Genomic DNA, 40,929 nt, shown 5'->3' with positions numbered 1-40,929 from the left:
AGCTTCTCCTCGCCCGGCCGCAACCCGACGCCCTGGTCCCGCACGACGACGGCGAGCGCGTTCGGCCTCCTGGGTCCGCTGGTCGAGGGTCTGGCGGGACTTGAGCGCCTTGTCGGCGTGCACACCGGCCGAGGTCTCCAGGCGCCGCACCGCGTCCGCCAGATCCTCCAGCTGCTGTTTGCCCTCGTAGGCACTGGAACGCTGGAGGTTTTCCCGATCGGCGATGGCCTGCTCGTAGGCCCGGTCGGCGTCCTCGGCTCCGGCTTCGGCCGCGGCGCGCTCGGTCTCCCTGCGCTCGCGCAGCGCGGTGGCGGCGAACAGCGCGGTGCTCGCGTGGGTCACCGCGTCGAGCCGCGCCCGCACCTGATCGACGTCCGTCTTGGCTTGCACGGCAAGGTATTTGCGATACACCTCGACGAACGCCCTGGTGGCGGTGTCCGCGTGCACCAGACCCTCCAGGGTGCGGCCGACCTCCTCCATATCGCTGAACGAGCGGGCGGCGTCCAGGATCAGTTGCTCGTCGAGCGGGCGCAGGCCGTCGGTGAGCGCCTGCGACAGACCGCGCGGGTCCAGGTTCTTGGCCAGCTGCGGACGGCGCAGCGTGAGGATCAGATTGATCAGTTGGTCGTAGCGCTGCGCTCCGAGGCCGAACATGCGCGCGTCGATCGCGTTGCGATAGTCCACCGGCCGGTCGACGATCGAATCGGAGCCGATCTGCTCGGCCAGCTGCTTGCGGGTGAAGGGGCGATCGTCCGGGCCGATCAGGGAGAAGTCGATCCCGACCCGGCCGTCGGCGACGAAATACCAGCGGGTCACCTTGTCCGAGGAACGGGTGGCGCGCATGCCGATGCCGACGGTGACCGCCTCGGGATCCTCCCAGCGACCGCGCGCGAACTCCATCCAGACATAGGAGTAGGCCGAGTCCTGCTTGCGGTAGAGCAGGTTCGACTTCATCGTGCGTTCCTCGCCGGCGAACGGGTTCAGCCTGCGCGGCTCGATCCGTCCGTCCAGCACGAAGGGGAACAGCACCTCCAGCGCCTTGGTCTTGCCCGACCCGTTCGGCCCGCGCAGCACCAGTCTGCCGTCCGCGAAACAGAACTCCTGGTCGCGGTAGTCCCACAGGTTGACGATTCCGGCGCGGGTCGGGGTGAACCGCACTCCGCCGTGAATGAGCGACATTCGTCAGTTCCCTTCCGTCCCGGCGTCGCCGGGCCCGTAGGTGTCGGCCGCGGTGACGAACAGTTCCGCGGCCCGCTTGGCGCGGACCGTGACGACCGCGCCACGGTAACGGGCAAGGGCGGGCAGCACGAGCAGTCCGTCCTCCACCACCCGGACCAGCCGCAGCCGCTCCAGCAGTGCCACCACCTCGGTGGTGAGACGCGCAACGTCGGCCTGCCATTGCGCGGCGAACGTCGTGCCGTAGCGATCGGCCAGCGCCCGCACCGTTTCATTCAGCCATGCCCGGTCGATCAGCGGATAGCCGGATGGGACAGCCGGATCTGTCCGGTCGTCCGTCGCCGGGTCCGGTTCAGGGCGGGTCGAGTCCGGCTCGGCGAGCGGAACGAACAGCGTGGACTCGGGGATGGCTTCGTCGAGTTGGTCGGCGAGTTCCGCATCCGTGTCCGGGGCGGCGCGGCGGCGCGGCACGGGGTGATCGATGTCGAGCACGCGGTCGGCGATCTCACCGGCAAGCAGCAAGGCGACCTGTGCGAGCGTCCCGGTCCCCGGAAAGCGGATGTCCGACAGCCGCCCCGAGGTGTCGATCAGCGCCACGCCCTCCGCCCGGCGTTCGGCGCGCAGCCCGGTGAACAGTTCGACTTCCGCGACGATCCGCTCCTGAGCGAGCACGGGACGCTCCTCCGGTGCGAGATCGTCGGCGTACACCACCGGTTGTTCGACCAGCGCCCTGCGCACCCGGCGCGCGATCTCGGCGGTGGTCGTCGCGTGCGCGGAAACGCCGGTCACCATGGGCTCTTCGGTGAGCAATCCGCGCACACCGTGCAGATGTTGCAGCGCGCGCGGCGGCCGGAACAACGCGAAGACCACCGGCCGGTCGATGTCGTAGAGCGCCTCGCCCGCCTCCGGATCGCTGGCCCAGCCGCCCGCGTCGCCGTCGGCCAGGGTGAGCGCGCCGCGCACGGTCAGCCAGCCGACCGCGTCGACGAACGCGTCGCGGTCGGCGGCCCGGTCGGTGGCGAGTTCCAGTCCGTCCACCCGGTTCGCGTAGGCGGCGACCTGCTCGGCCAGCTCGGACAACGTGATCTGATCCCCGGCGCGCCCCAGCGCGGCCAGCGCGAGGGCGAGGTAGGCGTAGCGGCGGCGGTCGAAGACGCGCTCGGCGGGTGTGCGCGCGGGCCTGCCCGCGTCCAGGCGGTCGATGACCGGGAAGACCCGTGCGGTGGTCTCGGTGACTTCGAGCCGGTAGCCGAACAATTCGGCGAGGTCCTCACGCAACTCGGTGGCCCAGCGCCGGATCAGCGGCAGGGCGATCCGGTCCGGATAGGTGCGCGTCACCAGGTGATTGGCCAGGACCACCCGGGCGGCGCGCTGATAATTGTCCAGGGTGAGCGCATCGATGCTGCGTGCGTGCATCAGCCGTGCTCCCCGCGCGGGCGGGGCCGCGCCCCGGTCGTCTGCTCGATCTTCAGCGACCGGTTGTTCAACCGCAGCAGCCCACGGGTGGTGCGCACGACGGTCGGGCCGTCGTGCTCGGACACCGTCAAGGTGACGCCGCTGTCGGAGCCGGTGGTGCCGGCCACCCGGCCCCGCACCGGAACCCAGGCGGTGGACGCGGCGTCCAGCAGCCGCAGCAGCACTTCGGTCTCCCGGTCGTCGAGCACTCGTTCGTGCACGTCGCCGGAGGCCAGTGACCTGGCGGCCTCGGCGCGGGCCCGCTGCGCGTCCAGCTGCGCCTCGCGCAGACGCCGGATACCCGCGTCGTTGCGGTGGATGCGGGCGGGCGCGCCGGCCGAGGGCGGGCGTCCGGTCTCGGCGAGCGTGCGCGAGATCTCCAACGGCGGTGCGTCCCACCAAGATCGAATCGCCGGGATGACGTCGGCGTCGGGGTGCTCCATCGCCAGGTGCCGCGGTTTGCCGAGTCCGAACACCGCGTCGAACAGCGCGTGGGCGCTGTCCACAGTCGGCGCCGCGGTGAACCAGCCGGCCAGATGACGCAGCGCTGACTCCCGGCTCACCCCGCCCCTGCGCGTCTCGGTGACCCGCCGCAGCAACGACAGCACCGCGGCGATGGCGCTCATGGTGGCCTCGCGCAGCCGTTCGGCTTCCGTCGTCCCCGCCTGTTCACCGCCGGCGGAGGCCACGAACCAGGTCCGCAGTCCGTCCCACCTGGCCTGCCAATCCGACCGGCGTTCCTCGACGCTCAGCAACACCCGCTCGTCGCAGCGCGCGGCGCGGACGATCAGGTCCTCGACGCCGGTCTCCTCGATCTCGAGGATCGCGGCGGCCAGCCGCGGGGTGAACCGGGCCAGGTCGAGGCTGAACTCCCGCATGTGCGCCAGCAACGCGTCCTTGTGCGCGAGAAACGATTCCGGCGTGATCTCGGTGGTGCGGACCAGGTCGCCGAGCCCGAGATAGAAGTGCGCGGCACGGGCGGCCAGGTCGGACAGCGCGGTGTCGAGACGGCGCAGCGTGCGATAGACGCGCTCGGCGTCGCCCGCCCGGTTGACCTCGGCAAGGGTGTGCAGATCGGCCAGCAGCTCCGGCAGCACCAGGCGCGACAACGAGGCTTCGTCGAGCCGGGCGCTGAGCACACCGGCGACTGCCTGGTAGGCCTGGAAACCGGCCTGGGAGAACTGGTACACGTAATGCCGATTGCGGTATTCGGCCAGCGTCGCGGCGCGGGTTCCGTCGTAACTGCGCTCCAGCACGCCCCATTGGTGCAGCTGGTCGAGCAGCGGGCCGATCTCGGCGGCGGTCAGCGCCGTCGCCGCGGTCCGGCCGGGAGCGGCCGGGGGCCGGTCCGGCGCAGCGGTTTCCGGCTCGCGCTCGGGTGGACGGGTACCCGACCGCTGCGAATCCGCCCCCGTCTTCGCGACCGTTTGGTTTGTGCCAGCCGGTTCGGACGGGTGTGGCGTGTTCCCGATGCGTTCGATCCACTCCGCGACGTCGTCCGCGTGCAGCAGCACCACGTACGCCGCCCGCGCGCCGTCGAACGCGCGCAGCACCCGGAGGTAATCGGCGCGCCGCTCGGCGGTGGCGAAGGAGAACAGCCGCAGCCGGTCGTCCCAGTGGGCGTCGGCCCAGCCGTCATCGGAGTCGGTCACCGGGAACAGGGTAGTAGCGGGCCGATCGCCGCCCGCACGACGTTCCGGAGTTCGGCGTGGCCGCGTCCGGTTCGTCACCGTTCGCCGCGACCGCGGCGCAGGTCGGCTCACTCGACGGACAACGAACGCAACTGATCCAGGTAAGCGCGGGTACGCGGGTCGCCCGGGAACCGCTCGATGATCTCGCGCGCGACCTCCCCCGCGATCCACATCAGCGAGGGCACCGACCGCCTGCCACCCGCGAACGCGCGCATGCCCTCGGTGACCGCGAGTTCCAGGTCACGGTCGCGCACCGCGACCACGGCCAGGGTCAGATGCGCCTCGGAGACCCGCATCGGATTGCGCAGGCTGCCGTCGGGGCGGGTGGCGTTGCGGATCACTTCGCGCGCGTAGGTTTCGGCGAGCCGATCCTCGCCCGCGACCCGGCAGCAGTCCATCGCGTAGAAGTCGAACTTGTTCGCGTCGATGACGAAATGGTTGTCCAGATTCGCCGGATGATCGAGTCGCTCCAAGATAGCTCGGCCCTCGTCGAGCGCCGCTTCCACCTCGCGCGGATTACCCAGCCTCGCCCACGCTTTGGCGCGCTGGGCGGCGAGCTGGACACCGACGCGCAGGTGCTGGCTTACTTCCAGCGTCGGCTGAACGGCCTCGATGACACCGCGGTAGTTGCCCTGGGTCAGCGCGAACCACGCGGTCATTTCCGCTGCCCATGCGGCGATCTCGATGTTCTCCGCTTCCTGCGCCAGCGACTGGGCGGCGCGGCGGGTCGCCTCCGCGGCGGTGCGCCGGCCGAGGTCGTAGTCGACGCAGCCGACCAGCAGCGCGACCCATCCGGCGAGCACGAGGATCTCGCGATGCTGGGCCAGGGTCAGGCGACCGTCCAGCAACGAGGTGATCCTGCGCAGCCACGCGGTGCCCTCGGTGTGCAGGTCGTGCGGGTCGGCGTAGGAGTATTCGCAGCACAGGCGTTCGGCGGTGATGCGGATGGCCTCCAGGGTCACCGAGGACACATCGGACATGCGGAGGCGTCCGATGAACTCGAGGGTGTCCATGCCGGTCGCCGAGAGCAATTCGTCGTCCCTGTTTGGTCTGACCTTGGGAAAGAACGCCGCGGTCACCGTGTCGAAGGTGGCGGCGATGATGGGCGCGTAGAAGTCGTCGGGGCGCGATTCGCCCGATTCCCAACGGCGCCAGTTGCGTAGGAGAGTACTGTCGGTCGGCAGGTTGTGCGAAGACTTTCCACGCATCACGCGAACAGCGTCGGCTTGCGACCACCCCCTCGCGTCACGCTCGGAACGCATTCGGACTGCCCAGACGGGTCGATCGTCGGTAGCGGCCACGTCTGTAGTATCGCACCAGTTAACGCTTGGTGGCCCGAAGAGGGCAGGTAGATGTCCGTGTGTTGCCAGCTACTTTCGCCGGCCCGCGTTGTGCATGCTTGAACTGGCGCTAGAAGTTTGCCAGCCCCTCCTGTAAGAGCAGTTGCAAGTACATCTGCTCTTGCACGAAGCGCAAATACCCCGTAAAACGGGTGGATCCACATAAGAGAACAGCGATCCCAATCCAACGGAGGTTCGGGTGGAAGCGTTGATCTATGGATACTTGCGTGACGATCTGGCCGACGGCCATAGCAAAGAGCTCGAGGCCGCGATGAGCAGCCTCGCCCGGGAGGAAGGGCTGTGCTTCGCCGCAACGTTCCATGAATCGACCGGCGGTGACGGGACGGCTTTCGCCGAGCTCACGGCGGAACTCAAGCGCGCGGACGCGCACCATGTCGTGGTTCCCTCACTCGATCACTTTGCCGGTCAGACGATTCCGCGCGACATCCTGATCGCCAAACTGGCTCAGGAGGCGGCGGCGCGGGTGTGGACCGTGGAGAGCTGACCGTCGCGACCGAATCGTCCGGTACCGCACCGACCCCCAGCGTCGCAGCCCGGTCACCGCGCCGGTGACGAGTACACCCGCTGCCAGGGAAGCGAGCAGCCCCGCGAACCGGTGCTGTTCGAACAGCGGGTATACCTGCCAGTGCAGCAGATAGACGAACAGCGAGCCGTCGGCCAGCACCGCCGCGCAGACGGCGACGACGGCGGGGACGCGGACCGCGGACAACCACACCAGTGCGAGCAAACCCACCATGACCAAACGTTCCCGTTCGGGGACGCCGAAATATCCGGGCACCGTGATCAGTACGACGGCACTGACCGCCATCCGCTGCCACATCGACGTCGCCTTCGCCGCCGCCCAGCCGAGCGCGAAGAGCCACACCGCCAGCGGAGAGAACGGAACATCCTTCGCCGAATACAGACCGAACGCCTGGTATCGAAAGACGAGGCTCAGCGCGACCAGCGCCATCGCGAACCAGAACGGCTCGGCTCGTTGCCACCGGTCCACCACGGGAATCCGGATCAGCAACCCGGCCGCCAGCATGAAATACACGAGCACCTCGAGAAACCACAGGTGCCCTGCGGTGGCGCTGTCGTGCGGGCCGAGAATCTTGTTCAGTAACAGGACATTCTGCCAGCCGTAGTAGTCGGTGCGGGTCAATGTCAGCGCGACCCAGACCGCCGTGGGCACCGCGATGTACCCCACGGCGCGCATGGTGTGACGCAATCGTTCGGCGGGCGGCGCGGCGGTGACGCCGAACCGCGCGAAGTTGAAGCCGGCCACGCCCAGCAGCACGTGCGCCGCGCCCCAGAGCACGAACACTCCGGCGTGCGAGCTCACGATGAGCACGATGCCGATCGCGCGCAGCAGCGTCCCGGTGTCGAGCGCGCGCCCGAAACGCCTGCGCCCCTCTGGTATCCGTGCCAATTCCGCTACGGAGGTGTTCGGCCAGTCGGTGGGCAGTCGGCCGAGCGCCCGCTCGAGGCGCGCCGCGGTGGTGACGTAGGTGAGCGAGTTCCCGCCGAGGTCGACGAAGGTGCTGTCCGGGTGGATCCGCGCGGGATCCATGCCGAGCGTCGTGGCGTAGAGGGTGCGGATGTCGCGCACCGGCGGGGCGGATTCGGCCAGTCGGCGGATAGCGGGATAGTCAGGTTTGCCGTTCGGTAGCCGTGGGATCCGTTCGACCGAGTGGACCCGGATGGCGGCGGCGGGCAGTCCGGACAGCCGGGCGGCGAGTTCGGTCGGATCGGACCGGGAGGTCTCCACGGCGACGACGAGGTGGGCGTCGTCGTCGGTGCAGCACGCCGTGAAACCGGCTTTCGCGAGTCCGGATTCGAGACGCTCCAGATCGATGCGCAATCCGAAGATCTTGGCGAACCGGCTACGCCTGCCGACGACCTGATACAAGCCCTCGGGGGTGCGCCGGGCCAGGTCGCCGGTGCGCAGGGCATCGACCGTGCGGCCGAGAGCGAGGTCGGCGGCGGACTTCGCGTACCCCATCATCACATTGGCGCCGCGATAGACCAGTTCGCGCGGTTCGTCCCCGTTGTCGGCTCCGTCGAGCGGCTCGAGGGTGAATTCGCCGCCCGGAATCGGTATTCCGATGCAGTCGGGGTGCGCGCTCGCCAGATGAGCGGGCAGATAGGCCATTCGCGCGGTGGCCTCGGTCTGGCCGTACATGACGACGAACTGCCAGCCGCGTTCCCGGCCGAGCGCGGCGTACTCCCGTACCCGTTCGGGCGCGAGCCGCCCACCGGCCTGGGTGACACAGCGCAGGTGGGGCAGGTCCATGCGGGCGAAACCGATGCGGTCGAGCAGATCGATGGTGTAGGGAACCGCGGCGAACGACGTTGCGCGACAGTTCCGGAAGGCCTGCCAGAACTGGCTGTCCAATACCGACTGGTCGGTGAGCATGAGGCTCGCCCCACGCCACAGGTGGCTGTGCACCACCGACAGCCCGTAGCAGTAGAACATCGGCAGGGTGGTGGCCGCGCAATCGTCCGGGCCGATGGCCAGGTACTCGGCGACGGCCGCCGCGTTGGCGCGCAGGTTCGTCGCCGAGAGCCGGACCAGCTTGGGCGAGCCGGTGGACCCCGAGGTGCTCAGCAGCAGCGCGAGATCCGGATGCAGGCGATGCGCCGAGTGCTCCCGGACCACCTGGACGCGCCCGTCCTCGATCAGCACGTCCGGGTCGTAGGTCTCCCGCAACCCCGCAGTGATCCGCTCGGTCAGCAAGACGACGCATCCGGCGTCGAGCGCTCCGAGGTAGGCGACGAGCGAGGCGAGATCGTTGCGCGCGGCGAGCGCGACGAGGCGGCGGGCCGGGCCGAGCTCGTTCGCGAAAGCCTCGACGAGCGACGCAAGCCGAGCGTAGGTCACCTGCCGGAGGGCTGAGGCTCCGGCGCCGCCGTCCGCGCCCGCGCGGTCGGGGCACTGGACGGCGATCCGCTCGTCGAAGGTGCGCAGACGCTCGACGATCGGATGGGCGGTCACCGGCGAAAGTGTAGGAGGCGGTCGTTCCGACCCGAAGGTGGCCCCCCGGCGAACTTCCGGTGAACCCTGCGCCCACCGGCGGGCAGCGCCGAACGCGCCGCCGCGCAACCGGTCAGAGGCCGAAGCTGCCCGGACCCCGTCTGCGCAGGTACTTCTCGAATTCCGCCGCGATGGCATCGCCATCGATCTTGGCCATCGCCTCGTTCACGTCGACCGCGGCGTCGCCACGCTCCTCCAGCGAGCGGACGTACTCGCTGATCTCCTCGTCACCCACGGTCATCTCGTTCACCGCGGTCTCCCAGTCCTCGGCCTGCTTGGGCAGCTCGCCCAGCGGCACCTCGATGTCGAGCACGTCCTCGACCCGGTGCAGCAGCGCGATCGTCGCCTTCGGATTGGGCGGCTGGGAGACATAGTGCGGGACGGCGGCCCAGAACGACACCGCCGGGACCCCCGCCTTCACGCACTGGTCCTGCAGCACGCCGGTGATCCCGGTCGGACCCTCGTACCGGGTCTGTTCCAGGTTGAACCGCTCGGCCGCCTCCTTGCTGTAGGCCGAGCCGGTCACCGGCACCGGGCGGGTGTGCGGAGTGTCCGCGAGCAGCGCTCCGAGAATGACCACGGTCTGCACCCCGAGCTGCTCGATGAACTCCAGCAGGTCGCCGCAGAAGCTGCGCCAGCGCATATTCGGTTCGATGCCGCGCAGCAGCACCACGTCGCGGTCGCTGCCGGGGGGCGAGCAGACCGACAGCATCGTCGACGGCCACTGGATTTCCCTGGTCACACCGTCCACCTGACGCACCGTCGGCCGGTTGACCTGATAGTCGTAGTAATCCTCGGAGTCGAGCTCGGCCAACGGCTCGGCGTCCCAGATCAGTTCCAGATGCTCGACGGCGCCGCTGGCCGCGTCACCGGCGTCGTTCCACCCCTCGAAGGCGGCGACCAGTACCGGATCCCGCAACGTCGGCAGTTCCGGATCGGGAGTTTCACTGGCGTTCACTCGGTCAGCCTACGGCGTGCGGCGAAATGGCGTGTCGTATGACGGCCGGACCGGGTGGCGTGTTTCCGCGCGCGGACAGGGCGGCGCCATGCGGCGCGTGTGGTCCAGAACACCGAGGCTCGACGCCGTGGCCTGGATCGTCGGCCCCGCCCACTACGCTGGAGCGCATGTCTGCGTCCATCCCCGCCGAGTTCGACACCACGCTACTCGACACGCTGCGCCGCCGTGTCGTCATCGGCGACGGTGCGATGGGCACCATGCTGCAAGCGGCCGATCTGACCCTGGACGATTTCCGCGGGTTGGAGGGCTGTAACGAGATCCTCAACGACACCCGTCCCGACGTGCTGCGCGGCATCCACCGTGCCTATTTCGAAGCGGGCGCCGACGCGGTCGAGACCAATACTTTCGGCTGCAACCTGCCCAATCTCGCCGACTACGACATCGCCGACCGGATCCGCGACCTCTCCGAGGGGGGCACCCGGCTGGCTCGCGAGGTCGCCGACGAGATGGGGCCGTCCCCCGACGGTACGCCACGGTATGTGCTCGGCTCGATGGGGCCGGGCACCAAGCTGCCCACGCTCGGTCACGCCCCGTTCGCCGCGCTGCGCGACGCCTACACCGAGGCCGCTCTCGGCATGCTCGACGGCGGCGCCGACGCCATCCTCATCGAGACCTGCCAGGACCTGCTGCAGGTCAAGGCGGCGGTGACCGGCAGCAAGCGCGCGATGGCGAAGCTGGGCCGCCGGATCCCGATCATCACCCACGTCACGGTGGAGACCACCGGCACGATGCTGGTCGGCAGCGAGATCGGCGCGGCGCTGACCGCGCTGGAACCGCTCGGCATCGACATGATCGGCCTGAACTGCGCGACCGGCCCCGACGAGATGAGCGAACACCTGCGGCACCTGTCGCGGCACGCGCAGGTGCCGGTCTCGGTGATGCCGAACGCCGGGCTGCCGGTGCTCGGCGCCGACGGGGCGGTCTACCCGCTCACCCCCGAGGAACTGGCGGTCGCGCTGCGCGGGTTCGTCACCGAGTTCGGCCTCGCCCTGGTCGGCGGCTGCTGCGGGACCACGCCCGAGCACATCCGCCAGGTCACCGCCGCGGTGCGCGAGGTCGAGCCGACCCTGCCGCCGATCGCCGAGCGGCGCGCCCCGGTGCACGAGCCGAGCGTGTCGAGCATGTACACCGCGGTGCCGTTCGAGCAGGACGCCTCGGTGCTGATGATCGGCGAACGCACCAACGCCAACGGCTCCAAGGCGTTCCGCGACGCCATGCTCGCAGGGGACTGGCAGAAGTGCCTGGACATCGCCAAGGATCAGACCCGCGACGGGGCGCACATGCTCGACCTGTGCGTCGACTACGTCGGCCGCGACGGCACCCGCGACATGGCGGAGCTGGCGAGCAGGCTGGCAACCGCCTCGACGTTGCCGATCATGCTCGACTCCACCGAGACCCCGGTGCTGCGGGCCGGGCTGGAACACCTGGGCGGACGCTGCGCGGTCAACTCGGTGAACTACGAGGACGGCGCCGGTCCCGATTCGCGTTTCCAGCAGACCATGCGCCTGGTGGCCGAGCACGGCGCGGCCGTGGTCGCGCTGACCATCGACGAGGAGGGCCAGGCCCGCACCGCGGCGAAGAAGGTGGAGATCGCCGAGCGGTTGATCGCCGACATCACCGGCAACTGGGGGCTGTCGGAGAGCGACATCATCATCGACACGCTCACCTTCACCCTCGGCACCGGCCAGGAGGAGTCGCGCCGCGACGGGCTGGAGACGATCGAGGCCATCCGCGAGCTCAAGCGCCGTCATCCACGGGTGCAGACCACCTTGGGTCTGTCCAATATCTCCTTCGGCCTCAATCCGGCCGCCCGCCAGGTGCTCAACTCGGTGTTCATGCACGAATGCGTCCAGGCCGGTCTGGATTCCGCGATCGTGCACGCCTCCAAGATCCTGCCGATCAGCCGCATTCCGGAGGAGCAGCGGGAGGTCGCGCTGGATCTGGTGTACGACCGCCGCGCGGAGGGTTACGACCCGCTGCAGAAACTGATGGCGCTGTTCGAAGGCGTGTCCACCTCCTCGTCGAAGGCCTCGCGTGCGGAGGAACTGGCCGCGCTCCCGCTGTTCGAGCGGCTGGAGCGGCGCATCGTCGACGGTGAACGCGCCGGAATGGAAGCCGACCTGGATGCGGCCATGGCCGAGGTCCCACCGCTGCAGATCATCAACGAGACCCTGCTCGCCGGGATGAAGACGGTCGGCGAGCTGTTCGGGTCCGGCCAGATGCAGCTGCCGTTCGTGTTGCAGTCCGCCGAGGTGATGAAGGCCGCCGTCGCGTATCTGGAGCCGCACATGGAGGCCACCGACGACAGCGGCAAGGGCCGCATCGTGCTGGCCACCGTGAAGGGCGACGTGCACGACATCGGCAAGAACCTGGTCGACATCATCCTGTCGAATAACGGCTACGAGGTGGTCAACCTCGGCATCAAACAGCCGATCGGCACCATCCTGGACGCGGCGGTGGACAAGAAGGCCGACGTCATCGGCATGTCCGGCCTGCTGGTCAAGTCGACCGTGGTGATGAAGGAGAACCTCGAGGAACTCAACGCCAAGGGCGTCGCCGAGCAGTTCCCGGTGCTGCTGGGTGGTGCGGCGCTCACCCGCTCCTACGTGGAGAACGACTTGGCCGACGTCTACGAGGGCGACGTGCACTACGCGCGCGACGCGTTCGAGGGCCTGCGGCTGATGGACGACATCATGACCCGCAAGCGCGGCGGCGACCTCGACCCGGACAGCCCCGAGGCCATCGCCGAGCGGGAGAAGGCCGCCGAGCGCAAAGCGCGCCACGAGCGTTCCAAGCGGATCGCCGCGGAACGCCGTGCGGCCGAGGCGCCCGTCGTGGTGCCGGAGCGCTCCGACGTCGCGGCCGACCTGCCCGTGCCGGTGCCGCCGTTCTGGGGCACCCGCGTGGTGAAGGGCCTTGCGGTGCACGAGTATTCGGGCCTGCTGGACGAGCGGGCGCTGTTCCTGGGGCAGTGGGGCCTGCGTGGGCAGCGCGGCGGCGACGGACCCGGCTACGAGGAATTGGTGGAGACCGAGGGCAGGCCGCGGCTGCGCGCCTGGCTGGACCGGTTGAGCACCGAGGGCGTGTTACAGCATGCCGCGGTGGTGTACGGCTACTTCCCCGCGGTGTCCGAGGGCGATGACGTCATCGTGCTCACCGAGCCGGAACCCGATGCCCCGGAACGCCACCGCTTCACCTTCCCGCGTCAGCAGCGCGACCGGTTCCTGTGCATCGCCGACTTCATCCGTTCGCGGGAGCACGCCCGAGCGACCGGCCAGGTGGACGTCCTGCCGTTCCAGCTGGTCACGATGGGTCAGCCGATCGCCGACTTCGCCAACGAACTGTTCGCGGGCGACAGCTACCGCGATTACCTCGAGGTGCACGGCATCGGCGTCCAGCTCACCGAGGCGCTCGCCGAGTACTGGCACCGCCGCATCCGTGAGGAACTCGTCCTCGACGGCCACGCGGTCGCCGACTCCGACCCGGCGGACGTGCAGGAGTACTTCAAGCTCGGCTATCGCGGCGCACGGTACTCCTTCGGCTACGGCGCCTGCCCGGAGTTGGAGGACCGCGCCAAACTGGTCGATCTGCTCGAGGCCGACCGCATCGGCGTGGTGCTCTCCGAGGAGCTGCAGCTGCATCCGGAGCAGTCGACGGACGCCTTCGTCCTGCTGCATCCGGAGGCGAAGTACTTCAACGCGTAAGCGCTCGCAGTGCGGCGCCGACGCCCGGACGGCCTCGGCGCCGCACTGTCGTCGGTTCTTGCGCGGTCGGCTCGGAATTCTCACCCGGGCTGTTCGGCTGGTCTTGGATGACCACGGTCCCGTCTCGAGCACGCACGCCCGAATCAACCGGCACTCCACGCTCGGCCAGTCGGGTCGCCATCGGTTCACCACCCACTGGGTGATCAGGCCGCGTGCGGCGGTCGTTCGGCGACCGGTCTCGGAAGCCGATCTTGCTCTGCCGGTCATCGGACGGAGCGGGTGAGCGCGCATCACTGGTTCGCCTCGTCTCATGGCGGCTCGGCGCTGCCCTCGGGTCGGTGGCCGCCACGCCGACGACCCGCTGTGCGCGATGGGGTGTCGTGGTCCGTTCGCGCAGCCGGTCATAGCGAAATGCTCTCACGTCAAGGGCCTTGGCTACCTGGCCGGATGTCGCGTCACGCGCTGATCGAGGCGCTCGTCGGCGCGTCATCGTTGGCGGGCGCGCGGCGCTGACCTGCGCGATCGCCCGTGCCCGCGCGGGGAGGTGGATGTCTGTCGGGTGGATGTGCCATTGTCGAAGGCGTTGTAACTGCATCCGGGGCAGTCGGCGGATGCGTTCGCGTCACTGCTCAGTGGTGCAAAGCACCTCGGCGCGTACGCTTTCGGAGTCCCTCCTGGCTTGCGCGTGGAGTGCGAAAAGGCTAGGCGCGCACGTAGGAGAGGCACACCACCATGACGGCGGATCGATTGATCGCGGGACGGTACCGGCTCACGGATCCGATCGGCACCGGCGCCATGGGTGTGGTCTGGCGGGCCACCGACGTCCGGCTGCAGCGCACCGTCGCGGTCAAACAGGTGCTCCTCGGTCCCGGACTCACCGGATCGGCTGCGCTGGAGGCGAAACGGCGCGCCATGCGGGAGGGGCGCATCGCCGCGCGGCTGCACCACCCGAACGCCATCACCGTGTTCGACGTGGCCGAGGACGACGGCCAGCCCTGGCTGGTCATGGAGTACATGGACGCGCCGAGCCTGGCGACCAGACTGTCGGGCGGTCGCACGCTGCCGCCGCTCGAGGTCGCGCGGATCGGCGCGCAGGCGGCCGGCGCCTTGGCCGCCGCGCACGACGCGGGGATCATGCACCGGGACGTGAAGCCGGCGAACCTGCTGGTCGCCGACGACGGTACGGTCAAGATCACCGATTTCGGCATCTCCCGCGCGGTCGGCGACGTGACGGTCACGGCCACCGGCTTCCTCGCCGGGACACCGGCCTACTTGTCGCCCGAGGTCGCCCGCGGCGAGGACCCGGAACCGGCTTCGGACGTCTTCGCGCTCGGTTCGACGCTGTACGCGGCGGTGCAGGGCACTCCGCCGTTCGGCGAGGGGGACAACCCGCTCGCCCTGCTGCACGCGGTCGCGCAGGCCGAGATCCGGGCGCCGGAGGCCGCTGGCGCGTTGGGGCCGGTGCTGATGTACCTGCTCGCCCCCGCGGTCGCCGACCGTCCGACCATGCGCGAGGCGAAAGAGGCACTCGAAGCCGTTGCGGCGGGCCGGGATCCCCAGGTGCCCGCGGCGGTGACGAAGGTGATTGCCGCGCCGGGAACGGCCGCCGCCGCGACGACCGTCCTGCCGAACCGGGCCGCCGCCGTTTCTCCGGAGCGGCCGGACGGCACCGGGGTCACCGCCGTCGTGCCGGGTTCGACTGCGCCGCAAGGTGTTACGCCGCCGTCGGCGCCGAAGCGCGCGGCCGGGGTGGTGGCGACGTTGCCGGGCGTCCTGCGCGGACGGCAGCGCGGCCGGCTGGTCGCCGTGGAAGCCGCCGCGGTGGTGGCGGTGCTGATTCTTGTCGCCGTCATCGCGACGCTGACCAGGGCGGACGGCGAGGGTGACGCCACGCCGACGTCCTCGGTCGTGCCTCCGGCCGCCGTGGCCCCCGAGAACGCTCCGTCACCGGCCGACGCGGCCGGGCCGCAGCCGCGACAGGCCCCGGCACAAGCTCCCGCCCAAACCCCCGCGCAGGCTTCGGCCACCCCGGCGCCCCCCTCCGGGCTCGCGCCCACCTCCGCAGGTGTCCCACCGTTGCCGCCCGCCCCTGGGGCCACCCCTCCGGCGCCGACGACGCCCCCCGCCCCGAACCCCACCACCACCCCGCCGCCGCCCAGCAGCACGCCGCAGCCCACCACCTCGAGCCCGGCCCCGACCACGACCGGCCCGACCGCCACCGCGACGACCACCCCGTCCGCACCGACCTCCGACCGGATCGCCTCGTTCATCCAGGGCTACTACGGCATGCTGCCCGGCAACGTGTCCGGCGCGTGGACCCAGCTGGCACCCGGATATCAGGCGCAGACCGGTTACGACTCCTACGTGAACTTCTGGGGCACGATTCGGTCGGTGCGAGTGGGGTCGGTCACGCAGAACGGTGCGAACCGGGCGGTGGTGGCGCTGACCTATACCCTGAAGAACGGCACGACGACCTCCGAGAACCGCTGGATCGAGGTCGTCGGCGACAGTGCGAAACTGCAGATCGCCGCATCCGGCACCTGAGGGGTGAGGTCGAGGGAGGCCGGTCGGTGGCCTGCCTCCGACGGCAGGGTTCGGTACGTTCGTGCGGCCGCTGCGGCGGCCGAAGCCCAGCCGTGCCCATCACCGTGGACATGAACTAGGAGAAGGACCGAAAACGTGACAGCGCGACTGGCCGGAGTGCTCTGGGACATGGACGGCACGCTGCTCGACTCGGAGAAGCTCTGGGACGTCGCGGTGCGGGAACTGGCGCGCGAGCACGGCCACGAGATGACCGACGCGATCCGGCACGCGCTGATCGGGGCGTCGGGCCCGAACGCGCTGCGGATCATGTTCACCGGTCTCGGCATCGAGCCGACCCCCGATTCGCTGCGGGCGGCGGGGGAGTTCCTGGAGCGGCGGGTGACCGAATTGATGACCGGGCCCATCCCGTGGCGGCCGGGCGCGAAGGACGCGCTCGCCATGGTGCGTGCCGCGGGGTTGTCCAGCGCGCTCGTCACCAATACCAAGCGGTCGCTCACGGAGTTCGGTCTGGACACGCTGGGCCGTGACTTCTTCGACGTCTCGGTCTGCGGCGACGAAGTGACGCACGGCAAGCCGGAACCGGATGTCTACCTGCGCGCCGCCGAACTGCTCGGGCTCGATCCGAAACAGTGTGTGGCGGTGGAGGATTCACCGACCGGGGCGCGTGCGGCCCAGGCGGCGGGTTGCGCCGTGCTGGTCGTCCCGTGTGAGATCCCCGTGCCGGACGCGCCGAGGCGGGTCTTCCGGGATTCGCTGATCGGACTGACCGTCGCGGACCTCGAACACGCGCTGCGCGTGCGGGGTTGAGTCGCCATGGTGCTCGCGCCGCACCATGAGTTCGTCGAGAGTTACTGTGCCGCAACGGGTGTGCGCGCAGATGATAGGTGTGACCGTGATCACCGGCAATCTCGCCGAATCCCGGGCGTGTCGGCGAGCGCTCCACCAAAATGACGCCATGGCAGCGTTGGGCGTCCTCGACGAGATCATTGATACCGCACGGTATCCCCTGGCGGACCCGGAAGGACCCGCGCTTCGGGAAGCGGTTCGGCGCGCCCGCGCGGAACTGGCCGAGACCGGTTGCACCGTGCTGCGTGGTTTCATCCGTCCCGAACTGACCGACACGCTGCGTGCGCAGGGCGAGCTGATGGCCCCGCACGCGCACTACGAGGTCGAGCGGGTCAACGCCTACAACATCCCGCTGGACGCCGACCTGCCGGAGGACCATCCCGGCCGGATCGTGCTGGAGCGGGGAAACGCCTTCGTCCCCCGCGACCGCATTCCCGCCGACGCGCTGATCCACCGGCTCTACACCGACGAGCTGTTCCAGCGCTTCGTGGCCGACTGCTTCGGCCTGTCCGAACTGCACGAGTTCGCCGATCCGCTGGCGGGACTGTGCCTCAACGTCGTCGCGCCGGGAATGTCGCATCCCTGGCATTTCGACACCAACGAATTCACCGTCTCGATGCTCACCCAGCCCGCCGAGGACGGTGGCGTCTTCGAGTACTGCCCCAACATCCGCACACCCGAGGCGGAACATCTCGACGACGTCCGCGCCGTGCTCACCGGCACCGGCGAACGTTTCGTCCAGCGGCTCGAACTGCGTCCGGGCGACCTGCAGCTGTTCCAGGGTCGCTTCTCGTTGCACCGCGTCTCACCCGTCGGCGGTGCGCGCCAGCGCCATTCGGCCATTTTCGCCTACACCGATCGTCCCGGGATGGTCGGCACGGTGGAACGCACCCGGCAGTTGTTCGGCCGCGTGCTACCCGACCACCTAGCCGCCGCGGCCGACGCCGTCCGGGGCGATCGACTGCTCGACTGAGCCGAACGGCTCGACTGACCGAGCTCGACCCGAGAGGACCGACAGTGCCAGTGCCGTTAGATACCACCGGGAAAGCGTCTTTCGACGATATCTACGTCCGCCCCGATCCGCGCGCCTACTACGCGCGCATGTCCGAACTGGACTACCGCATTCCGGAACTGGCCAAACCGTTCTTCCAGCAGCAGATCCGGGAATTCCGCGCCTCCGCCCGGGTCGCCGTGCCGACCGTGCTCGATCTCGGGTGCTCCTACGGCGTGAACGCCGCGCTGCTGCGGCTCGACACCACGATCGGCGAGCTGGCCGAGCACTACGCCGCCGCGGACGCCGACCGGGCCGATCTGATCCGGCGTGACCGAGCCCGCGTCGCGGCGCGGGCCGAGGCCGACGACGTCCGCTTCATCGGCATGGACGCCGCGCGCCCGGCGCTCGAATACGCGCGCGAGGCCGGGCTCCTGCACGACGTGGTGCACGCCGACCTGGAGTCCGGCGAACCGGACGACGAGCAGCGCGCCCTGCTGGCGACCGCCGATCTGGTCGTCTCCACCGGCTGCGTCGGCTACATCACGGAGAAGACTCTGACCCGAGTGGCCACCGCGCACCCGCGCAGGCGGCCGTGGATGGCACACTTCGTACTGCGCATGTTCGACTTCGCACCGATCGAGGCGGAACTCGCCGCGCTCGGCTACCGGACCGAGCAGGCGCCGGGGTTGTACGAGCAACGCAGGTTCGCCTCAGCGGCCGAACAGGCGCAGGTGCTGAACACCCTGTCCGCCAACGGGATCGACACGACCGGCCGGGAAGACCAGGGCTGGCTGTATGCCAATCTGTACGTCTCCAGGCCGCTGCCGAAACATCACGCCGACACCGAGGACTCGCATTGACCGAACGCACCTTCGCCGCCGACGACCACCTTCCCCGGGTGCCCCTGCCGACGCTGGAGGACAGCTGTGGCCGGTTCCTGCAGTGGTGCGAGCCGCTGCTGACCGCCGACGAGATCGCCGCCACCCGCGCGGCGGTCGACGACCTGTTGCGGCCCGACGGGCCCGGCCGCACGCTGCACGCGGCGCTCGCGGAGTACGACGCGACGCCCGGCGTCGGCAGCTGGCTCGACCTGTTCTGGCCGTCGCGGTATCTGGGCAGGCGTGACCGGATCGCCCTGAACGCGAACTTCTTCTTCCTGTTCCGGGACGACACCCCACTGGCCGCCTCCACCGCCGCGACCCAGGTGGACCGCGCGGCGGGCATCATCTCCGCCGCCGTCGACTACAAGCTGGCGCTCGACCGGGAGGCCGTCCCGCCGGTGACCCAGCGCGGGCAGCAGCTGTCCATGTGGCAGAACAAGTACCTGTTCTCCGAGACCAGGATTCCCGGCGTGGAGCAGGACACGGTGCGCGTGCCCTACAGCGCGGAATGGCCCGGCCCCTCGCAGGCCCGGCACATCGTGGTGTTCTTCCACGGCAGCACCTTCCGGATGGACGTGATCGGCCCGGACGGAGCCCCGTATTCGCCGGAGGATCTCGCCGACGGGCTGCGCGCGGTGCTGAAGGCGGGCGCCCGACCGGCCCGCACCGACACCGCGGTCGGGCATCTCACCACCAAGGCCCGCGCGGAATGGGCGCAGAGCAGGCAGCGGCTGCTGGCCGAGCCGGTGAACGCAGCGGCGCTGGACACCATCGAGACCGCGCTGTTCGCCGTCTGCCTGGAGGACTTCGCTCCGCGCGACGAGCTGCACGCCTGCGATGAGCTGCTGCACGGCGACAGTGCCAACCGGTGGTTCGACAAATCGGTGTCCTTCATCGTCTTCGCCGACGGACAGGCGGGCATCAATGTCGAGCACTGCGGGCTCGACGGCACGACCATCCTGTCGTTCGTGGACACCCTGCTGGAAACCCCGGTGCAGGAGCACGCCGAACACTCCGGCGCGCAGGCGCAGGGGCTGCCCGCGGTGGAGCCGATCGATTTCGTGCTGGACGAGGCGCAGCGCGGCGACATCGCCGCGGCGGGCGCGGCCTTCGCCCAGTACGCCGCGGCGAACGCCACCCAGACGGTGTCGTTCGAGGATTTCGGCACCGCCAAGGCCAAGCAGCTGGGCATCTCGCCGGACGCGTTCGCGCAGCTGAGCTACCAGTTGGCCCATCGGCGCAGCAAGGGGATCACCGGCGCGACCTACGAGTCGATCGCGACCAGGCAGTACCGCAGCGGCCGCACCGAGGCCATGCGGGTGGTCACCCCGGAGATGATCGCCTTCGTCGACACCATGCAGGACCAGGACGCGAGCACCGAGGCTAAGCTCGCCGCGGCGCGCACGGCCGCGGCGGCGCACGTGGAGCGGGCCAAGCAGTGCCAGGCCGGGGACGCGCCCGAGCAGCACCTGTGGGAGTTGCAGTGGATCCAGCGCCGCCGCGGCGCGGAACTGGGCGTCACCGACCCGATCCCGCTCTACGACAGCCCCGGCTGGACGATCATGCGGGACGACTACCTGAGCACCAGCTCGGCGCCGTCGGTCAACATCCGTTACTTCGGTTTCGGCTCCACCAGCCCCCGGTGCATCGGCATCGCCTACGTCCTGCTGCCGGACCGCTGGAACCTCTACCTCGCCACCCCGAAGCCGGTCGCCGACCAGATGTACGCGTTCGCCGACCATCTCCGCACGGCGGTCGCCGACCTGCAGGCGCTGCTCGCCGGAAACTAGCGGTTCTCCGCCCGGTTCGCCCGGCCCGATCAGGGGCGGGCGAACCGGGCGGTCGCCTTCACCGGCCATCGTGGGCCGGAGCAACGGGCCCGCATCCGGGTCTGAAACAATGGCTCATCGTGAAGAACTTCGAATCCCTGTTCGCCGAGCTGCAGGATCGTGCGGTCAACCGCCCCGAGGGGTCCGGAACCGTTGCCGCGCTGGACGCAGGCGTGCATACCCAGGGTAAGAAGGTGCTCGAGGAGGCCGGCGAGGTGTGGCTGGCCGCCGAACACGAGAGCGACGAGTCGCTCGCCGAGGAGATCTCCCAGCTGCTGTATTGGGTGCAGGTGCTGATGGTGGGTCGCGGGCTGAAGCTCGAGGACGTGTACCGACATCTGTGACGGCCGTCCCACCCCGTTTCTCCTCCCGAAAGGACTCTTTTCATGCTGCGCGTCGCAGTCCCCAACAAAGGCGCCCTGTCCGAATCCGCCGTCTCGATCCTCTCGGAGGCGGGTTACCGCAAGCGCACCGATTCGCGCGACCTCACCGTGCTCGACCCGGCCAATCAGGTCGAGTTCTTCTTCCTGCGGCCCAAAGACATCGCGATCTACGTCGGTTCCGGCGAACTGGATCTCGGCATCACCGGACGTGACCTCGCCCTCGATTCCGGCGCGCCGGTGCAGGAACGGCTCGCCCTCGGCTTCGGCCGCTCCACCTTCCGCTACGCCGCCCCGGCCGGGCGGGAGTGGAAGGTCGACGACCTGAACGACAAGCGCATCGCCACCTCCTACCCGAACCTGGTGCTCGACGATCTGCGCCGTCGCGGCATCGAGGCCGAGGTGATCCGCCTCGACGGCGCGGTGGAGATCTCCATCCAGCTCGGCGTCGCCGACGCCATCGCCGACGTGGTCGGCTCCGGGCGCACGCTGCGCCAGCACAACCTGGTCGCGTTCGGTGAATCGCTGTGCGACTCCGAGGGCGTGCTGGTCGAGCGCGCGGACGCCGATCGCAGCGACCGGGCGCGCAATCAGCTCGTCGCCAGGATCCAGGGCGTGGTGTTCGCCCAGCAGTACGTCATGCTCGACTACGACTGCCCGAAGGACCTGCTCGACGAGGCGTTCGTCATCACACCCGGGCTGGAGTCGCCGACCGTGGCGCCGCTGGCCGACACCGGGTGGGTCGCGGTGCGCGCGCTGGTTCCGCGCAAGCAGAGCAACGAGCTGATGGACAAGCTGGCCGATCTGGGCGCGAAAGCCATCCTGGCCACGGACATCCGCTCCTGCCGGGCATTCTGAACGCCGGATTCATCCGAAACGCCTGATCCGTTCAGGCTGAGCGCAATCGGTGTGCGCTGTGACCGGGTGTTGCTACCGTGCGGCCTCTCGATGAGGAAACGCAAGGAGCACCCGTGTCACAGTCACCACCCGAGGAGCAGTCGGGCAGCACATTCACCTGGAACGAGGACTGGCTGGCGGCGATCGCCGGACTGGTCTTGATCGCGCTGGTCCTGCTCGGCGCGATTCCGGATTGGCTGGTGCCGTGATGGCCGAGCTCGGCGCCGGAGCGGCGAAGGAACCGGAGACACTGGCGGACAACGGATCCGCGCCCGACGCGCCGTCCGGGCTCCCGTCGTCGGAGACCGAGGCGGTGCAGGCGACGTCGCGGCCGACCGTCGCGGCCATCGCCGCCGGTGTCGCGGTCGTCGTCGTGCTGGGCGCGCTCACCCGCTACTTCGAGACACACGTCCCGCGGTGGTCGGTGGACACCCCGTTCCAGCGGGTCGCCAAGTCGATCGAATTCCCGGTGTACGCCATCGCCCTCGGCCTGCTCGGCAATGTCGTGCTGAGCAAACTCGCACTGCGGGACCGGCTCTCGGCGGGCTTCCGCACCGAATTCTTCATCAAGACCGGTGTGGTGCTGCTCGGCGCATCGATCAACCTGAAAGTTCTGGTCACCGCGGCGGGCCCGTCGATCCTGCAAGCGCTGCTGCTGATCACGACCGTGTTCGGCTTCACCTGGTGGCTGGGCGGACGTCTCGGGCTGGACGACAAGCTGCGCGCGCTGCTGTCCTCGGCGGTGTCGATCTGCGGTGTCAGCGCGGCCATCGCCGCGGCGGGCGCGGTGCAGGCGCGGCGTGAGCAGATCGCCTACGCGGCCTCGCTGGTGATCGTCTTCGCGCTGCCGTCGATCTTCCTGCTGCCCTGGCTGGCGGGGGTGTTCGGGCTGTCGGATGAGGTCGCGGGCGCCTGGATCGGCGGCAATATCGACACCACGGCGGCGGTCGCGGCCTCGGGCGCGATCGCGGGGGAGAAGGCGCTGCAGATCGCGACGATCGTCAAGACCACGCAGAACGCGCTGATCGGCGTGGTCGCCATCGCGCTGACCGCGTACTTCACCCTGCGCGTCGAGCGGACGCCCGGTGCGGTGCGGCCGTCGCCGCGCCAGTTCTGGGAGCGGTTTCCGAAGTTCGTGCTCGGCTTCATCGCCGCCTCGATCATCGGCACGCTGTACCTGCAGGCGGTGGACAAGAAGTCCGGCGCGGCGCACATCGCGATCGTCAACGATCTGCGCACCTGGTTCCTGATCTTCGCGTTCGTCTCCATCGGCCTGGAGTTCTCGCTGCGCGGACTGCGGGAAGCGGGCTGGCGGCCGGTCGTGGTGTTCGGTTCGGCCGCGGTGGTGAATCTCGCGGTTGGCCTCGGGCTCTCGGTGCTGCTGTTCCACAATTTCACCGCCTGAGATCCGGCTCCCATGGGTACGCAACCGAAACCAGGGCACGCGGTGCCGCTCGCTCTCGGACTGCGGGATCGGGCGGCCCGCCGTTCGGGAAATGTTCACCGGCCGGATTCGCGGGTCGGCTCGAAACGACCGGGCTCATCAGGGAGACTGTCGAGCGTGCCGGACAGGATCGACGACGAGAAGGCCGCGGCGGAGCCGGGCCGACGGGCGAGTACCTCGATGGCCGGTGATGTCCCCGAGCGCGGCCCGGCGTGGCGGCGCATCCGTGATCTGTTGATCGTCGCGGGTGACGCGGTCCTGGTCGCGGTGCTGATCGGGGCGGTCCTCCTGCTGGGCGAGCGCGGGACGTCGTTGGACTTCCTGATGGCCGCGCTGGGCCACTAGGACGTCAGTCCGAGACGGCTTCGGCCAGGGTCTCGTCCGGGGATTCGGTGACGCCATCGCGCGGCCAGCCGGGGTAGGGCGGTGGCGTGCCGCCGAACGCCGGGCACAGTGGCTTGTAGTCGCAGTACGAGCACAACCAGCTCGTGTTCGGCTGGAAGTCCCCGGTGCGGCCCGCCTCGAGGATGGCCGCCCACAGCGCCGAGAGCGTGCGCTCGAAGCGCAGCAACTCCTGCTCCTCGGGGGCGTAGGTGAGGATCTGCTCGTCGGCCAGGTAGATCAGCCGTAGCTGGGCGGGCACGAGACCGCGCGTGCGCAGCACCACCAGCGCGTAGAACTTCAGCTGGAACAGCGCCTTGGTCTCCTGCGTCGGCCCGGGGACGCGGCCGGTCTTGTAGTCCACCACCCGCAGGGCGCCGCTCGGCGCGATGTCGATCCGGTCGACGAACCCGCGCAGCGGCGCGCCGTCGGCGAGTTCCACCTCGACCCGCGCTTCGCGCGATTCCGGATCGAACCGGGTCGGGTCCTCCAGCCGGTAGTAGCGCCGCACCAGCGCGCGCACCTCGTCGAGGAACGCGTCGAGTTGCCCCGCGGCGATCAGTTCCGCCACCTCCGGCTGTTGCGCGTGCACCCGCGCCCACGCCGGCGGCACCAGGGCCTCGGCGCGCTGGAGCACCCGCTCGGCCGCGGGCAGCCCGTAGAGATCCTCCAGCACCGCGTGCACCACCGTGCCGCGCACCGCGTGCACCGACGGCCGCTCCGGTATCCGATCGATCGCGCGGAAGCGGTATTTCAGCGGACACTGCTTGAAATCCATTGCCCGGGAGGGCGAGAGCGCGGGCCGGGCGCGGGGAGCCGCCGCATCGGGCTGGGAGGCCCGCGCGTCGTCGGCAGGGGGCGTGGACACGGGCGAGCACATACCTGGCAGGCTATCCGGCGGCACCGACACCCCGGGTGCCGGACAGCACGGAACCCAACGAGCGAGACGGAGATTCATGACGGCCAGACGGACCGGGCCATTCACCATCGGTGACCGGGTGCAGCTGACCGATGCCAAAGGGCGCCTGTACACGGTGGTCCTGGAGCCGGGCAAGGAATTCCACACCCATCGCGGCGGGATCAAGCACGACAGCCTGATCGGCGCCGACGAGGGCAGCGTGGTGCATTCCACCAACGGCACGCCCTACCTCGCGCTGCGCCCGCTGCTGATCGACTACGTGCTGTCCATGCCGCGCGGCGCGGCGGTCATCTATCCGAAGGACGCCGCGCAGATCGTGCACGAGGGCGACATGTTCCCCGGCGCGCGCGTGCTGGAAGCGGGCGCCGGATCCGGTGCGCTGACCTGCTCGCTGCTGCGGGCGGTTGGTCCGCAGGGGCAGGTGGTGTCCTACGAGATCCGCGACGATCACGCCGAGCACGCGATCCGCAACGTCGAGACGTTCTTCGGCGAGCGGCCGGCGAACTGGTCGCTGACCGTGGGCGACGTGGCCGACTACACCGGGGAGCCGGTCGATCGCGCCGTGCTGGATATGCTCGCGCCGTGGGACGCGCTACCGGCGGTGTCCAAGGCGCTGGTGCCCGGCGGCGTGCTGATCGTCTACGTCGCCACCGTCACCCAGCTGTCGAAGGTGGTCGAAGCGCTGCGCGAGCAGGAGTGCTGGACCGAGCCACGCTCCTGGGAGTCGCTGGTGCGGCCGTGGCACGTGGTCGGGCTCGCGGTGCGGCCGGAACATCGCATGCAGGGCCACACCGCCTTCCTGGTCAGCGCCCGCAGGCTGGCCGAGGGCACCGTCACGCCCAAGCCGCAGCGCAGGCCGTCGAAGGGCTGAGCGCGGCCGGGCGGGCGAAGTGCGTGGCCGCCGGGCCCGGCTCAGGCCGGGACGCAGGGCGCCTGCGCGAAGCCGAGCAGCAGGCAGCCGCTCGCGTCCGACAGCTTCCAGGTGCCGTCGACGTTTTCCCAGCTCAGCGGCACGGCGGGCGCCGAGCCGTGCGGGGAGGTGATGGTCACCTGCGCGTTCGCGGTGTTGCCCTGGGTGGTGATGTCGGCGACGGCGAAGGTGAGCGCGTAACCCTGCAGGCCCTTGTTCATCTGGTCGATGTTCGCCGTGCGCTTCTCACCACCGACGATCAGTGTGGCCTTCTCCGCGGTGGGTACAGTCGGATCGGCGAGCTTCACCAGCACGGCCTGCAAGGTCTCCGCGGTCGGCGCACCGGTCGCATGAGCGGAGTGATCGTGGGTACCCGACGCGGCGGCGCTGGTGGTGGCCGAGCTCGCCGCGCTGGTGGAGTCGTCGTCGGAGCCGCACGCCGCCACCGCGCCGGAGATGGCCACCGCCGCCGCGGCGGTGACAAGGGAAAGACGCAAGGTTCTCGCGGGAAGGAGCATGGTCGGCAACCTTTCGGCTCGGCGGCGAGCACGCTCGCCATGGTCGGGTTAGGGGAGGCTAACATGGTGGTCCGGCCGCCGATCGCGGCCCAGATGTGATCACCACGAAACCATGTCGGAAAGCGAGAACGGGTCGCGCCCGGTAGCGTTGATAGACCGGGACTGGGAGGAGCAGCACATGAGCCCCATCGAGAATTCGGATTCGGCGGCCTGGAGAGAGCTCGAGGCAGTGCGCGCCGAGGCGGCTGCACTCCGAAGGCAACTCGCCGACTCGCCGGATCGCACACGGGAATTGGAAGCCCGCATCGATTCGCTGACCATTCGCAACACGAAGCTGATGGACACACTCAAGGAAGCGCGCCAGCAACTGGTCGCGCTCCGCGAGGAGGTCGATCGGCTGGGTCAGCCGCCGAGCGGATACGGCATTCTGATCGGTGTGTACGACGATCAGACGGTCGACGTGTTCACTTCGGGTCGCAAGATGCGGTTGACGTGTTCACCGAACATCGAGACCTCGACGCTCGAATACGGTCAGACCGTCCGCCTCAACGAGGCGCTCACGGTCGTCGAGGCCGGGCACTACGACGCGGTCGGCGAGATCGGCACCCTCCGGGAGATCCTCGACGACGGGCGTCGCGCCCTGGTCGTCGGCCATGCCGACGAGGAGCGCGTGGTGTGGCTGGCGGGCCCGCTGGCGAAGGTCGCCGAGATGGACGACCTGGACGACCCCGATTCCCCCATCCGCAAGCTGCGGCCGGGCGACTCGCTGCTGGTGGACACGAAGGCGGGATTCGCCTTCGAGCGCATCCCCAAGGCCGAGGTCGAGGACCTCGTGCTGGAAGAGGTGCCCGACGTCGACTACAGCGACATCGGCGGTCTCGGCAGGCAGATCGAGCAGATCCGCGACGCGGTGGAGCTGCCGTTCCTGCACAAGGACCTCTTCCGCGAGTACGCGCTGCGTCCGCCGAAGGGCGTGCTGCTCTACGGTCCGCCCGGCTGCGGTAAGACGCTCATCGCCAAGGCGGTGGCCAACTCGCTGGCCAAGAAGATCGCCGAGGCGCGCGGTGAGGATGCCAAGGAAGCCAAGTCGTACTTCCTGAACATCAAGGGTCCCGAGCTGCTCAACAAGTTCGTGGGCGAGACCGAGCGCCATATCCGGATCATCTTCCAGCGGGCCAGGGAGAAGGCCTCCGAGGGCACGCCGGTGATCGTGTTCTTCGACGAGATGGACTCGATCTTCCGCACCCGCGGCTCCGGCGTCTCCTCGGACGTCGAGACCACGGTGGTGCCGCAGCTGCTGTCGGAGATCGACGGTGTCGAGGGCTTGGAGAACGTCATCGTGATCGGCGCCTCCAACCGTGAGGACATGATCGATCCGGCGATCCTGCGGCCGGGCCGCCTGGATGTGAAGATCAAGATCGAGCGTCCGGACGCGGAGTCGGCGCAGGACATCTTCTCGAAGTACCTCACCGAGGACCTGCCGCTGCACGACGACGATCTGGCCGAGTTCGGCGGCGACAAGGTCTTGTGCATCAACGCCATGATCGAACGTGTCGTCGACCGGATGTACGCCGAGAGCGAGGACAACCGCTTCCTGGAGGTCACCTACGCCAACGGTGACAAGGAGGTCCTGTACTTCAAGGACTTCAACTCCGGCGCCATGATCCAGAACATCGTGGACCGCTCCAAGAAGTACGCCATCAAGGCGGTGCTCGACACGGGCAACCCCGGTCTGCGCATCCAGCATCTCTACGATTCGATCGTGGACGAGTTCTCCGAGAACGAGGACCTGCCCAACACGACGAATCCGGACGACTGGGCCCGCATCTCCGGCAAGAAGGGCGAGCGGATCGTCTACATCCGCACGCTGGTCACCGGCAAGAACGCCAGCGCCAGCCGCGCCATCGACACCGAGTCGAACACCGGTCAGTACCTGTAAGGTCGCGCCGGTCACGAAGGGCCGCGCCTCTCCGGAGGCGCGGCCTTTTCGCTGTCCGGGTTCGGGTCACGCCTGGGCCGGGCCGATCGTCAGCTCGCGGGGAAGCCCGAACCGGGGATGGAGGGCGTCGAGATGGAAGCGGGTGATTCCACTGAGGCGGTCGCCCGCGGGCGTGAGGACGATCAGGCCGGCCGGGGTGGCAACCGGCCGGAAGCCGTCGTCGAGATAGGTGCCGAACGCGGGCAGCCCGTTGGCGTGCGTGGGCAGCAGGTGGGTGCGGCGTTCGCCGCGGTAGGCGAAGGAAGCGGACAGGAACGCCGCGATCGCGGCCCGGCCCTCGTACTCGTGTGGCGCGGGAGGCATCGATAGCCAGGCGTCATCGGTGAGCAGTGCGACGAAGCCGTCGATGTCGCCCGCGAGGTAGGCCGCGGCGAAGCGGCGTGCGAGGTCGCGTTCGTCGGGTGCGGCCCGCCGCGGGACGCGGTGCCCGCGATACCGGTCGAGCGATGCTCGTGCGCGTTGCAGGTTCCCTTTGACCGCGAAAGGGGTGACGCCGAGGAGTTCGGCCACTTCGGCGACCGGGAAACCGAGCACGTCGCGCAGCACCAGGCTCGCGGCTTGGCGGGGTGGCAGCCGCTGCAACCCCGTGACGAAGGCGAGTTCGACCGCTTCGGCGGCCGCGTAGCGGGCTTCCGGGCCGGGTGCGGGGTCGGCGAGCTCGGACTGGTCGATGGGGTACGGCTGCAACCAGCGGAGCTCGCCCCTGCGGGTGGGTTCGGGCGGCGTGAACGGCGGCACGGGCTCCGGCGGGAGGCGGCGCCGGGCGTCGCGTACCGCGTTGAGGCAGCGATTGGTGGCGATGCGATAGAGCCAGGAGCGCAGCGAGGAGCGCTGCTGGAACCCGGGCAGGCCGCGCCAAGCCGCCAGCAAGGTCTCCTGGAGCATGTCCTCCGCGTCGGTCAGCGAGCCGAGCAGGCGATAGCAGTGCAGCTCCAGTTCGCGCCGGTACGGGTCGATGAGGGCGCGAAACGCCGCCTCGTCGCCCGCGCACGCCCGTTCCAGGATGCTCTGCCGCACGCCGCCGATGGTGCCAGTTCTCGGGCGATTCCACACGGTGCGTTCCGTCGTGACCGTTCGCGGTGTCACTACTGACAGCACGGCGACGCGCCGATGCCTACCGGAAGGAGACACCATGTCGGAACCGACCGCACTGCGGACCTCGCTGGCGTTCTATCACGCCTGGACCGGACACGATTTCGCCGAGGCCATGACCTATGTCGCCGAGGAGATCGTCTGCGACGCGCCCGCCGGGCGGATCACCGGAGCCGCGGCATTCCGCGAATTCCTCGAACCGTTCAGCCGGATCCTGACCGGCGCGACCTTGCTCGCGTCGTTCGGTGACGACCGCACCGCGCTGCTGATGTACGACACCGTGACAGTTCCGGTCGCACACGCGCCCGGCGCCGAGTGGCACACGGTGGTCGACGGTCGCATCACCTACATCCGGATCGTCTTCGACCGGGCGCCATTCGACGCCGCTAGGGCCGCCGCCCGCTAGCGGCGGATACTCGGCCGCCCGTGCTAAAATTTGACCATGCGGCCAGAAAATAGTACGGACGGCCAACGGAGATCGTTCATCGAGGAGGCGCGGCGGCGGCAGATCATCGCCGCCGCCGTCGAGGTGATCTCGGAGGTGGGGTACGCGAACGCTTCGCTGGCACGGATCGCCGAGCGCGCGGGCATCTCCAAAGGCGTCATCTCCTACCACTTCGACGGCAAGGACGATCTGATGACGCAGCTGGTGGTCCAGCTGTACGTCTCGGCCGCGGAGTACATCGCTCCGCGGGTCGCCGCGGCGGCCGGACCGCGCGCGAGCCTGCTGGCCTACCTCGAATCGAACCTCGGCTTCATCGACGCCAACACCACGTACGTGGCGGCCCTGATCGAGGTGGTGACGAATCTGCGGGACGCGGACGGCAACCCGAAGTTCACCTCCGCCGACGGCGAACGCGACATCATCGCGCCCTTGACCGACATCCTTTCCGAAGGGCAGCGCAGCGGCGAGTTCGGCGAGTTCGACCCGCTGTTGATGGCCAAGTCCATTCGCGACGCCGTCGACGGCGCGGCCGGACGGGCGGTGCGGGAACCGGATTTCGCGATGGACGCGTACGCGGCGCACCTGTGCCGGTTGTTCGACGTAGCGACCAGGGGATGAGGATGACTGAAGTGCTGGACACCCACCGGCGCCGGGATGACGCCCAACCGCTGCCCGCGTTTGCCTTCGGCGGGGTCGGCGCGGTGGCGGCGCTGGGCGCGCTGGCGCTGCTGGTCTCGATCGGGCGGTACGGATTCTTCGGTGACGAGCTGTATTTCGTCGCGGCGGGCCGCAGGCTCACGGCCGGTTACGCCGATCAGGGGCCGTTGCTGCCCGCGCTCGCGCGGACGATGGACCTGCTCGCCCCGGATTCGCTCGTGGCACTGCGCCTTCCGGCTGTGCTGGTCACGGTGGCCGCGGTGGTGCTGACCGCGCAGATCGCCAGGGAGTTCGGGGGCGACCGCCCGGCGCAGGTGCTGGCCGCCGCCGCTTACGCCACCTCGCCGTTCCTGCTGGTGCAGGGTACTTTGCTGGCGACCAACACGATCGACACGGCGCTGTGGGTGGTGGTGAGCTGGCTGGTGATCCGCTGGGTCCGCACCCGCCGCGACGGGTTGCTGCTGGCCGCCGCGCTGGTCACCGGGGTGGACATGCAGGTCAAGTGGCTGATCCCGTTCTTCTGGATCGCGCTCGCGATCGGGGTGGGGATCTACGGACCTCGTGAGCTGCTGCGCCGCCCCGCCCTGTGGTGGGGCGGCGTGATCGTCGTCGTGACGTCGGCGCCCGGTCTGGTGTGGCAGGCAGGGCGCGGATGGCCGCAGCTGCGTCTGGGTGGTGTGGTCGCCGCGGAACAGGCCACGATCGGCGGGCGCTACAGCTGGCTGCCGCTGGCCCTCGCCTCCGCCGGTGTGCTCGGCGGCCTGTTGCTGGTGTATGGCGTGTGGGTGCTGTTTCGCGCCGAAAGCTTGCGGCCCTACCGGTTTCTCGGGCTGATGCCGCTGGTCCTGGTCGGCGTCTTCATCGCGACCGGTGGACGGCCGTACTACGCGGCGGGCTGCTACGGAGCGCTGATCGCGGCCGGTGCGGTGCGCTGGACGGCGAACCGGCGGCGCTCGCGGGTGATCCTCACCGTCGCGGTGGGCGTGCTATCCCTTGCCGTGCTTGTCTTCTCGCTGCCCTTGCGACCGGAGTCCGATATCGAGCCGGTCGACACCCAGGCTCAGGCGGGGTTCGAGATCGCGATCTACGGGCGGTTCGGCTGGTCGGAACTCGCGGCCGGGACGGCGGCGGCCTACGCGGCGTTGCCGGAGCCGGAGCGGGCAGCGGCCGTGGTGATCGCCGATTCCTATTGGCAGGCAAGCGCTCTGGATCTCGCCCGCGGGTCCTATGGTCTGCCCGCCGTCTACAGCCCCAATCGCGGCTTCGGCTACTTCGGCACCCCGCCGGACACGGCGACGACGGTGCTGTGGGTCGGCGGCGCCGAGGCCGACGTGCGCGCGCACTGCGCCGAGGTGAGCGCGGTCGGTCAGGTCGACGCCCGGCTCGGATATCCGGGGGTCACCCGCGGCGTCACCGTCTGGCGCTGCGCGCGACCGCTCGCGCCGTGGTCGCACGCTTGGCCGGAGATGTTGCGGCTGAATTGATCGTGCGCCCCTCACCACCAGCCGAGGATCGGCGACAAATGCCTGCCGAGTTCCGGCGCCAGCGACCGCGAATAGCTGGCGGTGAGGTGATGCTCGTCGTGATAGATGAGGACGTTGCCCTCGCTCACCGCGCAGACTTCTCGTTCACACAGCGCGTCCGACAGATCCAGCGGGAACACGTTGGGGAACGAGGCGGCGAACTCCAGCGCCGGGTTCACCTCGTCCAGCGCGGCCGCGCGCGGCATCCCGCAACTGATCCGGTCACCGTGCTGGGCGAGGCAGTCGATGGCCCGGTACCGCACGCCGTCGCGGCGCAGCCACGGGGTGTCGCGGATGGCCAGGACATTGAGGCCACGGTCGGCCAGCCGCGTCCATACTTCCGGATAGTCCGCCGGGGTCTCGTCACCGGCGCCGTCGCGCGGCCGGGTCGCCGTCGTGAAGACCCACTCCGGCCGTTCTACGCCGAGGCGGTCGATCACCTCCACGGACCAGTCGCGGCAGTCCGGATTCGCTTCACCCTTGTACATCGGTTCCGCCGCTACCGTCAGCGGGCAGCCCATCTTCAGGTAGACCTCGACCCGGAAGGCGTGCTCGCGGGCGAGCAGATCGAGCGCGGGCACCCAGTGCTCGGCGTGCGAGCTGCCCACCACCGCGATGGTGCGCTGCGCGGCGGCGTCACCATAGGTGCAGGTGATGACGTCGCGGGTGTCCCAGTCCGCGATACAGCCGTCGCGTGAGGGGTAAGCGGCGTCGGCGGGCGCTTCGTACACGCTCGGCCGCATCGGGGCTTCGGGCGTGCTCGCGCCGTTGACCAGCGCTTCCGCGCCGGGATAGTGCCCCGGATCGAGCGCGGCCACCGCCCGCGGCGGATTCGCCCGGGTCACCACCTGCTCACCGACCGAGACCGCCAGCACCGCGACGCCGAGGGCGGCGACCACCCGGCCGGTGCGGATGGCGCGGGCGGGCGACTGTGGGGCCGGACGGCCGGATCGCATCCGCAGCGGCTCTTCGACGAACCGGTTCGTCAGGTAGGCGAGCACCAGCGACGCACCGATGACGCCCAGGCCGACGCCCAGCCCAGCGGTCGCCGCTCCGGTCCGCGCCAGCACGAAGATCAGGATCGGCCAGTGCCACAGATACAGCGCGTAGGACAGTTCACCGAGGCGCACCGCGGCGGGTGCGCCGAGCAGCCGGTTGGGCAGCGGCTGCCGCGCGGCGGTGAGATTGCCGCCCGCGACGATCAGCGCGGCTGTGGCGCCGACGGGCACCAGCGCGGCCGGTCCGGGGAACCGGTCGGCGCCGTCGATCAACCAGCCGCAGGTGAGCACCGCGACCGCGCCGAGGGCCGCCGCCGCGACCCGCACCCAGCGCGGCGGCGACAGCTTGGGTGCGGCGATCGCCAGCAGCGCCCCGGCGAAGAGCTCCCAGGCGCGGGCGAAACTGTCGTAGTAGTTCCAGCCCTGATGCACCGCGGTGCCGTGCGCGGCGTAGAGGAACGAGGCCACCGTGCCCGCGGTCAGCGCGATCGCCAGGACCGGCCGCACCGCGCCGGGGCGGGCGAAACGCAGCGACAGACTCGCGACCGAGGCCACGGCGACGAGCGCGAGCAGGTAGAACTGCATCTGCACCGCCATGGACCACAGGTGCTGCAACGGGCTCACCGACGGGTCGGCGGCGAGGTAATCCGACCAGGACAACGCGAGATGCCAGTTCTGGTAGTACAGCAGCGACGCCAGCGTCTGCGCCGCCATCTCGCCCCACTGGGTGAACGGGCGCAGCAGCACGGTGGCCGCGATCACGGCGGCCAACAACGTCACCAGGGCGGGCAGCAACCGCCGTGCGAGCCTGCGAGCGGTGTGCGCGACGCGGACCGTGCCGGTGTCCGCCACACCGCGCAGCAGCGACCCGGTGAAGAAGAACCCCGACAGCACCAGGAACACGTCCACCCCGCCCGACACTCGGCCGAACCAGATGTGGAACGCCACGACCAGCGCTATCGCCACGCCGCGCAGCCCGTCCAGATCGTGCCGGTACTCCCCGGCGCCCGCCCGCGGCGCAGCCGCCGCGGTGGCGACCGCGCCCGGCCGGAGCAACCGGTTCACCGCCCGCGCGACGGTCACCGGACTCGCTCGTCGCGGCAACGCGAGGCGACGGCTCGGTGACGGAGGCGGGTACGGGACACGTCATTTCTCTTACCACGGGCGGTGAACTGTAATCCAACTCGCCGGTCCGGAGTGGCGTGCGGAAACGGCGAATAATACGGACAATTCGGGCACCCTGTCCGTGGGGTGCGCCAACCGGTCGATAGGGTGGGATCGTGAATGTCGAGGTGACACCCCTGCCGGGTATCGGTGTACGCAAGGATTTCCCGCTGACCAATACACGACGCCGGATAGGGGTGATCGACCATCGCGACGGCACGATGGATCTCATCGTGAGCAAGCCGGACAACCCCGACGAGACCGAACAGGTACCGCTGTCGGGCAAGGAGGCGGCCGTGCTGGCCAGCCTGCTCGGCGCGCCGCAACTGGTCGAGCAGCTGCGCGAGGAGCACCGCGCGTTCACCGGATTGACCACCCGGCAGCTGTCCATCCCGGACCGCTCCCGCTTCGACGGCCGCAGGCTGGGGGAGACCCAGATACGCACCCGGACGAAAGCGTCCATCGTCGCGGTGGTCCGCAGCGGGCAGCCGATTCCGTCGCCGGGGCCGGACTTCACCTTCACCGCCGGAGACGTGCTCGTCGTCGTCGGCACGGTCGAGGGTCTCGAGGCCGCCGCCAAGATCCTGTTAGACGGCTGAGCGCATGGTGGCACACGAGACCGCGCTCGCGCTGATCCAGCTGGGCGCGGTGTTCTTCGGCCTGGGCCTGCTCGGGCGGATCGCCGCGCGCATCGGCATGTCGCCCATTCCGCTGTACCTGATCGGCGGGCTGGTGTTCGGCACCGGTGGCTTGGTCGAGTTGCGGCAGGTGGACGATTTCATCCATCTCGCCAGCGAAATCGGCGTCGTCCTGCTGTTGCTGCTGCTCGGCCTGGAATACAGCGCCCCGGAGCTGGTCACCGGCATGCGGCGATCGTGGGCCGCCGGCGTAGTTGACATCGTGCTCAACGCGACGCCCGGTGTCCTCGTGGCGCTCGGGCTCGGCTGGGGGTTCACCGGAGCCATCGCGATGGCCGGGGTCACCTACATCTCGTCCTCCGGCATCGTCGCGAAGGTGCTCAACGATCTGGGCAGGCTGGGCAACCGGGAGACGCCGGTGATCCTGTCCATCCTGGTGTTCGAAGACCTGGTGATGGCCGGATACCTGCCCGTGCTGACAGCGGTGCTGGCCGGCGTCGGCTTCGTCGCAGGCCTGAAGACGCTCGGCATCGCCTTGGCGGCGGTCACCGTGGTGCTGATCGTCGCGCTGCGTTACGGCCGCTACGTCTCCGCGATCGTCGACAGCGCCGACCGCGAGATCTTCCTGTTGAAACTGCTCGGTTCCGCGTTGCTGGTCGCTGGGGCGGCCTCGGCGGTGCAGGTGTCGGCGGCGGTCGGCGCGTTCCTGCTCGGCATCGCGATCTCGGACTCGACCGCGCACAACGCGACCAAGCTGCTGGAACCGCTGCGCGATCTGTTCGCCGCGCTGTTCTTCGTCCTGTTCGGCCTGAGCACCGACCCGGCGAGCATCCCACCGGTGCTGGGCTGGGCTTGCCTGCTGGCGCTGGTCACCACGGCCAGCAAGATCGCCACCGGATGGTGGGCGGCCGAGCGGGCCGGTGCGGGCCGCTTGGGCCGGGCGCGGGCGGGCACCGCCTTGGTCGCCCACGGCGAGTTCTCGATCGTCATCGCCGGACTCGCGGTGGCCGCGGGCGCGGTCCCCGCCGAATTCGCCGCGCTGGCCACCACCTACGTGCTGTTGATGGCGGTGCTCGGGCCGGTGGTCAGCCGGTTCGTCGAACCGGTGATGGCGGTGGTGCTGCGGCGCCGCGCCGGGGTCTCCTGACGCGCGGCGCCGCACCGCCACCGCGACGGATTCAGTTGCGCCCGGCGGAAACGGAATTCAGCACGACGCCGGCGGCGGGCTCGCCGTCGGACGAGCCGTCCTTGACGCCCGCGGCGGCGATCGAGGTCAGCACGTCCATGCCTGCGGTGACTCGCCCGAACGGGGTGTAGCTCGGCGGCAGCGGCGCGTCGCGGTAGACGACGAAGAACTGGCTGCCGTTGGTGCCGGGGCCCGCGTTCGCCATCGCGATCGTGCCCGCCGGGTAGGTCGCGCCCGCCAGGTTCTCGTCGGGGAATTGGTAGCCGGGCCCGCCCATGCCGGTCGCGGTCGGGTCGCCGCACTGCAGCACGTAGATGCCCTCGGTGGTGATCCGGTGGCACTTGGTGTGGTCGAAGTACTGCTCTCCGGCCAGGAACACGAACGAGTTGACCGTGCGCGGCGCGCGGGACGCGTCCAGAGCGATGGTGACGGCGCCGCAGTTGGTGGCCAGCGTCGCCGTGTATCCGGCGTTGGTGTCGATGGTCATGCCGGGTTCGGCGGGCCATTGCTTGCCGTTCGGCTGACCCGCGGCCGGTGCGCCGCAGCCGGCCTGCGCCGGGGCCGCCGAGACGACACCCGTCGCGGACGTCACCAGCGCCACGCCGACGGCGAGGACCCCGAGGATCCGCAGCGATCGCCACGCTACGCTCCGGCGCCCCGCGCGCCGGCCGTTGACGAGTTCTCGCGCTTGCACTTCGCTGCTCACCGCTGAAAATCTCCTTCACTCGGGGTTGCGCACCGGACGATGCAGCGCGAATCATTCCACCTCGCCCGGTTCCGCAGGGGAGTACGGCTCGATTGCCCGGATGCACACGGTTGCGAGGCCGCGGGTAGCCCGGTTGCCACGGATTGGCTACAAAACTCTTCTCGGCAGTTTTCGAGCCACGGAGCCGGTTGCCGGTGACGTATAACTGGGCATGGGAATCGTTCGAGCCGCGCTGGTCCAGACGAACTGGACCGGCGACAAGGAGTCGATGCTCGCGGCGCACGAGGACTACGCGCGCCGCGCCGCCGCGCACGGAGCCGCGGTGATCTGCTTCCAAGAGCTGTTCTACGCGCCGTATTTCTGCCAGCGCCAGGACACGCGGTTCTACGACTACGCCGAATCCGTCCCGGGGCCGACGACCGAGCGGTTCGCCGCACTCGCGAAGGAACTGGGCCTGGTGATGATCCTGCCGGTGTACGAGCAGCAACAGCCCGGTCTGCTGTACAACACGGCGGCGGTCATCGACGCCGACGGCGCCTATCTCGGCAAGTACCGCAAACACCACCTGCCGCACGTGCACGGATTCTGGGAGAAGTTCTATTTCCGGCCGGGCAATCTCGGTTGGCCGGTGTTCGACACCGCGGTGGGCAAGGTCGGCGTGTACATCTGCTACGACCGGCACTTTCCCGAGGGGTGGCGCGCGCTGGCCCTCGCCGGTGCGGAACTCGTGTTCAACCCGTCGGCGACGTCGCGGGGCCTGTCCGGTTACCTCTGGCGACTGGAACAACCCGCGGCCGCGGTGGCCAACGAGTACTACATCGGCGCCATCAACCGGGTGGGCGCCGAGGAGTACGGCGACGACGACTTCTACGGCACCAGCTATTTCGTCGACCCGGAAGGCAAGTTCGTCGGCGACGTCGCCTCCGACACCGACCCCGAGCTGGTCGTCCGCGATCTGGACATGGATCTGATCAAGGTGGTGCGCGACCGCTGGGCCTTCTACCGCGATCGCCGCCCCGACGCCTACGGGCCGCTGGTGGCCCCCTGAGACCGGGAAGAACGACATGGCGCGCACTTTCATCCACGGCGGCACGGTGGTCTCCTCCACCGGAGCGCAGCCGCTCGACGTGCTCGTCGACGGCGAGACCATCGCCGCCGTCCTGCGGCCCGGCTCCGTCGCGCTCGGCGCCGACCTCGCCGCGGCCGCCGATCACGTGCTCGACGCGACCGGCAGATACGTCGTCCCCGGCGGCGTGGACGGCCACACCCACATGCAGATGCCCTTCGGCGGGACGCAAGCCTCCGACACCTTCGAGACCGGCACCCGCGCGGCCGCCTGGGGCGGCACAACCACCATCATCGACTTCGTCGTGCAGCGGCACGGCGAACGAGTCCAGGACACCCTGGCCGCCTGGCACGAGAAGGCGGCCGGGCAGTGCGCGATCGACTACGGCTTCCATCAGATCATCGGCGACGTCGATGACGAATCCTTGAAGGCCATGAGCGAACTGGTGGCCGAGGGCGTCACCAGCTTCAAACTCTTCATGGCCTATCCGGGTGTCTTCTACTCCACCGACGGCCAGATCCTGCGCGCCATGCAGTCCGCGGCGGAGCTGGGCGCGCTGGTGATGATGCACGCGGAGAACGGGATCGCCATCGACGTGCTGGTCGAGCAGGCGCTCGCGCGAGGCGACACCGCGCCGTACTTCCACGGCACGACCAGGCCGTGGCAGCTCGAGGAGGAAGCCACCCACCGCGCGATCATGCTGGCGGAGCTGACCGGCGTGCCGCTCTACGTCGTGCACGTGTCGGCCAAGCAGGCGCTGGCCCGGATCGCCGCCGCCCGCGACGCCGGGCGCAACGTCTTCGGCGAGACCTGCCCCCAGTACCTCTATCTCTCGCTCGAGGACCAGCTCGGCGCGCCGGGATTCGAGGGCGCCAAATGGGTGTGCTCCACGCCGCTGCGGTCGAAGGCCGAAGGGCATCAGGACGAGCTGTGGCGCTACCTGCGCACCGGCGACGTCACCGCCGTCGGCACCGATCACTGCCCGTTCTGCCTGAAAGACCAGAAGGAGATGGGGCTCGGCGACTTCAGCAAGATTCCCAACGGCATCGGCGGCGTCGAACATCGGATGGATCTGATGTTCCAGGGCGTCCGCTCCGGCCGGATCTCGCTGGAACGCTGGATCGACGTCTGCTGCACCACACCGGCCAGGATGTTCGGCATGTACCCGCGCAAAGGGGTGATCAGCCCGGGTGCGGACGCCGACATCGTCGTCTACGACCCGAACGGTCACACCAGTATCGGTCTCGGCAAGACCCACCACATGAACATGGACTACTCGGCCTACGAGGGATTCGAGATCGATGGTCACGTGGACACGGTGCTGTCGCGGGGCCGGGTGGTCGTGGACGACGGCGTCTACCTCGGGCACGCCGGGCACGGCCGTTTCGTCGCGCGTGGACTCGCGCAGAACCTGATCTGACCTTCGATCCTCGGAACGGAGAAGTGCCCGCATGGACATCGGTGTGGTGCTGCAATGCACGCCCCCCGCCGCGCGTGTGATCGAACTGGCCAGGCTCGCGGAGACATACGGGTTCTCCCACGTCTGGACCTTCGACTCGCACCTGCTCTGGCAGGAGCCCTACGTCATCTACAGCCAGATCCTGGCCGCCACCCGCAAGGTCGTGGTCGGTCCGATGGTGACCAACCCGGCCACCAGAGACTGGACGGTGACCGCGTCGACCTTCGCCACGCTCAACGAGATGTTCGGCAACCGCACCGTCTGCGGGATCGGCCGCGGCGACTCGGCCGTGCGCACGCTGGGCGGCAGGCCCGCCACGCTGGACACCCTGCGGCGAGCGATCGAGGTCATCCGCGAACTCGGCAACGGTCGCAGCGCGCGGGTGGACGACACCGTCGTCCGGTTGCCGTGGGCGGCCGGCTCCCGCCTGGAGGTGTGGGCGGCGGGCTACGGGCCGCGCGCGCTCGAGCTGACCGGCGCCGTGGCCGACGGGTTCATCCTGCAACTGGCCGACCCGGACATCGCGGCATGGACCATCGCCCGGGTGCGCGCCGCGGCCGAGCGCGCGGGCCGGGACCCGGCGGCGGTCCGGATCTGCGTCGCCGCACCCGCGTATGTCACCGACGGGACGGACGCGGCGCTGGCGCACGCGCGGCAACAGTGCCGATGGTTCGGCGGGATGGTCGGCAACCACGTGGCGGAGATGGTGGCGAGATACGGTACGGCAGGCGAGATCCCGGCCGCCCTCACCGACTATGTCGAAGGCAGGCGCGGCTACGACTACAACCTGCACGGACGCGCGGGCAATGTGCACGCCGAGTTCGTGCCCGACGCCATCGTGGACCGCTTCTGCCTGCTGGGCACGCCCGACGACCACCTGTCCCGGCTGCGTGAGCTGGAGGGGCTCGGCGTGCACCAATTCGCCGTCTATCTCCAGCACGACGCGAAGAACGCGACATTGGCGGCGTACGGTGAATCGGTGCTGCCAAGTCTCGCCTCCCTCGTCACCGCGACTCGATCGAACGAAGGGAGCGACTAGCGTGGCCGATCACGTCTTCTATCCCTGGAGCGCGCAGGCCGAGTTGAACCCGGTTCCGATCACCGGGGCGTTCGGTTCCTACTTCTGGGACGACACCGGCAAGCGCTACCTGGATTTCTCCTCCCAGATGGTCAACGTGAACATCGGCCACCAGCATCCGGACATCGTCGCGGCGATCGTCGCGCAGGCGCAGCGGTTGGCGACCATCTCGCCGACGGTCGGCAACGACGTGCGCAGCGAACTGGCCCGGCTGATCGTCGAGCGGGCTCCCGGCGACCTGAACCGGATCCTGTTCACCACCGGCGGCGCCGAGGCCGTCGAGCACGCGGTGCGTTTGGCGCGCAGCTACACCGGCCGGACGAAGATGCTCGCCGCCTACCGCTCCTACCACGGCGGCACGGGCGTCGCGATCGGCCTGACGGGGGAACCGCGCCGCTGGGGCGCGGAGCCGACCAACGTCGACGTGGTGCGGTTCTTCGGGCCCTACCCGTACCGGTCACCGTGGGGCACGGCGACTCCCGAGGAAGAGACGGCAGCCGCGCTGCGGCACCTGCGGCAGGTGATCGAGCTGGAGGGGCCGCAGCACATCGCGGGACTGATCCTGGAGACGGTGGTCGGCACCAACGGTGTGCTCGTCCCGCCGCCCGGTTACCTCGCCGGCGTGCGAGCGCTGTGCGACGAGTTCGGCATCGTCTACATCGCCGACGAAGTGATGGTCGGGTTCGGCCGGGTCGGCGAATGGTTCGCGGTTCAGGCGTTCGGCGTCGAGCCGGACATCATCACCTTCGCCAAGGGGGTGAACTCCGGCTACGTCCCGCTCGGCGGCGTGCTCATGGCCGAGCGGATCGCGCGGCGTTACGACCATGTGGTGTACCCGGGCGGCCTCACCTACGCGGGACACCCGCTGGCCTGCGCGGCGGGCGTCGCCTCGATCGCGGTGTTCGAGCGGGAGGGAATCCTCGATCACGTGCGGGCGGTGGGCGCCGATGTGCT

Annotated in this window: 33 protein-coding genes and 1 pseudogene (1 of these 34 running past the window's edge); 23 read left to right on the top strand and 11 right to left on the bottom strand. The window is 69.6% G+C overall.

Translation table 11 applies throughout. The annotated features are described in order from the left end of the window. From NB3_RS24210 to NB3_RS24195, 4 genes and pseudogenes are all read right to left on the bottom strand, one after another. A pseudogene (locus NB3_RS24210) lies at nucleotides 1–1,179 on the bottom strand (endonuclease); the annotation flags it as partial. Between the two features lie 3 nt (nucleotides 1,180–1,182). Continuing rightward, on the bottom strand, nucleotides 1,183–2,592 hold the full coding sequence (locus NB3_RS24205) for a TIGR02678 family protein (RefSeq protein WP_067807794.1): 1,410 nt from the start codon (nucleotides 2,590–2,592) through the stop codon (nucleotides 1,183–1,185). Beyond that, nucleotides 2,592–4,283, bottom strand: a complete 1,692-nt coding sequence (locus tag NB3_RS24200) for a TIGR02677 family protein (protein ID WP_244892052.1) — start codon at nucleotides 4,281–4,283, stop codon at nucleotides 2,592–2,594. Before NB3_RS24200 ends, NB3_RS24205 begins: the two co-directional genes overlap by 1 nt. A 107-nt stretch (nucleotides 4,284–4,390) precedes the next feature. After that, a complete protein-coding gene (locus NB3_RS24195; protein ID WP_067807876.1) occupies nucleotides 4,391–5,530 on the bottom strand; it encodes an NsdA family TPR-like regulatory protein in 1,140 nt (379 codons plus the stop codon). 331 nt (nucleotides 5,531–5,861) lie between these two features. On the opposite strand from NB3_RS24195, the gene NB3_RS34470 reads away from it, so the two are divergent. Beyond that, on the top strand, nucleotides 5,862–6,167 hold the full coding sequence (locus tag NB3_RS34470) for a hypothetical protein (RefSeq protein WP_083887588.1): 306 nt from the start codon (nucleotides 5,862–5,864) through the stop codon (nucleotides 6,165–6,167). Here the strand turns inward: NB3_RS34470 and NB3_RS24185 are convergent. Continuing rightward, nucleotides 6,069–8,660: an AMP-binding protein gene (locus NB3_RS24185; protein ID WP_067807788.1), complete on the bottom strand. Its 2,592-nt coding sequence runs from the start codon at nucleotides 8,658–8,660 to the stop codon at nucleotides 6,069–6,071. The two genes, NB3_RS34470 and NB3_RS24185, sit on opposite strands and share 99 nt — an antisense overlap. 112 nt (nucleotides 8,661–8,772) lie before the next feature. Next, nucleotides 8,773–9,657, bottom strand: a complete 885-nt coding sequence (locus NB3_RS24180) for a PAC2 family protein (RefSeq protein ID WP_039798445.1) — start codon at nucleotides 9,655–9,657, stop codon at nucleotides 8,773–8,775. A 167-nt stretch (nucleotides 9,658–9,824) separates the two neighbouring features. Between NB3_RS24180 and metH the strand changes: the two genes are divergently transcribed. The 11 genes from metH to NB3_RS24130 all read left to right on the top strand — a co-directional run bounded on the left by metH (nucleotide 9,825) and on the right by NB3_RS24130 (nucleotide 23,581). After that, complete coding sequence (gene metH, locus NB3_RS24175) at nucleotides 9,825–13,421, top strand: methionine synthase (RefSeq protein WP_157111983.1); 3,597 nt, start codon at nucleotides 9,825–9,827, stop codon at nucleotides 13,419–13,421. A 732-nt stretch (nucleotides 13,422–14,153) separates the two neighbouring features. After that, complete coding sequence (locus NB3_RS24170; RefSeq protein WP_067807783.1) at nucleotides 14,154–15,965, top strand: serine/threonine-protein kinase; 1,812 nt, start codon at nucleotides 14,154–14,156, stop codon at nucleotides 15,963–15,965. A 135-nt stretch (nucleotides 15,966–16,100) separates the two neighbouring features. After that, the gene (locus tag NB3_RS24165) at nucleotides 16,101–16,772 is read left to right on the top strand and encodes an HAD family hydrolase (protein ID WP_371855933.1); all 672 of its coding nucleotides are present in this window, start codon (nucleotides 16,101–16,103) and stop codon (nucleotides 16,770–16,772) included. A 148-nt stretch (nucleotides 16,773–16,920) separates the two neighbouring features. Beyond that, nucleotides 16,921–17,784 carry a HalD/BesD family halogenase gene (locus tag NB3_RS24160; RefSeq protein ID WP_067807866.1) on the top strand — a complete coding sequence of 288 codons (864 nt, stop codon included), beginning with the start codon at nucleotides 16,921–16,923 and terminating at the stop codon, nucleotides 17,782–17,784. 44 nt (nucleotides 17,785–17,828) lie between these two features. Then, nucleotides 17,829–18,665, top strand: coding sequence for a class I SAM-dependent methyltransferase (locus NB3_RS24155; RefSeq protein ID WP_067807780.1), 837 nt, complete (start codon nucleotides 17,829–17,831; stop codon nucleotides 18,663–18,665). Further along, the gene (locus NB3_RS24150) at nucleotides 18,662–20,476 is read left to right on the top strand and encodes a choline/carnitine O-acyltransferase (RefSeq protein WP_067807777.1); all 1,815 of its coding nucleotides are present in this window, start codon (nucleotides 18,662–18,664) and stop codon (nucleotides 20,474–20,476) included. The genes NB3_RS24155 and NB3_RS24150 overlap by 4 nt, the downstream gene beginning before the upstream one ends. Nucleotides 20,477–20,577: 101 nt before the next feature. Next, nucleotides 20,578–20,859 carry a phosphoribosyl-ATP diphosphatase gene (locus NB3_RS24145; RefSeq protein ID WP_174315390.1) on the top strand — a complete coding sequence of 94 codons (282 nt, stop codon included), beginning with the start codon at nucleotides 20,578–20,580 and terminating at the stop codon, nucleotides 20,857–20,859. A gap of 42 nt (nucleotides 20,860–20,901) precedes the next feature. After that, nucleotides 20,902–21,753, top strand: a complete 852-nt coding sequence (hisG, locus tag NB3_RS24140; protein WP_067807774.1) for an ATP phosphoribosyltransferase — start codon at nucleotides 20,902–20,904, stop codon at nucleotides 21,751–21,753. 113 nt (nucleotides 21,754–21,866) lie between these two features. Continuing rightward, the gene (locus NB3_RS36620; RefSeq protein ID WP_267468030.1) at nucleotides 21,867–22,001 is read left to right on the top strand and encodes a hypothetical protein; all 135 of its coding nucleotides are present in this window, start codon (nucleotides 21,867–21,869) and stop codon (nucleotides 21,999–22,001) included. Continuing rightward, nucleotides 22,001–23,197 carry a YeiH family protein gene (locus NB3_RS24135; RefSeq protein WP_084823615.1) on the top strand — a complete coding sequence of 399 codons (1,197 nt, stop codon included), beginning with the start codon at nucleotides 22,001–22,003 and terminating at the stop codon, nucleotides 23,195–23,197. Before NB3_RS36620 ends, NB3_RS24135 begins: the two co-directional genes overlap by 1 nt. A 156-nt stretch (nucleotides 23,198–23,353) precedes the next feature. After that, complete coding sequence (locus tag NB3_RS24130) at nucleotides 23,354–23,581, top strand: hypothetical protein (RefSeq protein WP_067807771.1); 228 nt, start codon at nucleotides 23,354–23,356, stop codon at nucleotides 23,579–23,581. A gap of 4 nt (nucleotides 23,582–23,585) precedes the next feature. Here NB3_RS24130 and NB3_RS24125 read toward each other — a convergent pair whose 3' ends face one another. Further along, a complete protein-coding gene (locus NB3_RS24125; protein ID WP_067807769.1) occupies nucleotides 23,586–24,497 on the bottom strand; it encodes a RecB family exonuclease in 912 nt (303 codons plus the stop codon). A 76-nt stretch (nucleotides 24,498–24,573) separates the two neighbouring features. Here NB3_RS24125 and NB3_RS24120 point away from each other — a divergent pair, with 76 nt between their 5' ends. Next, nucleotides 24,574–25,407 (top strand): tRNA (adenine-N1)-methyltransferase, encoded by an 834-nt coding sequence (locus NB3_RS24120; RefSeq protein WP_067807767.1) that lies wholly within the window; start codon nucleotides 24,574–24,576, stop codon nucleotides 25,405–25,407. Between the two features lie 41 nt (nucleotides 25,408–25,448). Here NB3_RS24120 and NB3_RS24115 read toward each other — a convergent pair whose 3' ends face one another. Then, complete coding sequence (locus NB3_RS24115) at nucleotides 25,449–25,964, bottom strand: WKL family lipoprotein (RefSeq protein ID WP_067807765.1); 516 nt, start codon at nucleotides 25,962–25,964, stop codon at nucleotides 25,449–25,451. A gap of 178 nt (nucleotides 25,965–26,142) precedes the next feature. On the opposite strand from NB3_RS24115, the gene arc reads away from it, so the two are divergent. Continuing rightward, the gene (arc, locus tag NB3_RS24110) at nucleotides 26,143–27,903 is read left to right on the top strand and encodes a proteasome ATPase (protein ID WP_039798439.1); all 1,761 of its coding nucleotides are present in this window, start codon (nucleotides 26,143–26,145) and stop codon (nucleotides 27,901–27,903) included. Nucleotides 27,904–27,969: 66 nt separating this feature from the next. On the opposite strand, the gene NB3_RS24105 is transcribed toward arc, so the two are convergent. After that, nucleotides 27,970–28,980, bottom strand: coding sequence for an RNA polymerase subunit sigma-70 (locus tag NB3_RS24105; RefSeq protein ID WP_067807859.1), 1,011 nt, complete (start codon nucleotides 28,978–28,980; stop codon nucleotides 27,970–27,972). A gap of 115 nt (nucleotides 28,981–29,095) precedes the next feature. Between NB3_RS24105 and NB3_RS24100 the strand changes: the two genes are divergently transcribed. Genes NB3_RS24100 through NB3_RS24090 form a run of 3 tightly spaced genes read left to right on the top strand, consistent with a single transcriptional unit; the run spans nucleotide 29,096 to nucleotide 31,641 of the window. Further along, the gene (locus tag NB3_RS24100) at nucleotides 29,096–29,461 is read left to right on the top strand and encodes a nuclear transport factor 2 family protein (RefSeq protein WP_067807763.1); all 366 of its coding nucleotides are present in this window, start codon (nucleotides 29,096–29,098) and stop codon (nucleotides 29,459–29,461) included. 36 nt (nucleotides 29,462–29,497) lie between these two features. Continuing rightward, complete coding sequence (locus tag NB3_RS24095) at nucleotides 29,498–30,118, top strand: TetR/AcrR family transcriptional regulator (RefSeq protein ID WP_067807760.1); 621 nt, start codon at nucleotides 29,498–29,500, stop codon at nucleotides 30,116–30,118. 2 nt (nucleotides 30,119–30,120) lie between these two features. Continuing rightward, the gene (locus tag NB3_RS24090) at nucleotides 30,121–31,641 is read left to right on the top strand and encodes a glycosyltransferase family 39 protein (RefSeq protein ID WP_157111982.1); all 1,521 of its coding nucleotides are present in this window, start codon (nucleotides 30,121–30,123) and stop codon (nucleotides 31,639–31,641) included. A gap of 11 nt (nucleotides 31,642–31,652) precedes the next feature. Here the strand turns inward: NB3_RS24090 and NB3_RS24085 are convergent, their stop codons facing one another. After that, complete coding sequence (locus NB3_RS24085) at nucleotides 31,653–33,761, bottom strand: acyltransferase family protein (protein ID WP_244892051.1); 2,109 nt, start codon at nucleotides 33,759–33,761, stop codon at nucleotides 31,653–31,655. A 197-nt stretch (nucleotides 33,762–33,958) separates the two neighbouring features. On the opposite strand from NB3_RS24085, the gene NB3_RS24080 reads away from it, so the two are divergent. Both NB3_RS24080 and NB3_RS24075 read left to right on the top strand, forming a co-directional pair. Further along, entirely contained in the window at nucleotides 33,959–34,441 is a 483-nt protein-coding gene (locus NB3_RS24080; protein WP_067807755.1) for a cation:proton antiporter regulatory subunit, read from the top strand. A 4-nt stretch (nucleotides 34,442–34,445) separates the two neighbouring features. Continuing rightward, nucleotides 34,446–35,627 (top strand): cation:proton antiporter, encoded by a 1,182-nt coding sequence (locus NB3_RS24075; RefSeq protein ID WP_067807752.1) that lies wholly within the window; start codon nucleotides 34,446–34,448, stop codon nucleotides 35,625–35,627. 31 nt (nucleotides 35,628–35,658) lie between these two features. Here the strand turns inward: NB3_RS24075 and NB3_RS24070 are convergent, their stop codons facing one another. Next, a complete protein-coding gene (locus NB3_RS24070) occupies nucleotides 35,659–36,372 on the bottom strand; it encodes a peptidylprolyl isomerase (protein WP_244892050.1) in 714 nt (237 codons plus the stop codon). A 211-nt stretch (nucleotides 36,373–36,583) separates the two neighbouring features. On the opposite strand from NB3_RS24070, the gene NB3_RS24065 reads away from it, so the two are divergent. The 4 genes in view from NB3_RS24065 to NB3_RS24050 are tightly spaced (at most 31 nt apart) and all read left to right on the top strand, a layout consistent with a single transcriptional unit that may run on beyond the window. Then, nucleotides 36,584–37,420: a nitrilase-related carbon-nitrogen hydrolase gene (locus NB3_RS24065; RefSeq protein WP_067807749.1), complete on the top strand. Its 837-nt coding sequence runs from the start codon at nucleotides 36,584–36,586 to the stop codon at nucleotides 37,418–37,420. A 16-nt stretch (nucleotides 37,421–37,436) separates the two neighbouring features. After that, nucleotides 37,437–38,858: a dihydropyrimidinase gene (gene hydA / locus NB3_RS24060; RefSeq protein WP_067807746.1), complete on the top strand. Its 1,422-nt coding sequence runs from the start codon at nucleotides 37,437–37,439 to the stop codon at nucleotides 38,856–38,858. Between the two features lie 31 nt (nucleotides 38,859–38,889). Then, entirely contained in the window at nucleotides 38,890–39,936 is a 1,047-nt protein-coding gene (locus NB3_RS24055; RefSeq protein ID WP_067807743.1) for a TIGR03842 family LLM class F420-dependent oxidoreductase, read from the top strand. A 1-nt stretch (nucleotide 39,937) separates the two neighbouring features. After that, a protein-coding gene (locus NB3_RS24050; RefSeq protein ID WP_067807742.1) for an aspartate aminotransferase family protein crosses the window boundary here: on the top strand, nucleotides 39,938–40,929 show its 5' portion. Its footprint extends 319 nt past the window's final position; the window shows 992 of its 1,311 coding nt (coding positions 1–992); its start codon is at nucleotides 39,938–39,940; its stop codon lies off the right edge, out of view.

This window comes from Nocardia beijingensis NBRC 16342 (assembly GCF_001612785.1).
Taxonomy (GTDB): domain Bacteria; phylum Actinomycetota; class Actinomycetes; order Mycobacteriales; family Mycobacteriaceae; genus Nocardia; species Nocardia beijingensis.
This window is presented reverse-complemented; position numbering and strand designations above follow the sequence as displayed.

What these genes read in the sequence shown, in the direction of transcription:
- NB3_RS24205 (WP_067807794.1), bottom strand. Translation starts at nt 2,592, where the DNA reads ATGCACGCACGCAGCATCGATGCGCTCACCCTGGACAATTATCAGCGC.
- NB3_RS24195 (WP_067807876.1), bottom strand. Translation starts at nt 5,530, where the DNA reads ATGCGTGGAAAGTCTTCGCACAACCTGCCGACCGACAGTACTCTCCTA.
- metH (WP_157111983.1), top strand. Translation starts at nt 9,825, where the DNA reads ATGTCTGCGTCCATCCCCGCCGAGTTCGACACCACGCTACTCGACACG.
- NB3_RS24170 (WP_067807783.1), top strand. Translation starts at nt 14,154, where the DNA reads ATGACGGCGGATCGATTGATCGCGGGACGGTACCGGCTCACGGATCCG.
- NB3_RS24160 (WP_067807866.1), top strand. Translation starts at nt 16,921, where the DNA reads ATGGCAGCGTTGGGCGTCCTCGACGAGATCATTGATACCGCACGGTAT.
- hisG (WP_067807774.1), top strand. Translation starts at nt 20,902, where the DNA reads ATGCTGCGCGTCGCAGTCCCCAACAAAGGCGCCCTGTCCGAATCCGCC.
- NB3_RS24135 (WP_084823615.1), top strand. Translation starts at nt 22,001, where the DNA reads ATGGCCGAGCTCGGCGCCGGAGCGGCGAAGGAACCGGAGACACTGGCG.
- NB3_RS24125 (WP_067807769.1), bottom strand. Translation starts at nt 24,497, where the DNA reads ATGTGCTCGCCCGTGTCCACGCCCCCTGCCGACGACGCGCGGGCCTCC.
- NB3_RS24120 (WP_067807767.1), top strand. Translation starts at nt 24,574, where the DNA reads ATGACGGCCAGACGGACCGGGCCATTCACCATCGGTGACCGGGTGCAG.
- NB3_RS24115 (WP_067807765.1), bottom strand. Translation starts at nt 25,964, where the DNA reads ATGCTCCTTCCCGCGAGAACCTTGCGTCTTTCCCTTGTCACCGCCGCG.
- arc (WP_039798439.1), top strand. Translation starts at nt 26,143, where the DNA reads ATGAGCCCCATCGAGAATTCGGATTCGGCGGCCTGGAGAGAGCTCGAG.
- NB3_RS24100 (WP_067807763.1), top strand. Translation starts at nt 29,096, where the DNA reads ATGTCGGAACCGACCGCACTGCGGACCTCGCTGGCGTTCTATCACGCC.
- NB3_RS24095 (WP_067807760.1), top strand. Translation starts at nt 29,498, where the DNA reads ATGCGGCCAGAAAATAGTACGGACGGCCAACGGAGATCGTTCATCGAG.
- NB3_RS24090 (WP_157111982.1), top strand. Translation starts at nt 30,121, where the DNA reads ATGACTGAAGTGCTGGACACCCACCGGCGCCGGGATGACGCCCAACCG.
- NB3_RS24075 (WP_067807752.1), top strand. Translation starts at nt 34,446, where the DNA reads ATGGTGGCACACGAGACCGCGCTCGCGCTGATCCAGCTGGGCGCGGTG.
- NB3_RS24065 (WP_067807749.1), top strand. Translation starts at nt 36,584, where the DNA reads ATGGGAATCGTTCGAGCCGCGCTGGTCCAGACGAACTGGACCGGCGAC.
- hydA (WP_067807746.1), top strand. Translation starts at nt 37,437, where the DNA reads ATGGCGCGCACTTTCATCCACGGCGGCACGGTGGTCTCCTCCACCGGA.
- NB3_RS24055 (WP_067807743.1), top strand. Translation starts at nt 38,890, where the DNA reads ATGGACATCGGTGTGGTGCTGCAATGCACGCCCCCCGCCGCGCGTGTG.